Source organism: Streptomyces agglomeratus (assembly GCF_001746415.1).
Taxonomy (GTDB): Bacteria; Actinomycetota; Actinomycetes; order Streptomycetales; family Streptomycetaceae; genus Streptomyces; species Streptomyces agglomeratus.
The window spans coordinates 5,472,167-5,528,257 of record NZ_MEHJ01000001.1 but is presented as its reverse complement, the minus strand read 5'-3'; the positions used below and the strand labels follow the sequence as shown (position 1 = coordinate 5,528,257).

Annotated in this window: 51 protein-coding genes, 1 tRNA gene and 3 pseudogenes (2 of these 55 only partly in view); 26 read left to right on the top strand and 29 right to left on the bottom strand. The window is 71.9% G+C overall.

Annotated elements, in window-relative coordinates; translation table 11 throughout:
- Positions 1-252, top strand: partial view of a TetR family transcriptional regulator gene (locus AS594_RS24060; RefSeq protein ID WP_069928959.1) — the final stretch only. The gene continues 381 nt to the left of window position 1, outside the view; 252 of the gene's 633 nt are visible here — the last part of the coding sequence; its start codon lies off the left edge, out of view; the stop codon is at positions 250-252.
- A 157-nt stretch (positions 253-409) separates the two neighbouring features.
- Positions 410-943: pseudogene (locus AS594_RS41270) on the top strand (LuxR C-terminal-related transcriptional regulator); the annotation flags it as partial.
- Here the strand turns inward: AS594_RS41270 and AS594_RS47595 are convergent.
- The 6 genes from AS594_RS47595 to AS594_RS24030 form a co-directional block, all read right to left on the bottom strand.
- Positions 869-2,755 carry an ATP-binding cassette domain-containing protein gene (locus tag AS594_RS47595; protein WP_338120180.1) on the bottom strand — a complete coding sequence of 629 codons (1,887 nt, stop codon included), beginning with the start codon at positions 2,753-2,755 and terminating at the stop codon, positions 869-871. The pseudogene AS594_RS41270 and the gene AS594_RS47595 sit on opposite strands and share 75 nt — an antisense overlap.
- Positions 2,752-4,485 carry an ABC transporter ATP-binding protein gene (locus tag AS594_RS24045; protein WP_069932239.1) on the bottom strand — a complete coding sequence of 578 codons (1,734 nt, stop codon included), beginning with the start codon at positions 4,483-4,485 and terminating at the stop codon, positions 2,752-2,754. Before AS594_RS24045 ends, AS594_RS47595 begins: the two co-directional genes overlap by 4 nt.
- Positions 4,486-4,592: 107 nt before the next feature.
- The gene (locus AS594_RS43070; RefSeq protein ID WP_107357889.1) at positions 4,593-4,712 is read right to left on the bottom strand and encodes a SapB/AmfS family lanthipeptide; all 120 of its coding nucleotides are present in this window, start codon (positions 4,710-4,712) and stop codon (positions 4,593-4,595) included.
- A gap of 80 nt (positions 4,713-4,792) precedes the next feature.
- Positions 4,793-7,399, bottom strand: a complete 2,607-nt coding sequence (gene lanKC, locus AS594_RS24040; protein ID WP_069935351.1) for a class III lanthionine synthetase LanKC — start codon at positions 7,397-7,399, stop codon at positions 4,793-4,795.
- 151 nt (positions 7,400-7,550) lie between these two features.
- The gene (locus AS594_RS24035; RefSeq protein ID WP_069930742.1) at positions 7,551-7,730 is read right to left on the bottom strand and encodes a ferredoxin; all 180 of its coding nucleotides are present in this window, start codon (positions 7,728-7,730) and stop codon (positions 7,551-7,553) included.
- 53 nt (positions 7,731-7,783) lie between these two features.
- Positions 7,784-9,250: an aldehyde dehydrogenase gene (locus tag AS594_RS24030; protein ID WP_069928955.1), complete on the bottom strand. Its 1,467-nt coding sequence runs from the start codon at positions 9,248-9,250 to the stop codon at positions 7,784-7,786.
- A 189-nt stretch (positions 9,251-9,439) separates the two neighbouring features.
- Between AS594_RS24030 and AS594_RS24025 the strand changes: the two genes are divergently transcribed.
- The 8 genes from AS594_RS24025 (at position 9,440) to AS594_RS23990 (ending at position 17,955) form a co-directional block, all read left to right on the top strand.
- On the top strand, positions 9,440-10,477 hold the full coding sequence (locus AS594_RS24025) for an MBL fold metallo-hydrolase (RefSeq protein WP_069932241.1): 1,038 nt from the start codon (positions 9,440-9,442) through the stop codon (positions 10,475-10,477).
- A 130-nt stretch (positions 10,478-10,607) separates the two neighbouring features.
- A complete protein-coding gene (locus AS594_RS24020; protein ID WP_069930741.1) occupies positions 10,608-11,201 on the top strand; it encodes an MBL fold metallo-hydrolase in 594 nt (197 codons plus the stop codon).
- A 279-nt stretch (positions 11,202-11,480) separates the two neighbouring features.
- Positions 11,481-12,725, top strand: coding sequence for a prenyltransferase/squalene oxidase repeat-containing protein (locus AS594_RS24015; protein ID WP_069932242.1), 1,245 nt, complete (start codon positions 11,481-11,483; stop codon positions 12,723-12,725).
- The gene (locus AS594_RS24010) at positions 12,722-13,426 is read left to right on the top strand and encodes an SCO2322 family protein (RefSeq protein WP_420877830.1); all 705 of its coding nucleotides are present in this window, start codon (positions 12,722-12,724) and stop codon (positions 13,424-13,426) included. Before AS594_RS24015 ends, AS594_RS24010 begins: the two co-directional genes overlap by 4 nt.
- The gene (locus AS594_RS24005; protein WP_420877829.1) at positions 13,423-14,679 is read left to right on the top strand and encodes an energy-coupling factor transporter transmembrane protein EcfT; all 1,257 of its coding nucleotides are present in this window, start codon (positions 13,423-13,425) and stop codon (positions 14,677-14,679) included. The genes AS594_RS24010 and AS594_RS24005 overlap by 4 nt, the downstream gene beginning before the upstream one ends.
- Positions 14,676-16,439, top strand: a complete 1,764-nt coding sequence (locus AS594_RS24000; protein ID WP_069932243.1) for an ABC transporter ATP-binding protein — start codon at positions 14,676-14,678, stop codon at positions 16,437-16,439. Before AS594_RS24005 ends, AS594_RS24000 begins: the two co-directional genes overlap by 4 nt.
- Complete coding sequence (locus tag AS594_RS23995; RefSeq protein WP_069932244.1) at positions 16,436-17,272, top strand: ECF transporter S component; 837 nt, start codon at positions 16,436-16,438, stop codon at positions 17,270-17,272. The genes AS594_RS24000 and AS594_RS23995 overlap by 4 nt, the downstream gene beginning before the upstream one ends.
- A gap of 275 nt (positions 17,273-17,547) precedes the next feature.
- Positions 17,548-17,955, top strand: coding sequence for an aggregation-promoting factor C-terminal-like domain-containing protein (locus AS594_RS23990; RefSeq protein WP_069932245.1), 408 nt, complete (start codon positions 17,548-17,550; stop codon positions 17,953-17,955).
- Between the two features lie 117 nt (positions 17,956-18,072).
- On the opposite strand, the gene AS594_RS23985 is transcribed toward AS594_RS23990, so the two are convergent.
- Positions 18,073-19,242 (bottom strand): steroid 3-ketoacyl-CoA thiolase, encoded by a 1,170-nt coding sequence (locus tag AS594_RS23985; RefSeq protein ID WP_069928949.1) that lies wholly within the window; start codon positions 19,240-19,242, stop codon positions 18,073-18,075.
- Positions 19,243-19,479: 237 nt separating this feature from the next.
- Between AS594_RS23985 and AS594_RS23980 the strand changes: the two genes are divergently transcribed.
- Both AS594_RS23980 and AS594_RS23975 read left to right on the top strand, forming a co-directional pair.
- Entirely contained in the window at positions 19,480-20,724 is a 1,245-nt protein-coding gene (locus AS594_RS23980; RefSeq protein WP_069932246.1) for a cytochrome P450, read from the top strand.
- Between the two features lie 154 nt (positions 20,725-20,878).
- The gene (locus tag AS594_RS23975) at positions 20,879-22,102 is read left to right on the top strand and encodes a cytochrome P450 (RefSeq protein WP_069932247.1); all 1,224 of its coding nucleotides are present in this window, start codon (positions 20,879-20,881) and stop codon (positions 22,100-22,102) included.
- 85 nt (positions 22,103-22,187) lie between these two features.
- Here AS594_RS23975 and AS594_RS23970 read toward each other — a convergent pair whose 3' ends face one another.
- Positions 22,188-22,871, bottom strand: a complete 684-nt coding sequence (locus AS594_RS23970; RefSeq protein WP_069928946.1) for an esterase/lipase family protein — start codon at positions 22,869-22,871, stop codon at positions 22,188-22,190.
- Between the two features lie 396 nt (positions 22,872-23,267).
- Between AS594_RS23970 and AS594_RS23965 the strand changes: the two genes are divergently transcribed.
- Positions 23,268-23,738 carry a hypothetical protein gene (locus AS594_RS23965; RefSeq protein WP_069932248.1) on the top strand — a complete coding sequence of 157 codons (471 nt, stop codon included), beginning with the start codon at positions 23,268-23,270 and terminating at the stop codon, positions 23,736-23,738.
- Positions 23,739-23,756: 18 nt separating this feature from the next.
- Here the strand turns inward: AS594_RS23965 and AS594_RS23960 are convergent, their stop codons facing one another.
- The 6 genes from AS594_RS23960 to AS594_RS23935 form a co-directional block, all read right to left on the bottom strand.
- Positions 23,757-25,028: a cytochrome P450 gene (locus tag AS594_RS23960; RefSeq protein WP_069932249.1), complete on the bottom strand. Its 1,272-nt coding sequence runs from the start codon at positions 25,026-25,028 to the stop codon at positions 23,757-23,759.
- Entirely contained in the window at positions 25,025-25,651 is a 627-nt protein-coding gene (locus AS594_RS23955; RefSeq protein WP_069928943.1) for a GTP-binding protein, read from the bottom strand. Before AS594_RS23955 ends, AS594_RS23960 begins: the two co-directional genes overlap by 4 nt.
- Positions 25,632-25,994 carry a DUF742 domain-containing protein gene (locus AS594_RS23950; RefSeq protein WP_069932250.1) on the bottom strand — a complete coding sequence of 121 codons (363 nt, stop codon included), beginning with the start codon at positions 25,992-25,994 and terminating at the stop codon, positions 25,632-25,634. Before AS594_RS23950 ends, AS594_RS23955 begins: the two co-directional genes overlap by 20 nt.
- Positions 25,991-26,419 (bottom strand): roadblock/LC7 domain-containing protein, encoded by a 429-nt coding sequence (locus AS594_RS23945; RefSeq protein ID WP_079144431.1) that lies wholly within the window; start codon positions 26,417-26,419, stop codon positions 25,991-25,993. Before AS594_RS23945 ends, AS594_RS23950 begins: the two co-directional genes overlap by 4 nt.
- Before the next feature lie 112 nt (positions 26,420-26,531).
- Positions 26,532-28,208, bottom strand: a complete 1,677-nt coding sequence (locus AS594_RS23940; protein ID WP_079148743.1) for an ATP-binding protein — start codon at positions 28,206-28,208, stop codon at positions 26,532-26,534.
- Positions 28,209-28,508: 300 nt separating this feature from the next.
- Positions 28,509-30,548 (bottom strand): bifunctional glycosyltransferase 87/phosphatase PAP2 family protein, encoded by a 2,040-nt coding sequence (locus AS594_RS23935; protein ID WP_079148117.1) that lies wholly within the window; start codon positions 30,546-30,548, stop codon positions 28,509-28,511.
- 330 nt (positions 30,549-30,878) lie between these two features.
- Between AS594_RS23935 and AS594_RS23930 the strand changes: the two genes are divergently transcribed.
- Positions 30,879-31,211 (top strand): antibiotic biosynthesis monooxygenase family protein, encoded by a 333-nt coding sequence (locus AS594_RS23930; protein ID WP_069928940.1) that lies wholly within the window; start codon positions 30,879-30,881, stop codon positions 31,209-31,211.
- Between the two features lie 37 nt (positions 31,212-31,248).
- Here AS594_RS23930 and AS594_RS23925 read toward each other — a convergent pair whose 3' ends face one another.
- The gene (locus AS594_RS23925) at positions 31,249-31,773 is read right to left on the bottom strand and encodes a hypothetical protein (protein ID WP_069932252.1); all 525 of its coding nucleotides are present in this window, start codon (positions 31,771-31,773) and stop codon (positions 31,249-31,251) included.
- Positions 31,773-32,417, bottom strand: coding sequence for a hypothetical protein (locus AS594_RS23920; protein WP_069932253.1), 645 nt, complete (start codon positions 32,415-32,417; stop codon positions 31,773-31,775). Before AS594_RS23920 ends, AS594_RS23925 begins: the two co-directional genes overlap by 1 nt.
- 100 nt (positions 32,418-32,517) lie before the next feature.
- Between AS594_RS23920 and AS594_RS23915 the strand changes: the two are divergent.
- Positions 32,518-32,993: pseudogene (locus AS594_RS23915) on the top strand (GNAT family N-acetyltransferase).
- An 82-nt stretch (positions 32,994-33,075) separates the two neighbouring features.
- Here AS594_RS23915 and AS594_RS23910 read toward each other — a convergent pair.
- Positions 33,076-35,139 (bottom strand): MDR family MFS transporter, encoded by a 2,064-nt coding sequence (locus AS594_RS23910; RefSeq protein WP_069932254.1) that lies wholly within the window; start codon positions 35,137-35,139, stop codon positions 33,076-33,078.
- A 168-nt stretch (positions 35,140-35,307) separates the two neighbouring features.
- On the opposite strand from AS594_RS23910, the gene AS594_RS23905 reads away from it, so the two are divergent.
- Positions 35,308-36,423 carry a peptidoglycan-binding domain-containing protein gene (locus AS594_RS23905; protein ID WP_069932255.1) on the top strand — a complete coding sequence of 372 codons (1,116 nt, stop codon included), beginning with the start codon at positions 35,308-35,310 and terminating at the stop codon, positions 36,421-36,423.
- Positions 36,424-36,582: 159 nt separating this feature from the next.
- A complete protein-coding gene (locus AS594_RS23900) occupies positions 36,583-37,248 on the top strand; it encodes an HAD-IA family hydrolase (protein WP_069928935.1) in 666 nt (221 codons plus the stop codon).
- Positions 37,249-37,391: 143 nt separating this feature from the next.
- On the opposite strand, the gene AS594_RS23895 is transcribed toward AS594_RS23900, so the two are convergent.
- The gene (locus AS594_RS23895; protein WP_069928934.1) at positions 37,392-37,973 is read right to left on the bottom strand and encodes a TMEM165/GDT1 family protein; all 582 of its coding nucleotides are present in this window, start codon (positions 37,971-37,973) and stop codon (positions 37,392-37,394) included.
- A 255-nt stretch (positions 37,974-38,228) separates the two neighbouring features.
- Entirely contained in the window at positions 38,229-39,068 is an 840-nt protein-coding gene (locus AS594_RS23890; protein ID WP_069928933.1) for an ABC transporter permease, read from the bottom strand.
- Positions 39,069-39,262: 194 nt separating this feature from the next.
- Here AS594_RS23890 and AS594_RS23885 point away from each other — a divergent pair, with 194 nt between their 5' ends.
- The 4 genes from AS594_RS23885 to AS594_RS23870 all read left to right on the top strand — a co-directional run bounded on the left by AS594_RS23885 (position 39,263) and on the right by AS594_RS23870 (position 44,814).
- Complete coding sequence (locus AS594_RS23885) at positions 39,263-39,952, top strand: HNH endonuclease family protein (RefSeq protein WP_079148881.1); 690 nt, start codon at positions 39,263-39,265, stop codon at positions 39,950-39,952.
- A gap of 92 nt (positions 39,953-40,044) precedes the next feature.
- Positions 40,045-41,760, top strand: a complete 1,716-nt coding sequence (locus AS594_RS23880) for an alkaline phosphatase D family protein (RefSeq protein ID WP_069928931.1) — start codon at positions 40,045-40,047, stop codon at positions 41,758-41,760.
- A 186-nt stretch (positions 41,761-41,946) separates the two neighbouring features.
- Positions 41,947-43,920: an FAD/NAD(P)-binding protein gene (locus AS594_RS23875; RefSeq protein WP_240509281.1), complete on the top strand. Its 1,974-nt coding sequence runs from the start codon at positions 41,947-41,949 to the stop codon at positions 43,918-43,920.
- Positions 43,921-44,169: 249 nt separating this feature from the next.
- Entirely contained in the window at positions 44,170-44,814 is a 645-nt protein-coding gene (locus tag AS594_RS23870) for a DedA family protein (RefSeq protein ID WP_176741023.1), read from the top strand.
- Positions 44,815-44,833: 19 nt separating this feature from the next.
- Here the strand turns inward: AS594_RS23870 and AS594_RS23865 are convergent, their stop codons facing one another.
- From AS594_RS23865 to AS594_RS23855, 3 genes are all read right to left on the bottom strand, one after another.
- On the bottom strand, positions 44,834-45,061 hold the full coding sequence (locus AS594_RS23865; RefSeq protein WP_069928929.1) for a DUF2277 domain-containing protein: 228 nt from the start codon (positions 45,059-45,061) through the stop codon (positions 44,834-44,836).
- A gap of 71 nt (positions 45,062-45,132) precedes the next feature.
- On the bottom strand, positions 45,133-45,525 hold the full coding sequence (locus AS594_RS23860; protein WP_069928928.1) for a hypothetical protein: 393 nt from the start codon (positions 45,523-45,525) through the stop codon (positions 45,133-45,135).
- A 347-nt stretch (positions 45,526-45,872) separates the two neighbouring features.
- Entirely contained in the window at positions 45,873-46,796 is a 924-nt protein-coding gene (locus AS594_RS23855; RefSeq protein ID WP_069928927.1) for a MurR/RpiR family transcriptional regulator, read from the bottom strand.
- 183 nt (positions 46,797-46,979) lie between these two features.
- On the opposite strand from AS594_RS23855, the gene AS594_RS47290 reads away from it, so the two are divergent.
- Entirely contained in the window at positions 46,980-47,111 is a 132-nt protein-coding gene (locus tag AS594_RS47290; RefSeq protein WP_256096869.1) for a hypothetical protein, read from the top strand.
- Positions 47,112-47,232: 121 nt separating this feature from the next.
- Here AS594_RS47290 and AS594_RS23850 read toward each other — a convergent pair whose 3' ends face one another.
- Together AS594_RS23850 and AS594_RS23845 are read right to left on the bottom strand one after the other, a co-directional pair.
- On the bottom strand, positions 47,233-47,478 hold the full coding sequence (locus AS594_RS23850) for a hypothetical protein (RefSeq protein ID WP_069928926.1): 246 nt from the start codon (positions 47,476-47,478) through the stop codon (positions 47,233-47,235).
- A gap of 49 nt (positions 47,479-47,527) precedes the next feature.
- Positions 47,528-47,929, bottom strand: coding sequence for a DUF4234 domain-containing protein (locus AS594_RS23845; RefSeq protein WP_069928925.1), 402 nt, complete (start codon positions 47,927-47,929; stop codon positions 47,528-47,530).
- A gap of 522 nt (positions 47,930-48,451) precedes the next feature.
- On the opposite strand from AS594_RS23845, the pseudogene AS594_RS23840 reads away from it, so the two are divergent.
- Together AS594_RS23840 and AS594_RS43980 are read left to right on the top strand one after the other, a co-directional pair.
- Positions 48,452-49,716 (top strand): annotated as a pseudogene (locus tag AS594_RS23840) (IS701 family transposase).
- Between the two features lie 129 nt (positions 49,717-49,845).
- Positions 49,846-50,226: a hypothetical protein gene (locus tag AS594_RS43980; RefSeq protein WP_141743749.1), complete on the top strand. Its 381-nt coding sequence runs from the start codon at positions 49,846-49,848 to the stop codon at positions 50,224-50,226.
- A gap of 85 nt (positions 50,227-50,311) precedes the next feature.
- On the opposite strand, the gene AS594_RS23835 is transcribed toward AS594_RS43980, so the two are convergent.
- The 5 genes from AS594_RS23835 to AS594_RS23815 all read right to left on the bottom strand — a co-directional run bounded on the left by AS594_RS23835 (position 50,312) and on the right by AS594_RS23815 (position 54,474).
- Positions 50,312-51,592: a sugar ABC transporter permease gene (locus AS594_RS23835; RefSeq protein WP_069928924.1), complete on the bottom strand. Its 1,281-nt coding sequence runs from the start codon at positions 51,590-51,592 to the stop codon at positions 50,312-50,314.
- On the bottom strand, positions 51,589-52,368 hold the full coding sequence (locus AS594_RS23830; RefSeq protein WP_069930736.1) for an ATP-binding cassette domain-containing protein: 780 nt from the start codon (positions 52,366-52,368) through the stop codon (positions 51,589-51,591). Before AS594_RS23830 ends, AS594_RS23835 begins: the two co-directional genes overlap by 4 nt.
- Before the next feature lie 54 nt (positions 52,369-52,422).
- Complete coding sequence (locus AS594_RS23825; protein ID WP_069928923.1) at positions 52,423-53,499, bottom strand: sugar ABC transporter substrate-binding protein; 1,077 nt, start codon at positions 53,497-53,499, stop codon at positions 52,423-52,425.
- Positions 53,500-53,886: 387 nt separating this feature from the next.
- Positions 53,887-54,114 carry a hypothetical protein gene (locus tag AS594_RS23820; protein ID WP_069930735.1) on the bottom strand — a complete coding sequence of 76 codons (228 nt, stop codon included), beginning with the start codon at positions 54,112-54,114 and terminating at the stop codon, positions 53,887-53,889.
- Positions 54,115-54,402: 288 nt separating this feature from the next.
- Positions 54,403-54,474: transfer RNA gene (locus AS594_RS23815), tRNA-Val, on the bottom strand.
- Positions 54,475-54,660: 186 nt separating this feature from the next.
- Here AS594_RS23815 and AS594_RS23810 point away from each other — a divergent pair.
- The gene (locus tag AS594_RS23810; protein WP_420877827.1) at positions 54,661-55,416 is read left to right on the top strand and encodes a DUF4097 family beta strand repeat-containing protein; all 756 of its coding nucleotides are present in this window, start codon (positions 54,661-54,663) and stop codon (positions 55,414-55,416) included.
- Positions 55,417-55,488: 72 nt separating this feature from the next.
- On the top strand, positions 55,489-56,091 hold the 5' portion of the coding sequence (locus AS594_RS23805; RefSeq protein ID WP_069928922.1) for a coiled-coil domain-containing protein. Its footprint extends 774 nt past the window's final position; 603 of the gene's 1,377 nt are visible here — the first part of the coding sequence; its start codon is at positions 55,489-55,491; its stop codon lies beyond the right edge, outside the window.

Genomic DNA, 56,091 nt, shown 5'->3' with positions numbered 1-56,091 from the left:
AGCCCGGAGGTGGACACGGTGTCGCGCCAGACGACGGCGATCATCCTGGACGCGATGGACCTGGCGGGAGCGCCGACCCCGGAGCAGCTTTCGGCGGTCAGGGTCATCGAGCACACCTGGCACTCGGCGCTGATCACGTGGCTTTCCGGGCGGGCGTCCATCGCGCAGGTGAAGATCGACATCGAGACGGTGTGCAGGCTGATCGACCTGACCGGCCCGGCGGATGCCACCGAGGGACCTTCCCGCCGGTAACAGGGGGCGCATACGCAACGGAAGTGCGCCCTGCGCGCCCCTCCCGCACCCGCCAATGGCCTGAATCCGCACCCGTGAGATCGGCCGTCCCGGGTACTAATGAGCGACGTGCCATGTCCATGCAGGGCTACGCAGGGTTTCTCCGGGGGAGCAGTCAGTGATCAACACGATCCGCGTTCTTCTCGTGCACGACATCTGTCTGGTGCGGTCGGGACTGGCCGCGTTACTGGAAAAGGAGCCCGACATCGAGATATCGACGAGCACCCCGGCGGGAGCGGTGCACAGCGCGCGGTCGTTACCGCCGCAGGTCTGCGTGGTCGACGCGGAGGGGCCCGGATCACCGGGTCTGGTGGCCGCCGCGGAAGTGTCGGGCGCCTGCGGCGCGTACCCGGGCTGCGCGCTGCTCGTCCTGGTCCCCGCGGGCAAACCCGGGCTCCTGCGGCGCGCGTACGAGACCGACGCCCAGGGCTACGTCAACAAGGACGCCACGACCGAGCGGCTCCTCCAAGGGGTACGGCGGGTCGCGGCGGGGGAACGCTTCGTCGACGACTCGCTCGCGCACGCGTTCCTGGACGCGGCCCGCAGCCCGCTGACCCAGCGTGAGTTGAGCGTGCTGTCACTCGCCGCCGAGGGGGCGGACGTCACCGAGATCGCCCACAGCCTGCACCTGACCAACGGAACGGTGCGCAACTACATGGCCGCGATCACCCGCAAGACGGGCGCCCGCAATCGTGTGGACGCCATTCGCATCTCGCAGGGCGCCGGCTGGCTCTGACCAGCCGCCGGCCAGGTCCCGGTAGAGCGCGGAGCACCGGATCAGTTCGTCATGACTGCCGCTCACGGCGTGCGTACCGTCCATCACCAGGACACGGTCCGCGCGCCGGGCCGAGCTGATCCGGTGGGCAACGACGATCAGCGTGGTGTCCGGGCGCCGGGCGAAGGCGCGCTCGGCGCGGGCCTCGGCCGCCGGATCGAGGTGGCAGGTCGCCTCGTCGAGCATGACGACGGGCACGGGCGCGAGGTGCGCGCGGGCCAGTGCCATCAACTGCCGCTCCCCTGCCGAGAGTTCGCGCGGCGCCACCGTGGCGTCCGGGCCGCCCAGCCGCAGCAGCAGTTCGTACGCCCCGACCGCGCGGGCGGAGGCGAGCACGGCGGAGTCGGGCGGCGGGTCCGGGCACAGATAGGTGAGGTTGTCGCGCAGCGTCCCGGAGAAGACGTACGCCTCCTGCGGCACCAGCACCCGCCGGTGCACCGCGCCGCGCACCGGCCCGCCGCAGAGCAGCACCTCCCCCCGGCCGGGCACCAGCAGGCCCGCGACCAGGGCGGTCAGGGTGGACTTGCCGATACCGCTGGGCCCGACGACCGTGAGGTGACCGCCGGCCGGAACGGTGAGGTCGAGCTCCCGGAACACCGGCTCGGCGTGCGGACCGTAGGCGAAGGTCACCCCCCGAAGCTCCACGGCGGCCGGGCGGGGCGGGTTCTCCTCCCGTCCCGTACCGGTGCCGGAAGGCGCCGGGCCACGCGCGCCCGGCTCGCCCTCGGGCGGCCTGGCGGCGGGTGTCCCCCCAGACGGCCGTCCCGTCAGGCGGCGCAGTACCACCGTCAGGCGGGAGCCCGCCGTGCCCAGGGCCTGCATCAGGCTCTGGAGCGCGGGCAGCAGGGCGTACATCAGGTACGTGAGAGCCCCCACCAGGTCGCCGGGCGTCACCCCTCGGCGCAGCAGCCAGGGCGCCGCCACCAGCAGCAGCACCACCGGCAGCCGGCCGGCCACCGCCACCGCGAGCACCCGCAGCACCCCCCAGCGCGCGAGCGTGCGCGCGGCGCGGAACTCGGCGTCGAACCGGGTGTCCGCCTCGGTGGCGGTCCGGGCCTCCGCGCCGGCTGCCGCGATGTCCCGCAGCCCGGCGGCGGTCGCGTCCAGTACCTCCGCGACCTCCTCGTCGGCGGCCAGGAACGTCTCCTGACGGCGGGCCATCGGGCGCAGGGTCACGAGGAACAGCCCGAGGCCGAGGACCAGCGGCGGCACCACGACCAGCAGCAGCGCGGGCGCCAGTGAGGCGAGCCCGGCCAGCGCACCGGCGGCCGTGAAGACGAACGACCGGGAGACCATGACCAGACCGGCGAAGGTGTCCCTGGCGATCTCCACCTGGTGGGTGAGCCGGGACACCGCCCCATGGTCGGCGCTCTCCAGAGCGTGGTCGACGACGCGGCGCACGAGGCCGTCGCGCAGCGGCTCCACCAGCTCGGACACCGCCCGGAACACCCGCCCGGTGCCGTACGCCCCGGCCGCGACGGCCACGGCCGCCGCCGCCAGCCAGCCCAGCCCCACGGACGTGCGGCCGGCCAGGAATCCGTGGTCGAGGGCGCGGGCGACGGCGTACCCGAAGAGGAAGGTCTGCGCGGCTTCGAGCAGCGACCAGCCTCCCAGCCGGGCCAGCACGGGCCGCCGCCGGCTCAGGAAGCGCAGGCCCTCGGTGCGCAGGCGGGGCGTTTCTGGCGTCATGACCTGCCTCGGTCCTCTGGTGTGTCGTCGGTGCCTGTGAACACCGCGCGGTAGTCCTCCCATTGCTCCCACAGCCGCGCGTGCGGCCCCACCGCGCGGATGCGGCCTTCGTGCAGCCACGCGACCCGGTCGGCGCGGGCGGCCGTCGAGGCCCGGTGCGCGATGATCAGGCGGGTACGGACACCGGCCTGCCGGGTGAGGGCCTCCGCGACCCGCAGCTCGGTGACCGTATCGAGGCTGGAGGTCGCGTCGTCCAGGATCAGCAGCCGGCCGGGGTGGGCGAAGGCCCGGGCCAGGCCGAGCCGCTGGGCCTCGCCGCCGGACAGCGGGGCCTCGGCGCAGGGGGTGTCGTAGCCGTGCGGAAGGCGGCGTACGAAGTCGTCGGCGCGGGCGGTACGGGCCGCCTCCCGCACGGTCGCGGCGTCCGGTTCACCGGGGCCGAAGGCGATCGTGCCGCCGATCGTGGCGCCCAGCAGCGCCGGCCGCTCGAACGCCTGGCCCACCGCGCGGCGCAGCACGTCGCGCGGCAGCTCGCGCAGCGGTACCCCGTCGAGCGTGACCGTACCCGCGTCGGGGTCGGCGAGGCGGCCCGCGACCGCGGCGACGGTGGACTTGCCGGAGCCCGAGCGGCCCACCAGGGCGAGCGAGGTGCCGCCCGGGACGGTGAGGTCGAGCCGGTCCAGGATCGTGCGCCCGCCGTGGGCGACCGTGACGCCGCGCAGCTCCAGCGTCCCGTCGCCGGGCGCGAGTTCCGCGTCGCCGTGCGCGGTGGCCGGTACGGCGAGCAGTCCGGCGAGGCGGCGGGCCGCGCCCCGGCTGCGCACCAGCCCGTTGAGCCGGCCGACCAGCATCCCGATGCCGGTGGCGAGCGCGGCGTACCGGGCGGCGGCGAGCAGTCCGCCCACCGAGAGCTCGCCCGCCGCAAGGCGTGTTCCGGCCACTGTCAGTACGGCGATCTGGAGCAGCGGCACGAGCACGGCGGCCTGGGCGGTGGAACGGCCCTGGACCCGCCACATCCGGTAGCCCTGGGCGCTGAGGGCCGCGAGTGGTTCCAGGACGCGGGCCCGTTCGCGGCGGGCCGTACCGGCTGCCGCGATCGTGCGGGCGCCGCCCACCGCCTCGACGAGACGTGCGGCGATCTCGCCCTGGCTTTCCTGGTAGCGCGCGACGCTGTCGCCCGACGCGCGGACGAAGGCTTTCAGCAGCAGGGCGAGCAGGGGCATGCCGACGAGGAACGCTCCGGCCGTCCACAGATCGACGAGCGCGAGCGCGACGAACCCGCCGACAGGTGTCACCACGGCGGCCAGCGTGCCCGCGAGCGTGGCGGGGGCGCCTCCGGCGTGGGCGGCGTTGCCGACCAGGCGGGCCACGACGTCCCCGGGCGGGACCCGGTCGGTGCAGCGCGGCCCGGCGGCCAGGACGTGCCCGAGCAGGCGGCGCCGGAACCAGACGGTGGAGCGGGCGTTGGTGGTGCCGGTCAGCACTCCGTCGAGGGCGTCGACCACGACGAGCAGGCAGGTCAGGGCCGCGCAGGCGGTGAGCCAGGCGGTCGCGGGACGCCCGGAGAGCAGCAGGTCCAGCGTGCGGCCGAGCACGGCGGGCAGCGCCAGGCCGGTCAGGGCGCCCGTGGTGCTGAGGAGCAGGATCGCCGTACCGGGGAGCGCGCAGTGCCGGACGGAGCCGAGCAGCAGCCGGTCGGCGGCGCGGAGTTGGTCCAGCTCCGGTGCCATGCGCCTTCGCCCTTTCCTCGGTGCGGGCAGATCGGCGGCCCCGGGAGGCGAGCAGTGCCTCCCGGGGCCGCGTCTCTGTCAGAGTTCCGCAGAGATCTCTCTCGACGTCACAGACACAGCAGGAAGCTGTTGGAGCTGTGCTTGTCGCACGCCAGCAGGCTCAGGCTGCTCTGGTCTCCGCCGTCGGTCTCGGGGGTGTCCAGGCTCTGAAGGTCGAGAAGTGCCATGGTGGTTCCCTTCGGTTGTCCGTTCCCGTGGGGACGGGTTCTTTTGGGCGGAACGGCTCCGGGTCGGAGCCGTACCGGTTCTAGGGCCGCCGGAGCGGCGGGAGGAAGGGCAGGTGCGCGCCGGTGCCGCGCGCCGCTGCCAGCGCGAGGAGCACGCCGGCGCCGCCGGTGCCCAGGTCCATGGAGAGGCGCATCATCTGGTCGCCGGGGAAGGCCAGGTGCCCTTCGTACGGCAGGGCGTACCAGCCGAGTCCGTCGAGCTGCGCCGCGAGGTGGGCGGGGCGCGCCTGCGGCGCGGTCGTCCTCGCCAGGTAGAGGGCCATGCCGGCGCGTCCGTTGAACAGCCCCGGCTGGGCGTAGTACCGCGACCTGGCCGCCCGTACGATGCCGTCCCGCGCCGCTTCGAACTCCTCGTCCTCGCGGTGCGCCAGGAAGTCGTCGAGGACCATGCCGATGCCGACGGACCCGGCCCCGAGGTACGGCATGGTGCGCGTCCCCTCGTCGACGAGCAGGGTGCCGGTGCTGTTGCGCACACAGCGCGCGAGGTCGGCGCGCAGGGCGTCGGCGGCCAGGTCGAGGAGCTGCGGCGCGCCGGTGTCCTCGTACAGCCGCAGGAAGAGGAGCGCGGGGCCGGTGGCGCCGTGCAGCAGGCCGGCTCGCTTGCCGGTGCCGGCGGAGCCGCTGCCGGGCCGCCGCTGGTCGGCGAGGATCTGCGCGGCTTCCAGGGCCCGCTGCCGCAGGGACGTTTCCCCGGAGGTACGGGACAGCTCCGCCAGGACGAGGCCGACGCCGGCGAGGCCGCCGTACAGGCCGGGAACGAGACGCTGCCACTTCTCGTCGAGCACCCGCTGCACCAGCTCCAGCGCGCGTTCGCGGTGGCCGAGCCCGTCGAGCACGTGGGCCACGCCCGTCAGTCCGTCGTAGAGGCCGAGCGGGGTACCGAGCGGCGGTGGCGCGGTGTGCCGCAGCAGCCACTCCTCCCCCTCCTCGTACCGGCCGGCGCCGGCCTGGCCGAGCGCGTGGAGGACCCCGGCGGCGCCGTGCGCGATCCCGAGACCGCCGCCGTCGGCGAACTGGGCGATGTCGCCGGGGAAGATCCTGTCGTCGCGGGCCGGCGTGGCGGAGGCCAGGATGCCGGCGGCGACCGAGTCGCGGCCGCCGGGCCAGTCGGAGGGCTCCACGGGCACGTACGGCCGGTCGCTCGCGGCGTCCGTCCCGCAGATCACCGCCACCGCTTCGTCGAAGAACTCACGTGGTACGTCCGGGAACTGGGCCGCGGCGACGTCCGCCAGATGGCGCGCCTTGTCCCGGTCGACGACCAGCAGGGTGGTCATCGGCAGGAACAGGGCCAGCCGCAGACAGGCCAGGGCGTACAGGTCGACGTCGAAGCCGGTGCGTTCGCGGGGCGCGATGAAGCCGGGGTGGGCGATGGCCTGGCGGTGGTTCTCCTCGACGCGCGCGGCGGCCTCGAAGTCCAGCAGGCGGACGGACTCCTCGTCCGGCCCGACAATGATGTTGAACATGTGCAGGTCGTTGAAGACGACGCCCCGGCCGTGCACGGCGGCGACCGCTTCCTCGACGGCGCGGTGGATCCGCAGCGCCCAGCGCGCGTAGTCCGCGACGGCGGCCGGGTCCGGCTCGGGTTCCAGCAGCGGGTGGCGCTGCGCGAAGAAGGAGTTGAGAGTGCGGCCGGGCAGGTGGTCCATCACCAGGAAGCGGTGGTCACCGAGCATGAACCAGTCACGGACCTCGGGGGCCACCCCCAGCCCGGAGAGCCGTTCCAGTGCGGCGCGTTCCCGCTCCAGGCGGGTGACGGCGTCGGCCCGGTCGGCGGCGAGTCCGGCATGCGGCCGCGCCTCCTTGAGGACCACCTTCTCGCCGCTGCGCAGGTCTTCGCCGAGGTACACCCCGCCGCCGTTGGAGAAGTGCAGGGCGCTTTCGATGCGGTACGGAAGGTCGTTGGTGGTCGTGGCGTTGCGGGCCGCGAGGTGCGGCTCCAGGAACGCGGGGAGCTCCACCCAGTCCGGCACGTGGAAGGCCGGCTCGCGCAGGTCGGGGACGAGGGTCCCTTCCGGGTTCTCGATCGCCGGGACGAGGGTGCCCGTGCCGTCGACGCAGTAGCGGTGCGCGAAGCCGCCGTAGCGGACGTACAGCGGGCCGTCGCCCCAGCGGAGGTCGGTGAGGATGTACGGCCCGGGCTCGCCGTCGAGCAGCTCGCCCAGCTCCCGGAGGATGACGTGCAGCTCGTTCTCGTCGGCCGGGTAGACGGTCACGAACTTGCCGCTGGAGCCGCGTCCGGCGTACTTGGAGTTGCGCAGGTGGAGCGGTTGCGGGCCCGGTACGAACTTGAACGGGACGGCTCGCGGCACGCAGTAGTCCCACACCTTCGCGGCGGTCTTCTCCGCGTTGTCCAGGCAGGCCGAGACGTGGATCTTCCAGCCCTGGGTGGGCCGGCCGGGGAGCGGCGCGCCCTTGTCGTCGACCGGGTTGATGTGCATCCAGTCGCCGGAGACGAACCTCCGCCAGCCGGGCGGCAGTTCGCGCTGGGCGGCCTCGAAGAGCGGCACGGACGAGGACGTCCCGGACCCGGACTCGGAACCTGAACCGGCTCCGGACCCGGAGAGACGGTCCGGGGTCTCGTAGAACTGTCTGTCGGCGAGGCAGAAGACCTCGTACCGGTTGTCCATGGGTCCCCCCTCGGCTGCGGTGACACCGAGATTTCCACGCCGCCGCGGGGGAGGAATAGTCACACCTGTCACGTCATGGCCGTGCGGTACTCATAGGTAAAGATCCGTTCGCCCCCGTTCGAGCGCGCAGGCCGCCGGGCGGCTCCGCCCGTCACTCCTCGGGCGGGAACACCACCTCCCCGCTGCCCGCCAGCGTGATCGCGATCGCCTCGACCGGGCAGCCCTCGGCGGCGGCGAGCACTCTCTCGTTCGCGTCGAGGTCGGGCTCCGCCGGGCGTGACTGGCGGGCGGTGTCCAGGGCGAAGGAGTCCGGCGCGTGGTTCACGCACATGCCGGAGCCGATGCACACGCCCCGGTCGACCTCGACGTGCCAGCGGTCCACCGTCACGCCTCCCCCAGGCCGTGGCCGGCCGGCAGATGGATCATCTTGTGCTCCAGGTACTCGCCGTACCCCTCGGGCCCGAACTCCCTGCCGAGTCCTGAGTTCTTGTAGCCGCCGAAGGGCCCGAGCATGTCGATGCTGAAGGTGTTCACGGAGTACGTACCGGTCCTGACCTGCCGCGCGATGTCGATCCCGTGCTCGGTGTCGGCGGTCCACACACTGCCGCTGAGCCCGTACTCCGAGTCGTTGGCGATCCGCACCGCGTCGCGTTCGTCGTCGTACGGCAGCAGGCAGATGACCGGCCCGAAGATTTCCTCACGGGCGATCCTCATCGTGTTGTCGACCCCGCCGAAGAGCGTCGGCTCGACGTACCAGCCCCGATCCGTACCGGCCGGGCGGCCGCCGCCCGCGAGGATCTTCGCACCCTCCTCCTGGCCGATCCTGATGTAGTCGAGGGAGCGCTGCTGCTGGCGTTTCGCGACGAGCGGGCCGACCTCGGTGGCCGGGTCGAGCGGGTCGCCGACCTTGAGCGCGCCGGCCGCGGCGGCGAACGCCTCGGCGAACTCGTCGTAGCGCGAGCGCGGGGCGAGGATGCGGGTCTGGGCCACGCACGCCTGGCCGTTGAGCATCCAGGCGAAGGGCGCGATGCCTTCGACGGCCGTCGTCAGGTCGGCGTCCGGCAGGATCAGGGCCGCCGACTTGCCGCCGAGTTCCAGCGTCACCCGGGTGAGGTTGCGCGCGGCGACCTCCATCACGCGCTTCCCGGCCGCGACCGAGCCGGTGAACGACACCTTGTCGACGCCGGGATGGCCGACCAGGTACTCACTGACCTCGCGGTCGGCCGGGATGATCGACAGGACGCCCTCGGGCAGCCCGGCGTCGGTGGCTATCTCCGCCAGGATGTACGCGTCGAGCGGAGTCTCCGGCGACACCTTGAGCACGGCCGTGCACCCGGAGAGCAGCGCGGGCGCCAGTTTGGCCGCCGCCGTGAACTGCGGGACGTTCCACGGCACGACGGCCGCGACCACCCCGGCCGGTTCGCGGCGTACGAGAAGCGATCCGAGCACACCGGTCCGCCGCTCCTCGTACGGGAAGTCGCGCGCGACGGCGATGGTGGCGTCCCACACCATCATCGCGGCCAGCGCCTGCATCATCACGCTCGCGGTGTACGGCGTCCCGTTCTCGGAGGTGATGCTGCGGGCGATCTCTTCGTGCCGTACGGCGATCGCGTCCTTGATCCGGGTGACCACGGCGATCCGCTCGTCGAGCGTCGTCCGGGGCCAGGGCCCTTCGTCGAACGCCTTGCGCGCCGCCGCCACCGCCCGGTCGACGTCGGCGCGGGACGCGTGCGGCACCCGGCCGATGACCTCTTCGGTGTGCGGCGAGACGACCTCGATGACCTCGCTCCCGAGCGGATCGGTCAACTGGCCGCCGATGTAAAGCTTCCGGTGCTCCACAAGCTCGGTCATGACTGTCTGCCTCCCAGGGCCGCGACTCTTGTCCGAGTTTCTGACGGTGCATCAGAACTGATACCAGTTCCGGTCCGGGGAGTCCATGACCCGGCACGGCGCGAACCCCCTTTGCAAAGAAGTCGACTTGGGCGACTATTGGAACGAGTTCTAGTCCGGGGCGGGGAACAGCTGAGGAATCGGGGACCCATGACGCAGGTGACCGGGCACGGCGGCGGCGTCTGGTCCCTCAGGGTCCCCATCCCGGACAACCCGCTCGGCCACACCCTGGTCCACCTGCTCGACACCGACGACGGGCCGGTCCTGATCGACACCGGCTGGGACGACCCGGCGTCCTGGGACACCCTGGTCACCGGCCTGGCCGCGCTCGGTACGTCCGTCACCGACATCCACGGCGTGGTGATCACCCACCACCACCCCGACCACCACGGCCTGTCCGGCCGGGTGCGCGAAGCGTCCGGCGCGTGGATCGCCATGCACGCCGCCGACGCGGAGGTCGTACGCCGCACCCGCGACGCGGAGCCCGGCGTATGGCTCGGCTACATCACCGCGAAGCTCACCGCCGCCGGCGCCCCCGACGGCCACCTCGCCCCGCTCCGCGCCGCCCTCGACTCCGGCCGCATGCGCACCCTGCCCGGCCTGCGGGCCGCCCTGCCCGACCGCGAGATCGTCCCCGGCGACCTGCTGCCCCTCACCGGCCGCCGTCTGCGCGCGGTCTGGACGCCGGGCCACACACCCGGCCACGTCTGCCTGCATCTGGCGGAGGCCCACCCGGCGGGCCTCCCCGGCAACGGCCGCCTCTTCTCCGGCGACCACCTGCTCCCCGGCATCACCCCGCACATCGGCCTGTACGAGGACCCGGACGACGCCACGGTCACCGACCCCCTGGGCGACTACCTGGACTCCCTGGAGCGCGTCGCCCGGCTCGCCCCGGCCGAGGTCCTCCCCGCCCACCAGCACGCGTTCACCGACGCTCCCGGCCGGGTACGGGAACTCCTCGGCCACCACGAGGACCGCCTCACCGGACTACGCGCGCTGCTCGCCACGCCCCTCACCCCCTGGCAGCTCGCCGAGCGCATGGAGTGGAACCGGCCCTGGGACGAGATCCCGTACGGGTCGAGGAACATCGCCGTCTCGGAGGCGGAGGCCCACCTGCGCCGCCTGGTGAAGCTGGGCCACGCGGAGGCGGTCCCGGGCGACGACCCGGTCACGTACGTCGCGGTGTGAAGGCGCGCAGGCAACGGCGGGGCGGGCCGCCCCGCCGGCGGCAGGCACGTGCCGGGCCCGGCACGAATCCCGCGATGCGTGGCAGATGTGCCACTCGTGGGCACGGCGCATCGGCGGAAAGCTGGTCCCCATGAGCGACGCACCGCGCGGCCGTACGGCCGGCTACACGATCCTGACCACGGGTTACACCACCTCCACCGGCCCCGGCGTCGCCGCGACCGTCTCGTACGTGAGCGACGGGGACCTGCGGATCGTCATTGATCCGGGCATGGTCGCCGGCCGCGACCGGATCCTGGGCCCGCTCGCCGCGATGGGCGTGGGCGCGGACGACATCACCGATGTCGTCCTCAGCCACCACCACCCGGACAACATCATCAACGCGGGGCTGTTCGGGCGGGCCAGGATGCACGACCACAAGGCGATCTACCACGGCGACCAGTGGACCGACCGCGACGCGGAGGGGTACGAACTGACCCCGTCCGTACGGCTGATCAGGACTCCGGGGCACAGCCGGGAGGACGTGACGGTGCTCGTCGGCACACCGGACGAGGTGGTCGCGTTCGTGGGAGACCTGTGGTGGCGGCCGAACGGACCGGTCGAGGACCCGGTCTCCCCGGACCTCGCACAGCTGAGGGCCAGCAGGGAGCGGGTCCTCGCGATCGCCGACGTCATCGTCCCCGGCCACGGCGGCGCGTTCCCGGCGGACGCGTCCGCGCCGCTGTAGGGGGCGCGGCCGGGGGCCACTGCCAGGCCCGACCGCCCCGGGGGCCGCCGGGTACGGGCCGGTAGAGTGTGCGAGTCGTCATCATGCCGTTCTGGGAGAAGCCGGTGCGAATCCGGCACTGACCCGCAGCCGTTATCCGTCCCCCGCGACGGTGAGTCGGAACGCCCGGTCCGGCATGAGTACTGGCTCGGCACCGTCGAGGTATACGGAGCCGGAGCCTGGTGCGTGGTTTCCGCGCGCCCGGGCCCGGCTCCTCAGCAGGAGAGGCCCCCGCCCGTCATGACCCTTCGCCGCAGCGCAGCCGCCGTGCTCGCAGCTTCCGCCGTACTCTGCGCGAGCGCGGCCACGGCCACCACCGCCGTCGCCGCGCCCTCCCCCACGCCCGTGATTCCCTCCGGGCTCTACGGCGAGAAGGACCCGACGTACGACGGTGTCTGGCGGCAGTCGCTGGCCCTCCTCGCCCAGGACACCGTGGGCGTCGAGCCCGCCGCCAAGGCCGTGAACTGGCTCGTCGGGCAGCAGTGTGACAGCGGCGGCTTCCCGTCGTTCCGCGCGGACGCCGCCGAACCGTGCACGTCGAAGACGATGACGGACAGCAACGCCACCGCCGCCGCCGTGCAGGCGCTCAGCGCGCTCGGCGGGCAGGACGCCGCCGTGAAGAAGGGCGTGAGCTGGCTGAAGTCCTCGCAGAACCAGGACGGCGGCTGGAGCTACAACCCGGGTGGCGCGAGCGACGCCAACTCCACCTCGATCGTGATCGGCGCGCTGGCCGCGACGGGTGAGAAGCCCGGCGAGGTCACGTCCCAGCAGGGCAGGTCGGCGTACGACGCGCTCGTCACCTTCGCCGTCCCGTGCGACGCCAAGACGGGCGGCGGCGCGTTCGCCTACCAGCCGGACAAGGACAAAAAGCTCGCCCCGAACGCCGACGCGACGGCGGCCGGTGTACTGGGCGGGCTGGGCCAGGGGCTCGGCGCCGAGGCCGGGAAGCCCGGGGACAAGCCCGCGAAGTGCGCGAAGGGGAAGCCGACCCCCGAGCGGGCCGCCGCGAACGGCGCCGCGTACCTCGACGGCGTACTGGCCGGGACCGGGCACCTCGACACGCCCCCCATGCCGGGCGCCGAGGACACGAAGCCGCAGCCCGACTTCGGCAACACGGCGGACGCCGTCGTCGCGCTGGCCGCGCAGGGCGGCGCCGAGCGGGCGGCGAAGCCGCTGGAGTGGCTGAAGAAGAACGCGGCGCCCTGGGCGAAGGAGAACGGCCCCGCCGCGTACGCCCAGCTCGTCTTCGCCGCGCACGCGACCGGCACCGACCCGGCGGACTTCGGCGGCACCGACCTGGTGAAGGCGCTCAACGCGACCGGACCCGCGCCGGAGGCCACCGACCGGGCGGCCGACGAGAAGAAGGACGACGAGAAGGAGGACGGCGGCGGCTTCGGCACCTGGTGGATCGTCGCTGTCTTCTTCGTCGCGAGCGTCGGCGCCGGAATCCTGTTCAGCGGCCGCAAGAAGAACCAGCAGCTGTGACGGCCGGGGTGGTGCGGACGCGGCTGACGGCCCTGCTCCTCGTGCTCGGAACCACGCTCGGCGCCGCGCTCGCGGTGCTGGGCGGGTCTGCCGGGCCCGCGCAGGCGGCGGCGTCGGGCGGCTACCGCTACTGGTCGTTCTGGGAGAGCGACAGCGGCGCGTGGACGTACGCCACCCTGGGACCGGCCTCCGCCAGGCCCGCCGACGGCGATGTGATCGGCTTCCGGTTCTCGGTGAGCGAGGACTCGCGGGACTCCGCGAAGCCGCGTCACCCGGCGGACTCCTTCGGCGCCGTCTGCGGCGGGACGCCCGCCGGGGCCGGCGCCAAGCGGATCGCCGTCGTCATCGACCCCGGTACGGCGGCCGACGCCCCCGAGGGCGAGCGGCCGCCCGCGCGGCGCACGGCGTGTGCCCGTACCGGCGCGGACGCGACGGCGGCGGACGCGCTCGCCAACGTGGCGAAGCCGCTGCGTTACGACAGCACGGCGCTGCTCTGCGCGATCTCGGGCTACCCGGACAAGGGGTGCGGGGAGCAGGTGTCCGGGCGCGAGGAAACGCCCCGCTCCCCCGCCTCCGCCACAGGCGCCGGGTCCGGCGAGGACGACGGCGGCGGCCCCTCCGCGGGCCTGCTCGTCGGTCTCGCCGCCGTGTTCGCGATGGGCGCCGCGGGCGTGTGGCAGGCGCGCCGCCGCCGCGGATGACCCCGGACCGGCCGACCCGGAGGACATCCGTGCCCCCGACGCGTCCCGGGCCCGCCACGGCCTCGGCACCCTCCTCCCGTCCCTCCGCCCTGGCCGCCCTCCGGGCGCCTGTGGCGAGCCGCAGCAACGCCCTGCACGCCGGGGCGTGGTGGCTGTGGGCGCTCGGACTGGCCGCCGCCGCGTCCAGGACCACCAATCCGCTGCTGCTCGGGATGCTGGTGGGGGTGGCCGGGTACGTCGTGGCGGCGCGGAAAACCGATGCGCCGTGGGCGCGTTCGTACGGGGTCTTCGTGAAGCTCGGGCTGCTGGTCATCGGCATCCGCCTCGTCTTCTCGACGTTCTTCGGCTCACCGATCCCCGGCACCCACGCCCTGTTCACCCTGCCCGAGGTGCCGATGCCGGACTGGGCACAGGGCGTTCGCATCGGTGGGCGCGTGACGGCCGAGCAGCTCGTCTTCGCGGCGTACGACGGGGCGAAGCTGGCCACGCTCCTCATCTGCGTGGGCGCCGCGAACGCGCTCGCCAACCCGGCCCGGCTGCTCAAGTCGCTGCCGGGCGCGCTGTACGAGGCGGGGGTCGCCGTCGTCGTGGCGATGACTTTCGCGCCGAACATGGTGGCCGACGTGGTCCGGCTGCGCACCGCCCGCCGCCTGCGCGGCCGGCCTACCGGGGGCGTGGGCGCGGTGCTCCAGATCGGGCTGCCGGTGCTGGAGGGCGCGCTGGAGCGGTCGGTGGCGGTGGCCGCGTCGATGGACGCGCGCGGCTACGGCCGCACCGCCCCCGTCCCGCCCGCCGTACGGCACACGACCACCGCCCTGACGCTCGGCGGGCTGCTCGGGGTGTGCGCCGGGGCGTACGGGCTGCTGACCCCCGACGGCGCGGCGTACGGTCTGACCGTCCTGGCCGGCGGGCTCGTCGCCGTGCTGGCCGCGCTGCGCCTCGGCGGCCGGCGCAGCGTCCGTACGCGCTACCGGCCCGACCGGTGGGGCGTGCGGGCCTGGCTGGTCGCGGGGTCCGGGGTGGCCGTCGCGGCGCTGATGATCCGGGCCGCCACGTACGATCCGGCGGCCCTGCACCCCGGGGTGGTCCCGCTGGTCGCTCCCGGGTTCCCGCTGTGGCCGGCGGCGTCCGTACTGATCGGCCTGCTCCCGGCCTTCGTGGCTCCGGTACCCGCCGCGCCTGCCGCGCCCGTCCTGCCTCACCCGGCTCCCGCGGCTGCCGTACCTCCCGTAGTGAAAGCGACTTCGAAGTGATCCGGTTCGAGAATGTGTCGGTCAGCTACGACGGCGCCGTGTCGCCGGCGATCCGGGGCGTGGACCTGACCGTGCCGGAAGGCGAGCTGGTGCTCCTGGTCGGGCCCTCCGGGGTGGGCAAGTCGACTCTGCTGGGCGCGGTCTCCGGTCTGGTCCCCCACTTCACGGGCGGCACCCTGCGCGGACGAGTGACGGTCGACGGACGCGACACCCGGACGCACAAGCCGCGCGAACTGGCAGATCTCGTCGGCACGGTGGGCCAGGACCCGCTCGCCCACTTCGTCACCGACACCGTCGAGGACGAGCTGGCGTACGGCATGGAATCCGTCGGCCTCGCGCGGGACGTGATGCGGCGCCGGGTCGAGGAGACGCTGGACCTGCTCGGCCTCGCGGAGCTCCGCGAGCGCCCCATCGCCACGCTCTCCGGCGGCCAGCAGCAGCGGGTAGCGATCGGCTCGGTGCTCACCCCGCACCCGAAGGTGCTGGTGCTGGACGAGCCGACGTCGGCGCTGGACCCGGCGGCGGCGGAGGAGGTCCTCGCGGTGCTCCAGCGCCTGGTCCACGACCTGGGGACGACCGTGCTGCTGGCCGAGCACCGTCTGGAGCGGGTGGTGCAGTACGCGGACCAGGTCATCCTGCTGCCGGGCCCGGGGGAGGCGCCGCGCATGGGCGCGCCCGCGGACATCATGGCCGCCTCGCCCGTGCACCCCCCGGTGGTGGCCCTGGGCCGCCTCGCGGGGTGGACCCCGCTGCCCCTGTCGGTACGCGACGCCCGCCGCCGGGCGACGGCTCTGCGGGAGCACCTGACCGGCAGGACCCCGGCCCAGGTGACCGCCCCGCACCCGGCCCCGGAAACGCCGTCGGGGGCCGCGCCCGGCGCGGACGCGGCCGGGGAGGGTGCGGCCGGGGAGGGGCGGCCGGCGGGGAAGCTCCGGCGCCTGCTGGGCCGCCGCGCTTCCGCCGCGCCGGCGGCGGCGCCCCGCCGCGACACCGGGGCGGTGGCCACCGTCACCGGTCTCGGCGTCCGCCGCGACCGTGTCGAGGCCCTGCGCCGCGTGGACCTCGACGTCTCCCCCGGCGAGACCATCGCCCTGATGGGGCGCAACGGCGCCGGCAAGTCCACCCTGCTCTCCGCCCTCGTCGGCATGATCGAGCCCACCTCGGGCACCGTCGTCGTCGGCGGCCGCACCCCCCACCGGACCCGCCCCCGCGACATGGTCCGCGAGGTCGGTCTGGTCCCGCAGGAGCCGCGCGATCTGCTGTACGCCGACACCGTCGCCGCCGAGTGCGCGGCGGCCGACGGCGACGCGGGAGCCGCGCCGGGTACCTGCCGGGCCCTGGTCGCCGAACTGCTGCCGGGCATCCAGGGCGACACCCACCCGCGCGACCTGTCCGAGGGCCAGCGCCTCGCCCTCGCGCTGGCCGTCGTGCTCACCGGCCGCCCCCCGCTCCTGCTCCTCGACGAGCCGACCAGGGGTCTCGACTACGCAGCCAAGGCGCGCCTGGTCGGTCTGCTGCGCGACCTGGCCGCCCGGGGGCACGCGATCGTACTGGCCACGCACGACGTGGAGCTGGCGGCGGAACTGGCGCACCGCGTCGTGATCCTCGCCGACGGCGAGGTGGTCGCGGACGGCCCGACGGCCGAGGTCGTCGTCTCCTCCCCCGCCTTCGCCCCGCAGGTGGCGAAGATCCTCGCCCCCGAGAAGTGGCTGACCGTCTCGCAGGTACGCGACGCGCTGGACGACGGGACGACTCCGTGAACACAACGCGGCCGAAGCCGTCCCGTCCCGTCCGACTGGGCGCCCGCTCCGTCGCCGCGCTCCTCCTCGTCAGCACGATCGGCGTGATCGCCTTCGGCTGGCCGCTGCTCGCGGACCCCGCCTCGGGGCTCAGCCGGGACCACTCCCAGGACGCCCCCTGGCTGCTCTCCGCCCTCCTGCCCCTCCTCGTGGCGGTGGTCGTCGCGACGATCGCCGACGCCGGACTCGACGCGAAGGCCGTGGCGATGCTCGGCGTACTGGCCGCCGTCGGGGCGGCGCTGCGCCCGCTCGGGGCGGGGACGGCCGGGCTGGAACCGATGTTCTTCCTGATGCTGCTGAGCGGCCGTGTCCTCGGGCCCGGCTTCGGTTTCGTACTCGGCTCGGTGACGATGTTCGCGTCCGCGCTGCTCACGGGTGGGGTCGGGCCGTGGATGCCGTTCCAGATGCTGTCCCTGGGCTGGTTCACGATGGGCGCGGGCCTGCTGCCGGGCGCCTGGCGCCTGCGCGGCCGGGCGGAGCTGGCGCTGCTGGCGGCGTACGGCTGCCTCGCCGCCTTCCTCTACGGCCTCGTCATGAACCTCCAGGGCTGGCCGTACATCGGCGGGGACGCGGCCACCGGCACCTCCTTCGTCCCGGGCGACCCGCTGCACGAGAACCTGGTCCGCTTCCTCGTGTACTACGTCACCACGTCCCTCGGCTGGGACCTGGGCCGCGCCACCCTCACCGTCGTACTGACCCTCACCGTCGGCGGCACCCTCCTCAGGGCCCTGCGCCGGGCCACCCGCCGTGCCGCCTTCGAGGCCCAGGTCAGATTCGCGGGCCCGCAGCGCTGAGGCGGCGGTGAGAGGGCCCACAGGACCTTGGTCCTCGACTAGCCCGGATAGTACGTCGCCGACACCGCCTGCGACCCCCTTACCACCGCCCTGACCTGCACAGACGCACTCCAGCGCACCTCGGGGCGATGGGCCCGGTTCACCGGCTCTTCTAGTAAGAGGGGTGATTGCGACGGGACTGCGGGGCTGCTTCATTGGAGCGGTCGCCGGGAGCGGTTCGCCGGTCTCCACCGGCCCGCCCGCGACATCCCCCGTACCCGACGTCAGGACTTCACGTGTCGTTCCCGATCATCAACCGCCTCGTCTCCCGCCCCAGGTCCTTCGCCGCCGGCGCCGCCGTGCTGCTCGGATCGGCGGGTGTGGTCATGGGTGGCGGCGTCTCCGAGGCCGCTGCCGCGAGCCCGCAGACCGTCGCCAAGCAGATGATCCCGGATGCCGCCCAGTACTCCTGCTTCGACAAGATCGTCTCGCACGAGAGCGGCTGGAACCCGCAGGCCAGCAACGCCTCGTCCGGCGCGTACGGCCTGGTCCAGGCCCTGCCCGCCTCCAAGATGTCGTCCGCGGGCGCGGACTGGAAGACGAACCCGGCCACCCAGATCGAGTGGGGCCTGGACTACATGAACGAGCGCTACGGCAGCCCGTGCGATGCCTGGGACTTCTGGCAGTCCAACGGCTGGTACTGACCGGCCCGTCGGTGGCCCGCCCGGGAGCCGCCGTACCTCCGTCGCCGGACAGTCCCGCAGGGACCGTCCGGCGACGGCGTGCGTGCGGGCCGGTTTCCGCGACGCCCGCCGCCGCCCCTACAGCCGCTGAATGATCGTCCCGGTGGCGAGCGCGCCGCCCGCGCACATCGTGACGAGCGCGAACTCCTTGTCCCGGCGCTCCAGTTCGTGCAGGGCGGTGGCGATCAGACGGGCGCCCGTCGCACCCACCGGATGACCGAGCGCGATGGCCCCGCCGTTGACGTTCACCTTCGCCAGGTCCTGCTCGAAGACCTGCGCCCAGCTCAGCACCACCGAGGCGAACGCCTCGTTGATCTCGACGATGTCGATGTCCTTGAGCGACATACCGGCCTTGCCGAGCACCGCCCGCGTCGCGTCGACCGGCCCGTCGAGGTGGAAGTGCGGGTCGGCTCCGACCAGCGCCTGGGCCACGATCCGGGCGCGCGGCCTGAGCTTCAGCGCGCGGGCCATCCGTTTGGACGCCCACATGATCGCGCTCGCCCCGTCGGATATCTGCGACGAGTTCCCGGCCGTGTGGACGGCTGTCGGCATGACGGGTTTCAGCCGGGCCAGCGCCTCCATCGACGTGTCCCGCAGCCCCTCGTCGCGGTCGACGAGCCGCCACATGCCCTGTCCGGCCGCCTGCTCCTCCTCGGTCGTCGGCACCTGTACGGCGAAGGTCTCCCGTTTGAACCGCTCCTCGGCCCACGCGACCGCCGCCCGCTCCTGCGACAACAGCCCGAGCGAGTCGACCCGTTCACGGGTCAGGCCACGCTTGCGGGCGATCCGCTCGGCGGCCTCGAACTGATTGGGCAGGTCCACGTTCCACTCGTCCGGCCACGGTTTCCCCGGCCCGTGCTTGGACCCGGACCCGAGCGGCACCCGCGACATGGCCTCGACCCCGCAGCTGATGCCGACGTCGATGACTCCGGCCGCGATCATGTTGGCGACCATGTGACTGGCCTGCTGGGAGGAGCCGCACTGGCAGTCGACGGTCGTCGCGGCCGTCTCGTACGGCAGACCGACCGCCAGCCAGGCGTTGCGGGCGGGGTTCATGGACTGCTCGCCGGCGTGTGTGACCGTACCGCCGACGATCTGTTCGACGCAGTCGGCGTGGATGGCCGTACGGCCGAGGAGTTCGCGGTACGTCTCGCCCAGCAGGTAGGCGGGGTGCAGGTTGGCGAGCGCGCCTCCGCGCTTGCCGATGGGGGTGCGTACAGCTTCGACGATGACGGGTTCCGCGGCCATGAGCTCGTCCTCTCCATACCCGCGGGACGTCCCGGCGGCCCGCGGCAGGCTTCGAACTAGTACGCGTTCTAGTTCTCTGAGCAGTCTTATGAGTGCCGCCCCGGCAGCGCAAGGGTCTTGCAAGCCTTATGCACGCACTCCACACGCAACAGATGGCGCCGCGCCCCTTGCCACTTGTAGAACTCGTTACTACATTCCCGGCAACTTCTGATGGGTCGTCAGACATTGGAGCTGCCGATGCACTGCCCCGCGCTGCCCGACGGGTTCGACTTCACCGACCCCGACTTGCTCCAAGCCCGCGTGCCGCATCCGGAGTTCGCACAGATGCGGCAGACCGCTCCCGTGTGGTGGTGCGCGCAGCCTCCCGGCATCTCCGGTTTCGACGACGCGGGCTACTGGGCCGTCACCCGGCACGCCGACGTCAAGTACGTCTCCACGCATCCGGAGTTGTTCTCCTCGAACACCAACACCGCCGTCATCCGCTTCAACGAGTCGATCAGCCGCGACCAGATCGAGGTCCAGAAGCTGATCATGCTCAACATGGACCCGCCCGAGCACACCCGCGTCCGCCAGATCGTCCAGCGCGGCTTCACCCCCCGCGCGATCCGCTCCCTGGAGGACGCCCTGCGCCACCGCGCCCGTTCGATCGTCGAGACGGCCCTCGCCGGCGCGGGTGAGGACCGCACCTTCGATTTCGTCACCAACATCGCCGTCGAACTCCCCCTCCAGGCCATCGCGGAGCTCATCGGCGTTCCGCAGGAGGACCGGACCAAGATCTTCGACTGGTCGAACAAGATGGCGGCGTACGACGATCCCGAGTACGCCATCACCGAGGAGGTCGGCACCGAGGCGGCCATGGAGATCGTCTCGTACGCGATGAACCTCGCCGCCGCGCGCAAGGAGTGCCCGGCCAAGGACATCGTGTCCCAGCTCGTCGCGGCGGAGGGCGAAGGGAACCTGGGTTCGGACGAGTTCGGCTTCTTCGTCATCCTGCTGGCCGTGGCCGGGAACGAGACGACGCGCAACGCGATCAGCCACGGCATGCACGCCTTCCTGACCCACCCGGAGCAGTGGGAGCTCTACAAGCGCGAACGCCCGGACACCACCGCCGAGGAGATCGTCCGCTGGGCGACACCCGTGGTCTCGTTCCAGCGGACGGCAACGCAGGACCTCGAGCTGGGCGGGCAGCGGATCAGGAAGGGCGACCGCGTCGGCCTCTTCTACTCGTCGGCCAACAACGACCCCGAGGTCTTCGAGGCCCCGGAAGCCTTCGACGTCACCCGTGACCCGAACCCGCACCTCGGATTCGGCGGCGGCGGGCCGCACTTCTGCCTCGGGAAGTCGCTGGCCGTGCTGGAGATCAACCTCATCTTCAACGCCGTCGCCGACGCCCTGCCGGACCTGGAACTCGCCGGCGATCCGCGCCGGCTGCGCTCCGCGTGGCTGAACGGGATCAAGGAGCTCCAGGTCACCCACCGCTGACTCCGGGACGTGCCCGGACAGGGAGGTGGGGGCGATCCCCTGCGCCCCGCCCCCACCTCTCACCGGGCCGGACCAGGTACGGGCTATCGGGACTGACGTTTGATCAATAACGTTCGGCTGTCACCCTGTTTACCGTTCAAGGGAGCACCCGACCATGCCCACGGCCCAGCACGTCCCCGACATACTCTCGCCCGAGTTCGCCCGTGACCCGTACGCCGCCTACAAGGTGATGCGCGAGTCCGCGCCGCTCTTCTGGCACGAGGCGATGCAGAGTTACGTCATATCGAGGTACGAGGACGTCGAGCGGGCATTCAAGGACAAGGAGTCGGTGTTCACCACCGACAACTACGACTGGCAGATCGAACCCGTGCACGGGAGGACGATCCTTCAGCTGAGCGGACGAGAACACGCCGTGCGGCGCGCACTGGTGGCTCCCGCCTTCCGCGGCAAGGACCTCCAGGAGATGTTCCTCCCGGTCATCGAGCGCAACGCCCGGGAGCTGATCGACACCTTCCGGGACCGGGGTGCGGTCGATCTCGTCGACGCGTTCGCGACCCGCTTCCCGGTGAACGTCATCGCCGACATGCTCGGTCTCGACAAGGGTGACCACGCGAAGTTCCACCACTGGTACACCACCGTGATCGCGTTCCTCGGCAACCTTGCCGGAGACCCGCAGGTGGCGGCGGCGGGTGAGCGCACCCGCGTCGAGTTCGCCGAGTACATGATCCCGATCATCCAGGAACGCCGGAAGGCGCCGGGTGACGACCTGCTGTCCACGCTGTGCGAGGCCGAGGTCGACGGCGTCCGGATGAGCGACGAGGACATCAAGGCCTTCTGCAGCCTGCTGCTCGCCGCCGGGGGCGAGACCACCGACAAGGCGATCGCGGCGCTCTTCGCGAACCTGCTGGCCCACCCCGAGCAGCTCGCCGCCGTACAGCGGGACCGTACGCTCATCGACCGGGCCTTCGCGGAGACCCTGCGCTTCACACCGCCCGTACACATGATCATGCGTCAGACGGCGGCGGAGGTGACGCTCAGCGGTGGCACCGTCCCGGCCGGCGCGACCGTCACGTGCCTGATCGGGTCCGCCAACCGGGACGAGAGCCGGTACGCCGACGCGGACTCGTTCAACATCTTCCGCGAGGACCTCAACGCGACGAACGCCTTCTCCGCCGCCGCCGACCACCTCGCCTTCGCCCTGGGGCGGCACTTCTGCGTGGGCGCCCTGCTGGCGAGGGCCGAGGTGCAGACCGGCGTGAACCAGCTGCTCGGCGCGATGCCGGACCTCCGGCTCGCGGACGGTGCCGGGATCACGGAGCGGGGGGTGTTCACCCGGGGGCCGCAGGCGGTGCCGGTGGTGTTCACGCCCGTGGGCTGAGGGCCACGGGCCCCACGCCCCACCGCGCCGGTGGATCCGATGGTGACCGAGCGGGTCTCCGGAGCGGTGGGGGGGGTGCCGCCTGTCAGCTGTTGATCAGGTCGCGGGCCTGGGCGTAGACAGTGGCGTCGCTGAGCAGTCCGTTGTGGCTCACGCAGGCCGTGCGCGTGTTGGTGGCGCCGGAGAGGGCGACGCTGCTGTCGGGATTGATCACCGTGTCGCAGGGCGACCACCAGGTCGCGTAGCGCGGGCTTCCCGGTGTCTCGTCGCCGGAATTGAGCGCGGTCAGGAAGCTCGATCCCGCGCGCATCTCGGCGCACGAGGCGTCGAAGCAGCCGTTGGCCGTGTCGGTGCCGTGGTTGGGTCCGCCGAGCGAGACCCACGCTTCGATCTTCGCGTCGCCGCCGAGGTTCTTCGCGTAGTGACGCGAGGAGAGCCCGCCCATGGAGTGGGCGATCACGTCGACCTTCGAGGCTCCCGTGGCTGCCAGCAGCCGGTCCACCTCGGTGGCGAGCTGCTGGGCGGTGGTGACGTTGGACTGACGGGAGTCGTAGCCCCACTGGTCGAGGTGGGAGGCGGGCCAGCCGTCGTTCTTGAACCGGCCCACCATGGTGTTCCAGTTCGACGCGCTGCCGCTGTAGCCGTGGACGAACAGGACGGGATTGCTGGCGGGACCGTACGTCGAGGCCACACCGGCGGCACCGGCCGGCGTCGTGACGTGCAGGGCGAGCAGGAGGGCGGCAGCGGCAGCGATCGCGGGCTTTCTCACGGGTACCTCACGGGTTTCCGGGCGAGGGGGGCAGCGCGTGGGGGAGCGCCGGGAGACGGGGGGAGCGGTGAAGAGGTGAAGAGCAGTCGTCCCGGACCACGGAACAACCGGAGGCACCAGCAGTGCAGTGCTGCAAAGGTGGCGCAAGGTTACTGCCGGGTATCCGGAACGTGGCAAGACCTGTGCACGAACTACTTGGAGATCGCCCGCCGCCGTCTCGGAACGGGGTGTCGCCGAGACAGGGCCGACGTGCGCCGGGCTCAGGCGTGAACGCTCCCCCGCTCGTCCTGACGGCACCCGGATCCGGGGGCATCCGCCGACCACGCGTTGACCCGTTCTCGGCCGCCGCCGTAGGGTTGAGCGGACCAACAGCGCCAATCGCTCATCGGGCTCAATATGGTTGCGTTCCGCGTCCGCCGCCGGGCGGCAGTCCTCGCCGGCTCGGCCCTTCTTGTCACGGGTCTCCCGTTCACGCTCACCGCGTGCGGGTCCGACGCGCCCGAGCCGGGGCAGCGGGCCGCCGAACCGGCTCTCGTGTCCGCGCGGTTCGGCTCCTCACTCACCGCCGCGCTCAAGGCGCAGGTCACGTCGCAGGACGCGGCGGCCAGGCAGGCCGCCGCACGCGAGGCCGCCGGCTCCGCCCCGGAGAGCCGGAAGGTGTGCACGACGGACCCGGCCGACCGGTCGGCCTGCCGCAACCCCGGCGGGAAGATCGACCCCAACGGCGGCGATGTGGACGGCGACGGCGTCTTCGAACCGCACGAGCCCGTCGGCCCCGGTTACCGGGACCCGCGCGCGTACGACGGGGGCAAGACGTCCGGTGAGACACAGTGCGAGTGGCTGCGGTCCCGGGGCATCGCCTGCTGAGCCCGGCCCTTCACTCCCTCAGTGGGACGACGGCGTGAAGGAGACCGGCAGTGTGGTCAGGCCGCGCATCCAGATCGACGGCCGCCAGGACAGCTCCTGCGGATCGACCGCGAGCATGACGTCGGGAAGGCGTTCCAGCAGGGCCTCGATGGCGGTGCGGGCCATGACGTCGGCGAGCTGCGGCGCGGGGTAGGGGCAGCGGTGCTCGCCGTTGCTGAAGGAGAGGTGCGAGGAGTTGCCCTCCGCACCGACGTGGCCCTCCGGCCAGATCTGCGGATCGGTGTTGGCGGCCGCGAAGCCGAGCACCAGGCAGTCGCCAGCCTTGATGTGACGGCCGCCGAGCTGGACGTCACGGTCCGCCCAGCGGCCGATGAAGTTCTGGGTGGGGGTCTCCAGCCAGAGCACCTCGTTGAGCGCCTGGCCGACGCTGAGCCGCCCGCCGGACACGTTCAGGGCGAACCGGTCGTCGGTGAGCAGCCGCCGCAGCGTGTTCCCGATCCAGTTGGCGGTCGGCTGCTGCGCGGCGGCGATGATGGAGATCAGGTCCTGGACGATCTCCTCCTCGGCCAGGCCCGCCGGATGGGCGAGCATGCGCGAGATGATGTCCGGTCCGGGCGCGTCCCGCTTCTCCTTGACGAGCTGCTGAAGGCGCTGGCCCACGCGTCCGTACGCCGCGACCGGATCGTCGCCCTCGGCCGCGTCCAGGGACATCCGCAGGTCCTCGACGAGGTCGTCGGTGTCGGTGCCGTGCGCCGGCATGCCGCACATCCGGACCGCGGCGCGCATGGGCAGGGCGTGGGCGTACGCCGCCATCAGCTCGGCCTGGCCGCTGCCCGCGAAGCCGTCGATGAGCTCGTCGGCCATGCTGCGGCAGTTGTAGCCGAGTTCGAACTGGTCGACCGCTTCCAGCGCCTCGCTGATCACTCCGGCGCGCCGCTGGTGTTCGAGGCCCTCGGTGAACAGTACGGAGGGCTGGTAGCCGACGTACGGCATCAGCGGCCAGTCGGCGGGGATGTTGTCCCACTGGTTCCAGCGCCGTGAGTCGCGGGCGAACAGCTCGTCGTGGGTGGTGACGTACGAGACCTCGGCGTAGCCGAGGACCAGCCAGGCCGGGATGTCGCCGTCGAGCAGCACCGGTGCCACGGCGCCGTGTTCGCGCCGCATCTCCCGGTACAGCTCGGCGGGCGTCTGCTGGTACTGGAGGCCGCTGAGCCGGATCGCGCCCGTGGCGTGCGCGGGGCAGCCCGGCGGAGGAGTCGCCCCGGAAGGCAGGGCGGTGGGGTCGCTCATGAGGTCGTCTCCTGGGCCAGGGCCAGCTTGTAGAGATGGTCGACGAGGGTGATCAGGACCCGCTTGCCGTCGCTGCGCACCCGGGCGTCGCAGTCGAGCAGCGGGATGTGCTCGGGCAGGGCCAGGGCCTGGCGGATCTCGGTCAGCGAGAAGTACGCGGCGTCGTCGTCGAAGCGGTTGACGGCGACGACGAAGGGCGTGCGGTGGTGTTCGAGGCGGTCGATGGCGTACCAGGAGTCGCTCATGCGCCGGGTGTCGACCAGGACGACCGCGCCGAGGGTGCCGGAGAACAGCCGGTCCCACAGGAACCAGAACCTCTCCTGCCCGGGAGCGCCGAACAGGTAGAGCACCTTGGTCGCGTTGAGGCTGATCCGGCCGAAGTCGAAGGCGACCGTCGTGGTGGTCTTGTCGGCGAGCCCCGTGGTCTCGTCGACACCGACCCCGGCCTGCGTCATGTACTCCTCGGTGTTGAGCGGGCGGATCTCGCTCACCGACCTGACGAGCGTGGTCTTGCCCACGCCGAACCCACCGACGATGACGATCTTCAGGCCGGTGTCGGCGGCATCGGCGAGCGGCGTGCGCTCCGGCGCCCGCGCCGGTGGGTCAGAGATTGCGGAGTCCATGCAGCACCTCCTTCAGCAGGGCGGATTCGGGCAGGTCGGCGGCGGCCGCGGCGGCCCTCGGCCGCCGGGCGGTGATCCGCCCGGCGGCCAGCAGGTCCTCCAGGAGGATCCGTACGACGGTGATGGGCAGCCGCAGTTCGGCCGCGATCTCCACTACCGCGGCGGGATGGCGGCACAGCGTGAGGATGCGGACGTGCTCCGACTGCATGCCCGGCGTCGGCTCGCACTCGCTGACCACCAGGGTGACCAGATCGAACACCGTGGTGTCCGCGGTGTGGCTGCGGCCGCCGGTCACCGTGTAGAGGCGGTCCGGAGACCCGGTGTCGACGGGACGGCGGGTCATGACGTCGGACTGTCCTGCGGACGGTTGCGGGGTTCGGCGCGCAGGTGCTCGCCGATCTGCTCGACCAGTTCGCTCATGTTGTGGCCCACCACACCGGGGTCGGCGGTGTCGGCGGCCACGACGGCGAGGTGGGCGCCCTCGCCGGCCTCGACGATGAGGAGCAGCCCGCCGTGGAATTCGGCCATCAGGTGGTTGACGCCCCCGGTGCCGTCACCGAACTCGACCGAGGCGCCGTGGGCGAGGGACTGCATACCGGAGGAGATGGCCGCGAGCTGGTCGGCCTGGTCGAGGGTGAGGTGGCTGCTGCGGCACAGCTTGAGGCCGTCGCGGGAGAGCACCAGGGCGTGCCGGGTGCCGGGGGTGCGCTCCACGAGGTTGTCCAGGAGCCAGGTCAGGCTGGTGTCGGTGGTCTGCACGGTGGTCATGGGCCTGCCGGGGGCGGTGCTCCGGTCGGCCCGTGCCTCCAATCTCGGTGGTCAGGTCGGGGGGTCTGCCGCCCGTGGGGGCGGCAGCGCGCGGAGTGGGGCACGGTGGTGCTCAGGCGGGCGGACGTGGGTCCTTGCGGCGCTGGGACTGGTGGAAGGCGCCGAAGCCGGCGCCGGGGTTGCGCGCGGGCGGGGCGGGCGGGGCGGAAGGCTCGTCGCCCGGTCCCGGGCGTCCCCGGTCCGCCTCGGCCATCGTGCGTCCCGGCGGCCGTACGGGCAGACCGCCCGCGGTGGCGGCCCGCGCGGTCCCGCCGGCGGCCTCGGGGGCACTCGCGGCGCGGGCCGGCAGGGGCGGGAGCGCGGTGGCGGTGGTGGCCGGTGCCTCGACGGCCGTCCGTGCCTGGGCGGGCACCGCGGTCGTACGTACCTGCGCCGGCACCGGGCCGCGCTGCTGCGCGAGCAACTGCGGCGGGAGCAGGACCACTACGCCGGTGCCGCCGCGGGAGGAGGGCCGGAAGTTGACGGAGATGCCGTACTTGGCCGCCAGGATTCCCACCACCGCCAGGCCGAGCCGGGTGCCCTGGAGGGTCGCCAGGTCGGTGGACCTGCCGGAGACGGACTCCACGGCGCGGCGCATCGCCGCGTCTGCCATCCGCAGGCCGCTGTCCTCGATGGTGACCACGATGCCCGCGCTGCGCTCCTCCACGTACACGTGGACCTCGTCGATGGGCGGCGAGAAGTTGGCCGCGTTGTCCATGAGTTCGGCCAGCAGGTGCATGACGCCCTCGGCCGCGAACCCCGCGATCGCGACGGTGCTGGCGGAGTGCAGCCGTACCCGCCGGAAGTCGGCGATACGGCCGACCGCGCCGCGCAGGATGCTCTCCATGACGATCGGCTTGTTCCAGGCACGGCTCGCCCGGCCGCCCATGAGCAGGGCCAGCCGGTCGGTGAGCAGTCCGAGCTGCGAGGTGCTGTGGTCCAGCCTGAGCAGGTCGCTGAACACGTCGGCGCCGTGCCGGTCCTGCATCTCGCGCAGGTCGGCCAGCATGCTGACGGCCCTGGCCTGCACCCGGCCCAGTGCCTTGGCGCTGGCTGCCTGCGCGGCGGCCGCACGCCGTTCGCTGACGCCCAGTTCCCGCACCATCTGCTCCAGCAGTACGCGCAGCCACCCCTCACCGGGCATGTCGAGCCCGGCGAGGACGGTGTCGGCGGAGGCGCCCCGGCGCAGCGCCGCCACGGCGGCGGGCAGCGCGGTGGACGTCAGGCGCTCCAGGTCTTCGACGCCCCGGGCGAGTTGGCGTACGGCGTCCTCCCGGGCCGCTTCCGCGGCTTCCCGCCGACGGGCCGCCTCCCCCAGTTCGGTGGTGAAGACGCGCAGCAGGCTCTCCAGCTGCGGGTCGGCGGGACGCTGGGCGGACGCCAGGGCGTCGTCCGCGTCCGAGCCGTCGCGCAGGCGCTGGACCATCTGCGGCAGCGTGATGTTCACCAGGTGCGCGGTGTCGCCGGTGCTCCGGGCCATGCGCTCACGCAGGGCGGCCTGCTCGTCGCGGGCGGACTGCCGTGCCGCGCCGAGGCGGTGGGCCAGTGCGGCGGCGGTGACGACGAGCGCTGCGACGCACAGGCCGGCGACGACGACCGTCCAGAGCACCCAGGAGCGGGCGGTGTCCGGGGCCAGCGCCGCCACGGTGCCGCCGGCCGCCGCGACGACGGCCAGGCCGGCCGCCGGCAGGATCCAGGGCGGGCGCCGCCCCGGTGCACGGCGCGGGCGGGCTGCGGCGGGCATTGTCATAGCACGGTCCCTCAGACGGTGTGGGGGGAATGACGGCAGCGGAGCCGCCACCGAGTGGCGGACGGTGCGGAGTTGACGTTGAGGTTCCGCTGAGCATTGGCCATGGTAACCACCGAACGTCACGCGCCAGGGTGGGGTCGTCCCTTGCCTCCGGCAGGCGCGCAGAACCTCCCGATTTACCGTGTCGATCCACAGTGCCGACTGCGATGGCCGGGTCCGGCAGATCAACCGGCCGGAATCAGCGGGAAGATGACATCGAGGGAACGGCAACAGCGGTCGGACGTCGTACCGAACGGGCGCCTACTTCGGCGTACCGGACCCGGACGGCGTACCGGACCCGGAACCGGCGCTGCCCGCCGGGAGGTCCGCACCGCCGCGCCCGGCGGCACTGGACGCCGACGGTTCGCGCTCCGCCGACGGGGGCTGAAGGAGCCTGCGCGGCCCCGCCAGGACGTACGTCAGGCCGAAGCCCGCCACGACCACCACCGCGCCGCCGGCCGCGTCGAGGACCCAGTGGTTGGCGGTGGCGACGATCGCGCACACCGTGAAGAACGGGTGCAGCAGCCCGAGCAGCTTCATCCACAGCTTCGGAGCGAGCAGGACGACCACCAGGCCGCACCAGAGCGACCAGCCGAAGTGGAGTGAGGGCATGGCCGCGTACTGGTTGGTCAGGGCGGTCAGCGCGCCGTACTCGGGGCTCCCGAGGTCCTGCGGTCCGTGGATCGTGTCGATGTAGCCGAGGCCGGGCATCAGGCGCGGCGGCGCCAGCGGGTACAGCCAGAAGCCGGCCAGGGCGAGGACGGTCGCGAAGCCGAGCGAGCTGCGGGCCCAGCGGTAGTCGGCGGGGCGCCGGGCGTACAGCACGCCGAGGATCGCCAGCGGGACGACGAAGTGGAAGGAGGAGTAGTAGAAGTCGAAGAAGGCTTCCAGGCCGTCCGACCGGACGACCGCGTGGTTGATCCAGTGCTCGACGTCGATGTGCAGGAACCGCTCCACCGAGACCACCTGCCGGGCGTTCTCCTCGGCGGCGGCGCGTCCGCCCGTCGCGGCGGTGCGCACCTGCGAGTACGCGGAGTAACCGGCACGGATCAGCAGCAGTTCGAGGAGCAGGTTCGGACGGGTGAGGACCCGGCGCCAGAACGGCAGCAGCGGCACCCGTCTCCAGCGGCCCGCGACGGGTCTCGCGTAGTCGGTGGGAACGGGCTGGAGCCAGTACGGCGAGGTGCGGGACAGGAAGGGCACCGCGCAGGCCGCCGCGAGGGCCGCCAGCAGCAGGACGTTGTCGCGCACGAGCACGAGCGGCCCCACGTTCGGCAGCAGCATCGTGCCCGGCAGCGTCATCACCAGGACCACGGCCGCGGGCCACACGAGGCGGTCCGAGGCCCGCTTGCCGACCCGGCCGACCACCGCGAGCAGCACCCACAGAAGCTGGTGCTGCCAGGCCGTCGGCGACACGGCGACGGCGACGCAGCCGGTCACGGCGACGGCCAGCAGCAGCTGACCGTCGCGGGCGTAACGGACGGCCCGCCGCAGTCCGAGGACGACTACAGCCGCGCCCAGCAGCAGGAAGAGCGCGATCTCCAGCGGCCCTTCGAGGCCGAACCGGAGCAACGCGCCGTGCAGCGACTGGTTCGCGAGGCTGTCGGGGCGCGCCCCGAGCCCGGCACCGGCCACGTGGTGCACCCAGTACGTCCACGAGTCCTGCGGCAGCGCGGCCCACGCCAGCGCCGAGCAGGCGGCGAACGTGGCGCCGGTGGTGAGCGCGGCGCGTCTGCGGCCCGTCAGCCACAACAGGGGCGCGAACAGCAGCACGGTGGGCTGGAGGGCGGCGGCGATCCCGATGAGGACGCCCGAACTGCGTTCCCCCCGCGCCCGGAAGCAGCCGAGGAGGACAAAGAGGACGGGGATGACGCTGGTCTGGCCGAGGTGGAGGGTGTTGCGGACGGGCAGCGACAGCATCAGCAGGCTGATGGCGACGGGCACGGCGAGCAGGGCGGTGCGCCGGGAGACGGGACCCGGCAGCGCGCGGGCGGCGACCATGCCCAGTACGGCGACGAGCAGCAGCGTCCCGAAGGTCCAGGCGACGCCGAGACTCTGCTCGGCCGAGCGAGCCAGCGGCTTCAGGACGAGCCCGGCGAACGGTGTACCGATGAAGCGGTCGGAGTCGTAGAGCGAGCCAGCCACGTGCAGTACGCCCTCGGGGCCGATCCACGTCTCCAGGTCGGTGAAACGCTCGCCGGGCGGCGTACGCAGCACCATCGCGATCTGGCGCGCGCCCAGCGCGGCCACGACCGCCCAGAGGGCTATCCGCGCCGCTCCGACCCTGTTTCCGGCGCCCATCGCCCCGGCGGCGCCACCCCGTACGCCCCGCTCCGCATTCGCCACGTCGCGCTGACCCTCCCCACCTGTCCCCGCACCCCGCGTGCACGGTGCGTAGAGCCTCGCACTGACCCGTACAGAAGACGCAGGCAACCCCCGGTTCGCCTGGCTGTCACCCGGTTCTGTCCGGAGGGCCTCACTTTCCACGATCCCCGTTCCGCCGGGCGGGCGCGAGATGGATCATGGGCGGGGCATCTGGGCGGGCAGGGCAGGAAGCGGGCAGGGTAGGAAAGCGGGCGCGGGCGGGGAGGGTGCCCGGGAACCCCGGGCCGGGTACGGCAGGATGGGCACATGAGCATCGTGAAGATCAATGTGCTGACCGTGCCGGCCGAACAGCGTGAGGTGCTGGAGAAGCGTTTCTCGGCGCGGGCCGGCGCCGTGGAGAACTCCGACGGCTTCGAGTGGTTCGAGCTGCTGCGGCCCGTCGAGGGCACCGAGCAGTACCTCGTGTACACGCGGTGGGCCGACGAGGCGTCGTTCCAGGCGTGGATGGAGGGGCCGATGAAGGCCGCGCACCAGGGTCCGGGCGCGGGTGAAGGCGGCGAGCGTCCCAAGCCCGCCGCCTCCGGCTCCACGGTGTGGTCGTTCGAGGTGGTCCAGCAGGCCGGTCCGAAGAACGGCTGACCCGCTCCGGACCGCGCCTCACATCCGCCGGTCGCGCCTACATCCGCAGCAGGCGCTCCGTCGCCTCGCGGTACGTGCGCAGCGCGATCCGCAGTTCCTCCGTCTCGGCCTCGCGGTCCTCGGCCGCCCAGGCGGAGCGGAGGGAGCCGCGCCGTTCGGCCACGGCGTCGGTCAGGCGGCGAGCCGCCTCCTCGAAGACGCCGTCGGCCTCCTCGACCGCCCGCCGGGGGCCGTCCACAAAGGTGTTGACGGCCTGCTGGAGGCGCAGGGCCAGCTTGTCGCGCTCACCCTGCGGGATCAGCGGGGCGTGGGATTCGGACGTGCCAGCGGGCGGTGATCCGGGGGCCGGGTGCGGCTCGGATGCGGCCGGCTGCCTTATGCCCACTTCAGGCACCGTGAGGGGCGGCTGCTGCTCGTGGTGCTGCTGTTGTCCAGGCTGCTGTTGTCCGGGCTGCGGTTGTGGGGGCTGCGGTTGCCCGAGCGGCTGTTGTGCGAGCGGCCGCTGTTCGCGCGGCTGCTGCCGGGCCCTGGCCTTGGCGTCCGGATCGGCGTCGTACGTCATCACGCACCACTCCCCTTCGGGTGATGGCCCTTGCCCAGCGACCACGGGGCCTGCGCACGGCCGTGGCGCTCCTCGGCGTGCTGCGGGCGGTGTTTGCCGCTGTCCGCCGGCTTGGCGGTGACCAGCGTCTCGAACAGCTCACGCGCGTCCAGCATGGCCTCGCGCATCTGCTCCGTACTGCTGTTCTCGGTGTGCGCCGCGCGGTGCACCCTGCGGTAGCCCTGCACCTTGTCCGCGTGGTGCACGGAGAGCGCGGAGACCTGCTCGTCGTACTGGTTGTCGGCCGGGAAGCCACGGTCGGCCGCGAGCCGCGCCAGCAGGCGGTCGGCCTCGGCGACGGCGCGCTGCGGGGAGTCGACGAACTGCTCCTGGACGCCGGCCCAGCGGGCGACGTACTGCTCACGGATCTCCGGGGTCAGCGGCCGCGGTTCGAGCGACCCGTGATCCTTCACGCGTGCTTCGAGCTCGCGCTCAGCCGCTTTCGTGTCGCCGTCGTGGTGGGCGACGACCCTGTCGTACTCGGGACCGAACCGCCTCTTCAGTCCGCGCCCGCCACCGCCCTTGCCCGGTCCGGCGACGAGGAACACGGCGACGAGGAGGACGACGACCACCGCTATCAGGGCGATGATCCAGACTGTGGACATGGCTGCCTTCCCGGTTCTCGGTCTGTCAACGGCTTGTCACGCAGCGGGTTGCCCGTAATTCGCTGGCCAAACGAACGGGCGGACCGGTACAGAAATGACCATGACCTGGACTGTGACCCCGAGCGCTACGACACCCCCGAGTCGACGGCCCTGCGCCGCGACTACTACGGCGAGGTGGCCGGCCGTTACTGGGGCCGGCCCGCCACGGCCCGGGAGATCGACGAGGGGCTGGCCGACGACGGCGTCGAGCTTCTCGCGCGCCCCACGGGCGAGTTCGTCGTCGGCCGGTACGGCGGGACGGCCGCGGCCTGCGCCGGGCTGCGCGTGGTGGACCCGGGCGTCGCCGAGCTGACTCGGGTGTACGTACGGCCCGCCTTCCGGGGCACCGGCGGCGGCGGGCTGCTGCTGGCCACGGCGGAGGCGGCGGCCCGCGATCTGGGCGTCGGGCGCGTCCGCCTGGACACCCGCAACGACCTGGTGGAGGCACGCGCGCTGTACGCGCGGCACGGGTACGACGAGGTGCCGGCGTTCAACCAGGGCCCGTACGCCGAGCACTGGTTCGCCAAGTCACTCTGAGCCCGCGCGGCCCGGCTCCCGCCCGCCCGGCGGGCCGGAGCCCGCCGGCTCGTGGCAGGCAGGGCTCGGCTGCCGGCGGGTTTCACAGGTGGTGGTCGGGCGTCGGGCCCCGGGTGTCCGGGCGGTCCTCGTCGGAGCCGCTCACCTCGGCGGTCAACTCCTCGACCAGCTTGATCAGGTCGGTGGGACGGTCGGGCCCCCACCAGTCGCCCAGCAGCTCGGCCAGGGACTCCTCGCGCGCCGTGGTGAGCTTCGCGGCGGCCTCCGTGCCCTTGTCCGTCAGGACCATCCGCAGCCCTTCGCGCCGGGCGAACCCGCGCTCCTCCAGCTGCCGGGACGCCTCGGTGACGACCCGCAGCGGTACGGGCGTGACATCGGCGAGCAGGGCGGGTTCGACGGCTCCCGCGCGTTTGATGCGCAGCAGAAGCCAACTGGCCGCGGGCAGCAGGTCGTAGCCCGCCCTGGCGGTGATCGTCTCGTAGATCCTGCGGCGCCCCTCGCGCGTGGCGAGCACCGACAGGGCTCGCACGCATTCGTCGTACGAGGAACGCTCGACCGGGTTGGACGCCAGCGTCTGGCCGGTGTCGGGCGCCGTCACCGACCTGCGCAGCCTGTCCTCCCGGAGGAACCAGGCCACCACGAAGGCGATCAGCACGACGGGCGAGGCGTAGAGGAAGACGTCGGTGATGGACGTGGAGTACGCGTGCAGCACCGCGGGGCGCAGTCCGGGCGGCAGCAGCGCGATGTCCCGGGGGTCGGCCGCGACCTGCTCGGGGCCGATGCCGGGCGGCAGTTGCTGCCCGGCGAGCGCGGTGTCGAGTTTGTCGATCAGCCGGTTGGCGAAGATCGTGCCGAAGACGGCGACGCCGAAGGACGCGCCGATGGAGCGGAAGAAGGTCGCACCGGAGGTGGCGACGCCCAGGTCCTCGTAACGGACGGCGTTCTGCGCGACGAGCACCAGCACCTGCATGACCAGGCCGAGTCCGGCGCCGAAGACGAAGAAGAAGGCGCTCATCTCCCAGGCTCCGGTGGTCTCCGTCAACTGGTGCAGGAGGAGCAGGCCGAGGGCGGTGATGCCCGTACCGGCGATCGGGAACACCTTCCAGCGGCCCGTACGGCTGACGATCTGGCCGGACGCGGTGGAGGTGAGCAGCATGCCGAGCACCATCGGCAGCATGTGCACACCGGACATGGTGGGGGTGACGCCCTGGACGACCTGGAGGAACGTCGGCAGGTAGACCATCGCGCCGAACATCGCGAAGCCGACGACGAAGCTGATGACGGCGACGAGCGTGAACGTACGGAGCTTGAAGAGCTTCAGCGGCAGGACCGGCTCGGCGGCCTCGCGTTCGACGCGCACGAACCACACGAGCAGTACGGCGCCGAGGACGGCCAGCCCGATGATCTGCGCCGAGCCCCAGTCCCAGGTGGTGCCGCCGAGTGAGGCGACGAGGACGAGGCAGACGGCGACGGAGGCGATGAGGGCGGTGCCGAGGTAGTCGATGGTGTGGCGGGAGGAGCGGACCGGGATGTGCAGTACGGCGGCGATCACGAGGAGGGCGACGACGCCGATGGGGAGGTTGATGTAGAAGACCCAGCGCCAGCTCAGGTGTTGGGTGAAGAGCCCGCCGAGCAGCGGCCCCAGGACGCTGGTCGCGCCGAAGACCGCGCCGAACAGGCCCTGGTACTTGCCGCGTTCGCGTGGCGGCACGAGGTCGCCGACGATCGCCATGGACAGCACCATCAGGCCGCCGCCGCCCAGGCCCTGGACCGCGCGGAAGCCGATGAGCTGCGACATGTCCTGCGCGACGCCGCACAGCGCCGAGCCGATCAGGAAGATGACGATCGCGGCCTGGAAGAGCTTCTTGCGGCCGTACTGGTCGCCGAGTTTGCCCCACAGGGGTGTGACCGCGGTGGCGGCGAGCATGTAGGCCGTGACGACCCAGGACAGGTGCTCCATGCCGCCGAGTTCGCTGACGATCGTCGGCAGCGCGGTGGAGACGATGGTCTGGTCGAGCGCGGCGAGCAACATGCCGAGCAGCAGCGCTCCGATGGCTGCCACAACGGTCCGTCGGCTGTCGCCCGTGCCCGTGCCGGGGCCGGCCACCGGGGTGGCGGCGGGGGCGCCGCTCGGTTGCTGGGCCATGGGCTGCTCCTCGGGTCCCCAGGGAGTCGTGCACCTTCCATCCTGATCGTTGTGGGCGGATATGGCCTGCCGAGTCGGCCGGCCCCGCGCGGGGCCCCGCCGGACCCCGCTGGGCATCCCGTCGGCCGGTCTGCATAATCGCTGGCAGTTCGAGGGAGGGGACCCACGGTGAACGGACACATATGTCCCGAGTGCGGTACGGACCGGGGTGCCGCGTCCGAAGACGGCAGACCCGGCTGCGGGTGCGCGGAGTGGGCGGCGGAGGCCGCACGGGCCGAGCGCTCGGCCGAAGCAGCGGCGGCGGACTTCCATCCGCTGCGGATACGGCCCTACGTGACGTTCGAGGGACCGGACTCGCCGCATGCTCCTGCCGCGCCGGGTATGCCGGGTGCGCACGACGGCTATGCGTCGTTGCCGCCGTCACCGTCGGCGCAGCCGTACGCCGAGGGTGAGCCCGACGGCGGTGCGGCGACGATGACGCTGGGCGTGGTGAGGGGCCCGGAGAGCGGCGCCGGGGAGGGCCGGGAGTACCGTTCCGGTTCCGTTTCCGGTTCCGACTTCGATTCCGGTTCCGGTTCTGACTCCGGCTTCGGCAACGGCTACGAACTCGACTTCGAGCGGGGGTCCGCCGCACCGCTGCCGGAACAGCGCAGGGGACCGGCCGTGTGGCTCGCGGTGGGGGCGGCCGCCGTCGCCGTCGTGGGCATCGCGGCGTTCGCCGGCGGACTGTTCTCCGAGGCCGACGAGCGGGACCGCGCGCTGCCGGACATGGTGACCGGCGCCCCGAGCGTCAGCGACGCCCCCGAGGCGTCCGCGTCGCGGACCGGTGCGGGATCGCCGTCCGCGCTCCCGTCCGCTTCCGCCTCGGCGTCCGCTTCCGCCTCGGGCTCCGCTTCGGCGTCCGCTTCCGTATCGGCGTCGGCCTCGCCGGCTGTGGCCGGTGCCTCCGCCGTCGGCGCGCTGCCCGGCTCGTCGAAGTCCGCCGCGCCGACCGCTGCGGTGTCGGCGTCGACCGTACGGGCCACCGACGCGGTGGAGCAGTCGCCCGAGCCCGCCGCCGGAACCGTGCTGAGCAGGGGCGCCCGTGGTCCCGAGGTCACGGAACTCCAGGACCGGCTGGCACAGGTGTGGCTCTACAACGGCCCGCGCAACGGCCGCTTCAACGAGCGGGTGGAGGAAGCCGTGCGCACGTACCAGTCGTACAAGTCCATCGAGGGCGACCCCGAGGGCACCTACGGCCCCCACACGCGGCGCGCGCTGGAGGCGGAGACGCAGGAGCCCTGAGGCAGCCTCACGAGGGTCACGGCGGCCTGGACGGGGGGGGTGGGGTGGCGCTACCCCCTTTCGTTTTGTATCGTGATGGAACAAAGTGGCCTCCGCCCGTTTTCCCTGACCGGCGGGCGGGGCCGCTTGTTCTCTTTCGTCCGCCTCTGGAGTACGCCGATGCCGGCCACCACCACCGTTCTGAACGCCCGCGCGCTCCTGCTGGACATGGACGGGACGCTGGTGAACTCCGACGCCGTGGTGGAGCGCGTCTGGCGCCGCTGGGCCGAGGCACACGGCCTGGACCCGGAAGCGGCCCTCAAGGTCGTCCACGGCCGCCAGGGGTACGCGACCATGGCCGTACTCCTCCCGGACCGCCCCGTCGAGCGGAATCACGCCGAGAACCGCGAGCTCCTTGCACAGGAGACCGCCGACGTCGACGGCGTCGTGCCGGTCCCCGGCGCCCCCGCCTTCATGGCCGCGCTGGCGGGCCTCCCGCACGCCCTGGTCACCTCGGCCGACGAGGCGCTGGCCCAGGCCCGCATGGGCGCGGCAGGGCTGGCGATGCCGGTCACGCGCGTCACCGCCGAGCTGGTGGGCGCGAGCAAGCCGGACCCCGAGGGCTTCCTGAAGGGCGCCGTCGAGCTCGGGCACTCCCCGGCCGACTGCGTCGTCTTCGAGGACTCGGAAGCGGGCATCGCGGCGGGCGTGGCGGCCGGGATGCGCGTGGTGGGTGTGGGGCCGCGCGCGGCCGTCCACCGCCCCACGGCGCATGTGGACGACCTCACGCAGGTACGGATCGAGGCGCTGCCCGACGGCACGATGCGGCTGCACATCACCGCCTGAGCCGCCGTACGGGCCGTTACCGCCTGGGCCGGCCGTACGGGCCCTTACCGCCCAGCCCGGCCGTACGGGCCGTCACCCGCCCGAGCCGGCCGTACAGGCCCCGTACCGCCCGAGCCGCCCGTACGGGCCCGTACGGCCCGACGTCACCCGGCGATCGCCTCGTAGAGGCTGAACGCCGCTAGTGCCAGCATCAGCGCCGCCGCCACCTTCGTGATGAGGCTCAGGGGTACGTACTTCATGAGCGTGCGGCCGCCCACGATGCCGATGCCCGCGACCGCCCACAGGGCCAGTACCGCGCCCACGCCCACGGACACCGGGTTGTCGTAGCGGGCCGCCAGGGTGGCCGTCATGATCTGGGTGAGGTCGCCGAACTCGGCCACGAGGATGAGCATGAAGCCCGCGCCCGAGACCTTCCAGAAGGACTGGTCGGCGGGCGCCTTGATCTCCTCCTCGCCCTCGTCCTTCTTGAAGAGCAGCACCAGCGCGCCCGCGAGGAAGAGGACACCCACGACCGCCTGCACGAGCCGGTGCGGCAGCAGCGTCAGTACGCTGCCCGCCGCGATGGCGAGGGCCACGTGCACGGCGAAGGCGGCCGCGACGCCCGCGAAGACGTAGGAGGCGCGGTAGCGGGTGCCGAGCATGAGGCCGGCCAGGGCGGTCTTGTCGGGAAGTTCGGCCAGGAAGACGGTGCCGAAGGCGATCGCCATGATGGTGAAACTGATCATGGGGTGGGGTTCCTCAATCGGTCGGGCTGCCCGTACCGAGAGAAACCTGCGTGAATCAGGGGTCGCTTCGGCACGGCGGCGTCGTAAAAGACAACAACACTGCGGCCGAAGGTCTCGCTGGCGGGCCGGAATCCTGCTGGACCCCTGTCCGCCTCCGGGCGCCGGCTGAGGCGTGCTCAGCAGTATGTCGACGGTCCGGCGAAGAGCTACTCCCCTTCTGCTCCGAACAGGGTACGCGACCGTCCCCGGGCCCGGTCAGGGCCCTGGGTCCCGCGCCCCCTCCCCCTCCCCCGCCTCCGCGCCCCGCCGGTGCAGCCGCCCCCGCGCCACCAGTTCCAGCACCGCCGCGACCGCGATCGCCTGCACCGCGAGCAGGGCGACCAGGACGAACAGCTGGACCACCCCGGCGAGCAGCGGAGACGCGCCGCCCAGCAGCATGCCGACGAAGGCGCCGGGCAGGGTGACCAGGCCCACGGTCCGGGTCTGGTCGAGGCCGGGCAGCAGCGCGTCGGAGGCGGCGGGCCGGGCGATCTCCAGCCTGGCGTCGCGGTCCAGGAAGCCGAGCGCCATCGCGGCCTCCACTTCCCCGTGCCGCGTCCGGAGCTCGTCGAGGGCGCGCCGCCCGCCCAGGACCGTCGCGGTGAGCGCGCCGCCGATGAGGATGCCCGTGACGGGGACGAGCGCGATACCGTCGGGCGGCACGAGCCCGGTGAGTACGAGCGCGGCCACGACGGGGAAGACACCGGCGGCGATCGGCAGGGCGGCCCACCACCAGGTGGCGTTGGGCGTGACGCGGCGTCCGGCGGTGCGTACGGCGACGGCGTACATCAGGGCGAGGAACGCGAGCAGCAGCCATCCGGAGCGTACGACCCAGCCGATCAGCAGCGACACGGCGGCGAGCTGGACGGCGGCCCGCAGCCCTGCGGTGGCGACCGACCGGGCCCGGCGGCGGGAGCCGTCGTCCGACAGGCGGGCGCAGGCGACCACCGTCACGGCGACCGCGAGCAGCACCGCGAGAACCGCTCCGAGGGTGAGGTTCACGGGCAGCAGGACCTGGGCGTCGGCGGCGAGGGGGGTCGCTGGCGGAGCGGGCACCGCTCAACTCTATGGCGGTGAAGGAACGGTGTCGGGATGTCAGTACCTCTTGATGTGACGTGCTCATGTCGTCACGCTGTTACCCGCTGCCCATCCCCCGGCAACCTGGCGCCGCCACGATGACCGAGCCCGGCGACGGGCAGTCCCAGCCCCGGCGCGGCTTCGGCCGCCCCCCCCACATCAAGGGAGTTCGCATGTCAGGTGTCTACGCGCGTCGAGCGGCCGGCCGAGCGGTGCGCCGAGCCATGGGCCGAACCCGCCGAATAGCCGTGCTCACCGCCACCGCCGCGCTCACCGGCACGAGCCTCCTGCTCACCGCCCCCACCGCCCAGGCCGCCCCGCCCACTCCCGTGAGCGCCGCCATCGCCCGCACGTACCTCGCCGCGCTGACCGAGCGCGCCGAGGGTTCGTCGACCGGCTACAGCCGCGACAAGTTCCCGCACTGGATCACGCAGTCCGGCGCCTGCAACACCCGTGAAGTCGTCCTCAAGCGCGACGGTACGAACGTCCAGCAGGACTCCAGCTGCGCCGCCGTGAGCGGCAGTTGGTACTCCGAGTACGACGGCGCCACCTGGACCGCCGCCTCCGACCTCGACATCGACCACGTGGTGGCGCTCGCCGAGGCATGGCGCTCCGGCGCCAGCGGCTGGACGACCGCCCAGCGGCAGTCCTTCGCCAACGACCTGACGCGCCCGCAGCTCATCGCCGTCACCGACAACGTCAACCAGGCCAAGAGCGACCTGGACCCGGCGGAATGGCTGCCGTCGCGCACCGCGTACCGCTGCACGTACGCCCGGATGTGGGTGCACGTGAAGCACCACTGGAACCTGACCGTGGACTCGGCCGAGAAGAGCGCGCTCCAGGGCGTGTTGAACGCCTGCTGAACCTCTGACCAGCACCGGACCGGAAAACGCAGGAACCTCGCCATCCCCCTCCGTCGTTCCGTACCGTACGGGGCGACTGAGGAGGACGACTTATGGCCGGGCTTCGGCTGGGACCACTGCTGCGGTACGTCGACCGCGAGGCCGGTGACACCGCGACCGTCTGGATCGAGGCGGACCGGCCGTGCACGGCGCAGGTGCGGTGCGACGACGGCGCGGACGGCGCGGGCCCTGCCGGGGGCGCGGGCGGTTCGTCCCGTACGTTCCAGATCGCCGGGCACCATTACGCGCTGATCACCGTGACCGGGCTGCGCCCCGGCTCCGAGACGGCGTACGAGGTGCTGCTCGACGGGCGGCGGGTGTGGCCCCCGGAGGACTCCCGCTTCCCGCCGAGCACCATCCGGACACCCGCCGGGCCCGCCGAGGAGGTACGCGTCTCCTTCGGTTCCTGCCGGTGGGCCGCACCGGCCGAGGGCGAGCACGACCCGGTGGGACCCGACGCCCTGGACACGCTCGCCGCGAGCCTCGCGACGGACCCCTCGGCGCTCCGCCCCGACGTGCTGGTACTGCTCGGCGACCAGGTGTACGCCGACGAGACGTCGCAGGCCACGCGGAACTGGCTGGCGGCCCGGCGCGATCTGCGGGAGCCGCCCGGCGCGGAGGTCGCGGACTTCGAGGAGTACACCCGGCTGTACTACGAGTCCTGGCTGGACCCGGAGGTGCGCTGGCTGCTCTCCACCGTTCCCAGCTGCATGATCTTCGACGACCACGACGTGATAGACGACTGGAACACCAGCGCGTCCTGGCTGTCGCAGATGCGCACCACCCCGTGGTGGCACGAGCGGGTCCTCAGCGGCCTGATGTCCTACTGGGTCTACCAGCACCTGGGGAACCTCACACCGGCCGAGCTGGCGGCCGACGGGCTGTTCGCGGCCGTACGGGCGGCCCCCGACGGGACGGACCGGCTGCGCGCGTTCGCGGCCCTGGCCGACGCCGAACCGTCCCGCGTGCGCTGGAGCTACCGGCGCGACTTCGGACGGGTGCGGCTGCTCATGGTCGACACCCGGGCGGCCCGCGTCCTGGAGGAGCACCGGCGCGCGATGCTCGACGAGACCGAGGCGCGGTGGCTGCGGGACCAGGCGCTGGAGGACCGGGGATCGTACGACCACCTGCTGATCGGGACCTCCCTGCCGTGGCTGCTGCCGCCGCTCATCCATGACGCCGAGGGCTGGAACGCGGCCCTGTGCCGGGGCGAACGCGGCGGTCCGGGCGGGCGCTGGGCGCGCATCGGTGAGGACCTGCGCCGCAGATCGGACCTGGAGCACTGGGCGGCGTTCCCGTCGTCCTTCGACGAGCTGACGGATCTGATCGCGGAGGCGGGTTCGGGCCCCGCCGCGCCGGCGACCGTCTGCGTGCTGTCCGGCGACGTTCATCACGCGTACGTCGCCGAGCCGGACTGGCACGGCGGGGGCGGTCCGGCGGCGCGGGTGCTCCAACTGACCTGCTCGCCCGTGCACAACAGCATTCCGGCTTCGATACGGCTCGGGTTCCGCTTCGGCTGGAGCGGGGTGGGCCGCCGTCTCGGCCGCTTCCTGGCACGGCACGGGCGGGCCGGCGAGCCGCGGATCGACTGGCGGAAGACGTCGGGCCCCTGGTTCGGCAACCAGCTGATGACCCTGACGCTGCGCGGCCGGTCAGCGGTGCTGCGGCTGGACCAGGCACGCGCGAGGAAGGGGGCGCGGCCGGTACTGGCGACCGTACTGGAGAGGGAACTGGCGGACCCCGGCGCGGATCACGCGGTGCGGACGTGACGGGGCCCCGGACCGCCCCCGCGAACGGGGTCCCGGGACCGCACGAACCGGGTCCCTCGGCCGCCGCCCTGAACCGGGTCCCGGGGCCGCCCCCGGCGGTCCCTCCCGCGGCCGTCTCGTGATCCTTCCCACAGCGGCGGTGATCCTGTCCGGCAGGGCTACGACATCCCGCACTCCACCGGCATGATGATGCGGACCCTCCGCTTCCAGCGCCTCCACACCACGCTCGCCCCGGGAGTCACCGCTTTGTCCGCAGTGCACCAAGCCCTCGCCGTCGTGGGCGCCGGCCCGCGCGGCACCAGCGTGCTCGAAAGGCTCTGCGCCTCCGTACCCGCGCTGGCCCCGGACACCCGGCTGACGGTGCACGTCGTCGACCCGGCGCCGCCGGGGGCGGGCCAGGTGTGGCGCACCGGACAGCCCGCCGAGCTGCTGATGAACACGGTCGCCTCGCAGGTCACCCTCTTCACCGACGCGAGCGTCGCCTGCGAGGGTCCGGTACGTCCCGGCCCGAGCCTGTACGAATGGGCCGCCTCCAGGGGCAGCGAGGCGCCCGGCGGTCACGCGCCCGGCCCGGACGACTATCCGACCCGGGCGTGCTACGGCCGCTACCTGGAGTGGGTGTTCGGCCAAGTGGTGCGCGGCGCCCCCGACTCGGTGACCGTGGTTGTCCATCAGGCCCGCGCCGTGAGGCTGATGGACGCCCCCGACTCCACGCAGAGCCTGGTACTCGATACCGGCGAGACGCTCACCGGTCTGGGCGCGGTCGTCCTCGCCCAGGGCCATCTGCCGGTGCGCCCGGACGAGTCGGACGCGTACCTCGCCTCGCACGCGGCCCGCCACGGCCTGCGCCACCTGCCTCCCGCGAACCCCGCCGACCTGGACCTCTCCGCCCTCGCACCCGGCGAACCCGTCCTGCTGCGCGGCCTCGGCCTCAACTTCTTCGACCACATGGCGCTGTTGACGGCGGGACGCGGCGGAACGTTCACCCGCGCCCCCGGCGGCGGCCTCGTCTACCACCCTTCGGGCCGCGAGCCCCGCCTGTACGCGGGATCGCGGCGCGGCGTACCGCACCAGGCGCGCGGCGACAACGCGAAGGGCCCGTACGGCAGGCACGAGCCGCTGCTCCTCACCCCGCGCGTGATCGCGGCATTCCGTGCCCGCGCGGACGCGGGAAATCCGCCCGACTTCCTGACCGCGATATGGCCGCTGGTCGCGAAGGAGGTGGAGACGGTCTATTACGAGGTGCTGCTCGGTGCCGCCGCGCGGGGCACCGGCTTTCGCGGGCGTTTCCTCGCCACCGCGCACGGCAGTGCCCAGGAGGCGGACGTCCTCGGCGAGTTCGGCATACCGCACGGCGAGCGCTGGTGCTGGGACCTGACGGCCCGCCCGTACGCCGGAGTGACCTTCCGCGACCCGGCGGACCACCGCGCCTGGCTGCTGCGCCATCTGCGGCGGGACGCGGCGCACGCAGCGCTCGGCAATGTCGCCGGTCCGCGCAAGGCGGCCCTCGACGTACTGCGCGACCTGCGCAACGAGCTGCGGCAGATCGTGGACCACGCCGGTCTGTCCGGCGCCTCCCGCCGCGACCACCTCGACCGGTGGTACACCCCGCTGAACGCGTTCCTCTCGATCGGGCCGCCGCGCCGCAGGATCGAGGAGATGACGGCGCTGATCGAGGCGGGCGTGCTGGACGTGATCGGCCCGCGCATGACGGTGGAGACGACCGGCGACGCCTTCGTCGCCCGCTCCCCCGACATAGCGGGGTCCGAGGTCCGCGCCACCACCCTCGTCGAGGCGCGGCTGCCGGAACCCGATCTGCGGCGTACCTCCGACGAGCTCCTCGCCCGGCTCCTGCGGACCGGCGAGTGCCGGCCCCACACCGTCGACGGGTACGAGACGGGCGGCCTCGACGTCACGCGCCGCCCGTACCATCTGATTGACCGTCACGGACGGGCGCACCCAGGGCGGTTCGCGTTCGGGGTGCCCACGGAGGGCGTGCACTGGGTGACGGCGGCGGGCGCCAGGCCGGGGGTGGACTCGGTGACACTGACGGACGCGGACGCGGTGGCGCGGGCGGCACTGCGGGCGGCGGCGACGCGACGACGCGCGGCGGCGGTCCTGGCCGCTTCCCCGCAGACGGCGGACCGCACACCGACCTGACCGGCCCGAGCGGCCCGAGCGACCCGAGCGACCTGAGCGACCCGAGCGACCTGTCCGGGCGCTGTTACCCGACCTTGGCGGCCCCTGTGCCCCGCCGTATTCCCGTCCCCCCATTGAACGTGACATGTCCAACATCGCCGGGCCCCTGACGATCTCCGCCGATATGGCAGGCGTACGCTGTATGGCTGTACAGCCGCCCCTGCCGCTCCCCTGCGACGTCGCGGCGTTGTTACGAACCGGGGAGTCACGTTGTTCGAAAGTGTGGGGGCGCTGACCGGCAGCCCATGGATTTACGCCGTGATCGCGTTCTGCGTGGTCATGGATGTTTTTCTGCCCGTCCTGCCCAGCGGAGTGCTGGTGATCACGGCGGCCACCGCCGCCGCGGCCGGCTCCACCACCGTCGTGGCCGCCGGCCAGGTCGCGCACCAGGTGCCGGACATCCTCGCGCTGCTGGCGTGCGCGGCGACCGCGTCCGTACTGGGCGACCTCGCGGCGTACCGGCTGGCCTGGCGCGGCGGCGCACGGCTCGACCGGGCCATCGCCCGCTCCCGCCGCCTGACCACCGCGCAGGAACGTCTCGGCGCAGCGCTCAGCCGCGGCGGCGGCATCCTCGTCGTCATCGCCCGCTTCGCCCCTGCGGGCCGCTCCGTGGTCTCCCTCGGCGCGGGCGCGGCGCACCGCAAGGTGAAGGAGTTCCTGCCGTGGTCCGTCCTGGCGGGCGTGGCGTGGGCCGGTTACAGCGTGGGCCTCGGCTACTTCGGCGGCCAGCTGCTGGGCGCCTCCTGGCTGGGCGCGGCGGTTTCGCTGCTGGCACTGTTCGTGGCGGGCTCGCTGGCAGCCATGTTCGTACGCCGGCCGGCCCCGGCACCGGCGCCGGCTCCCGCCACGACCTGAGAGCGGCCAGGCCCCGTTACTACGACTTCTGCTTGACCGCTCCGCGCACTTCGAGGCCGTCGAGGAGCTTGCGGGTCGCCTCGGTCACTTCGGCGACGGCCCGGTCGAAGACCTCGCGGTTGTGAGCGGCGGGCACCCGGAATCCGGAGACCTTGCGCACGTACTGCAAGGCAGCGGCGTGCATGTCCTCGTCGGTGGCCTCTTCGGGGAGGACGGGCGGGCGAAGCGTCTTGATGCTGCGGCACATAACACGACGGTATCCCCGCACCCCCGCCGCCGGCACGGCCGTGGGGACTTTCAGCGGCCTTTCAGAGCTTTTCAGCGACCGGGCCAGCCGCGCCCGGCACCGGTGCCGGCGAGGAGCGCTTCGGTGATGAGCCGGACGGCGCGGGCGAGGCGGTTGAGCTGCTCCAGCTCGACGGCGTACATCTTGATGGTTCCCTCGATGACCGCCTCGGCGACGCCGACGGTGGGCAGTTCCGCCCGGCAGGTCCGCAGCGCGACGCGCACGGCCCGGATCTCGTGCTCGACCTGGAGCTGAGCGTGGCGGGCGAGGAGTACGGGATGGCGGGTGAGCGTCGAGTACCCGGCGTACCGGGCCGGCAGCAGGTCGCGCAGCCATCGGGTCGCCGTGCGCTCCCAGTCGCGACTGCCCGGAACCTTGACCTGACAGGGCCAGTCCGGGCTGATCGGGGAGAGGGTCTGGGACATCGTCGTCGCTCCGGCGAAAAATGGGGGACGGGCTCTGATCGCGGGGTGCCGCGGAATATGTGGCGGTCCCGGCCCAGGGGTAGACCGGGACCGCCAAGGGGGGCGTCCGCCGAGGAAAGCGGAGCACCCTGATGGACCATCCCCGGGCGGCGTGAGGAGGAACGCGTCGCCCGGGGTGCCCAATTCTGTGAAGTATGTGAAGCGCGAAGGCGCCGACCGGCCTCACGCAGTAAACATATATACCGCCGAGTACGCAAGGGTATGAAAAAATTCATACCCTCCGTGTCATGAAAGGCCCGTTGCGTGACGACCGGGACCGCGCCGGTCAGCCCTCGGACCGGGGCCGGTCAGTCCTCGAGGAAGAAATCGTGCTGCTCGGCGACCTGCTCGTACCCTTCGAGACGCGACTGCGTACGCACGGGGTCGGCGTCCGCCATGGCCTGGAGGACGGCCGCCGACAGGACTCCCGGCGCCGAGTAGGAGTCGAAGACGAGGCGGGAGCCGGTGCCGGCCGTGAGGGCCACATCGGCCTCCTCCACGAGCGACCCGAGGGTCAGGTCGGTGATCAGCGCGACGCGCAGCCCCGTGCTGCGGGCGGCCTGCATCGCGGCCAGCGTCTCGTTGGCGTGCCGGGGCATCGCGAACGCCACCACCCAGGTCCCGCCCGCCTCGCGCGACTGGAGCAGCGCGTCGTAGGCGACGCTGCCACCGCGGGTCACCAGCCGTACGTCGGGATGAATCCGGCGCGCCGCGTATGCGAAGTACTCCGCCAGCGACACCGAGATCCGAAGCCCCAGCACCGTCAGAGGCATGGAACGGGCCAGCTCCCGGCCGATGTCGAGCACCCGGCCGGGGTCGGCGAGGGTGCGCCGCAGACTCTCCAGATTCTCGATCTCCGCATCGACGGCCGCCTGGAGCTCGTTGCGGCGGATCTCCTCGCGCGTGTCCGGTGCGCCGGCGACGGAGCTGAGCGCGATGGGCTGAAGAGCCTCCCGGAGAGCGGGAAACCCGCTGAACCCCAGGGAGGACGCGAATCGCGTCACCGACGGCTGGCTCACCCCCACGCGCTCCGCCAGATCCGTGATCGACAAGAACGCGGCTTCGGTGAGGTGGTCGACGATGTACTGGGCGATACGCCGCTGTGCGGGGGAAAGCCGGTGTCCGCCGAAGAGCGCCCGGACTCTGTCCGTGGGAGTGGCCTCCGTACCCGGAGACCGCTTACCAGGCGTGATCGCAGACGCCTGTGCACGTGCCTGCTGCCGTGATGGCACCGGTGTGCCTCCCTCTCGTCCCACTGGTGCTCAACATAGCCCACCCCTCGCGACGCACCTCCGATCGATCAAGCCGTACGGGCAGAATTCCGGGCGGGGTGACCGCACTCCGCACCGGACGTCGAGGCGGCCGTTCGACGGCTCCCGACACCGCGCGGACGAGAGGTCGTATGCTGCTCGGCCATGGGAGACACTCCGCACGAGGCCGGCGAATGGCCCCAGGGACGCAACCCGCAGCGCCGGAAAACCGGAGTGCTCGGCTGGGCGCTGCTGGTCCTGCTGATGGTCGCGCTGCTCACCCTGTGGCCGGGCTGAGTGCCCCACCGATGCTGAGTGCCCCACCGATACGGACGTAAGGGATATGGGGGACTCCGCCCAGCGTGCACGGCGAAGGCCCCCGTCCTGTCGGCTGGGGGCCGTCGTCGTGGTGGGCGCGTCAGGCGGTCTCGGTGAAGCTGACGGCCCAGGCGTAACCACTCAGATTGTCGTGCGGAACCCGGCGGACCTCTCTGACCTCACAACCGTCGTGGGCGTATTTGCGGGCGAACCGGTCGAGGCGCTGCGCGTCGGTGAGGTCCTCCATGGACAGCGGTGCTCCGACGACGAGGTCCTGATGGAGAACGGTGTCCTGCGCGGCGCCGTCCGAGCAGGTCGAGCACTGATGCGTTTCAGGTAGGGCCATACGCCCAGTGTGCTCCCTGACCTGCCGCCCGGTCGCCACGATGAACGGCTCACGCCGCAAGGGGGACCCGCTCGCCCTCCGCCACGTTCTGATAGCGGTCCCAGATCTGGTTCAGCTCGTGTTGGTAGTAGAGCGAGTGGAGACCAGCGACGATCATGAGGATGAGCCCGATCCAGGGGTTGCAGGTGCGCCGCAACCCGGCCGACTGCTGCATTCGCGCGATGCGCTGACCGGTGTTGAACACCGACACGAACGGCGGAACGATCACCAGGAACCCCACGGTGACAGCCAGAACGGCGTACACCGGATTGACCTCGATCCGCCGGTCGAAGTCCCGGGCCTCGCGATTCACCTTGTAGTACCAGACGAGGTGGTAGATGCCCAGCGTGATCAACGGCCAGACCAGCCAGACGAGAAAGATGTTCCGGGGCTTGCCTACAAGACCTGACACGACACACCTCCTCTACTGATCCCAGTGCAGCACGCCCGCCCACAGCCCGCACCACATGCACGCGGCCGACAGGGAAACGGGCAAGCAGCTCACCACAACAGCCCGCCACATCGCGGCCACCGGGGGCAGGCTCGTACCTCGCCATGGGAATTCGGTACGGGGTCGAGCTGATTTACAAATGAACCAAAATTGGCCGACCGACCTGAAGCTCAAGCTTTACTCAAATCGCTCGCACCTGCCATCACTCAATGATTCACTCAATATCGAAAAAGGATGCACGCAGCGACAAGAAATAAAAGCGGAGACGCAAGAGGTTCGGGCGAACAACACTGGTTTGCGGTACCACGAAAGCGACGCTTGCGATATCGAGTGTCGCGATCTTCGCCTGCCGACCCCGGGGGACGCAGACCACCGGGGTCAGCCAGTGCGGGCAGCACTCGAATAAAGCGGCTACTAGTAGGGCTTGGTCAGGTTGGTTGTGGTTGAGCGTTTCCTTCTGGCCCGGTGTTGCGTTGAGGGGGTGTGACTCCGGATGAGATTGTTGCTGTGCGTGGTGAGTTGGAGGATTTCGCGGCGGAGGTTTTCGAGCCGTTCGCGAGGAACGACCAGCGTCGGTGGGGCAGGTCTATCTCCGGGGCCTGCTCACGGACGGGCAGCGCAAGTCGGTCGAGCCGATGGCCGCCCGGCTCGGGGAGGACGGGAACCGGCAGGCCCTGGCCCACTTCATCACCACCAGCCCGTGGGACCCCGCGCATGTGCGGGCCCGGCTGGCGTGGAGGATGGAGAAGGCCATCCGGCCCACCGTGCTGGTCTTCGACGACACCGGGTTCCTCAAAGACGGCAATGCCTCGGCGTGTGTGTCGCGGCAGTACACCGGCACCGCCGGCAAGGTCACCAACTGCCAGGTCGGTGTATCCCTGCACCTGGCGTCCGACCACGCGTCGGCGGCGGTCAACTGGAGGCTGTTCCTGCCCGAGACCTGGGCGCCCGGGTCCGCGAAGGCCGATCCTGCCAAGGTCACCCGCCGCACCGCCTGCGGCATTCCCGACGACATCGGGCATGTGGAGAAGTGGCAGCTCGCACTCGACATGCTCGATGAGACCCGCTCGTGGGGCATCGAGGTGCCGCTGGCCGTCGCGGACGCCGGATACGGCGACGCGGCGGCCTTCCGGCACGGCCTCCAAGCCCGCGGCCTGAACTACGTCGTGGGGATCTCCACGACCTTGTCGGCTCAGCCCGGCGAAGCCGTGCCCGTGACCGAGCCGTACTCCGGAACCGGACGCCCACCGGTGGCGAAGTACCCCGACAAGCCGCAGTCGGTGAAACAGCTGGTCATCGCGGCAGGCCGGAAGGCGGCGAAGCCGGTCCAGTGGCGTGAGGGCTCCCGGCCCGGCACCGGCCGCAGCGGCTTCAAACGGATGTACTCGCGGTTCATGACGTTACGGATCCGGCCCGCCGGACGCGAGGTCCGCCAAGCCGTTGACCGCCCGGAACTGCCCGAGTGCTGGCTCATCGCCGAGTGGCCCGCCGACCAGGCCGAACCCGTCCAGTTCTGGCTCTCCGACCTGCCCGCCGACACCCCGCTGACCACCCTGGTCCGCCTGGCCAAGCTCCGCTGGCGCATCGAACACGACTACCGCGAGATGAAACAGGCCCTGGGCCTGGCCCACTTCGAGGGCCGCACCTGGAACGGGTGGCACCACCACGTCACCCTCGTCTCCGTGGCACACGCCTTCTGCACCCTGCAACGACTGGCCAGAGCCCCAAAAGACACGGCGCCGGCCTGAGCCTCTACCACGTCGTCCGCGAGCTACAGACCCTCCTCGCCACCTGGGCCGGCGCCTGCCCAACATGTCACCGCGGCATACCCACACCGACCCCAACCTGACCAAGCCCTACTAGGGAATGGAAGAACAATGAAGAAGCGACTCACTCTCACCGCCGCGATGTCGGCAGGCTTGTTCCTGCTTTTGAGCGGAAACGCGTGGGCCGGCAGCAACGCGCTTGCCCGTACCACCGACTGGGGAGTTGAGCAGGGCGGGGTGGCACGCTTCATACACGATGGAGATAAGGTTAGCGTTTGTGACGGCGAAGCGGATGGGTACGGCGCCACGGCGACTCTTCGCCGACATGACGGTCCCATTTACGCAACCCTGAATGCCAGCGGAAATGGTAATTGCACTTCGCGGACCGTGGATATCCGCGAAGGGGAGCTTCTGAAGCTCACGGTCTGCCTGAACGACTCGGCGCAGCCCGGCCGGCTGTTCTACTGCGGTTCGGATCCTGCTCAAGCCTGACGACGTTGAGCCTGGCGGCGGTCACGGCCACGGTCACGGCCGGGGGGCGCGCCGCCGCCGGGACCGCCACGGGGCCGGGCGACGGTCACGCGCGGCCGGCGGCCTTCTGGCTCCTGCGGGACAGCGAGTCGACGACCACGGCCGCGAGCAGTACCGCTCCCGTGATCATGAACTGAATGGCGTTGCTGAGGCCCATGATGTTCATCCCGGACTGGATGGACCCGATCACCAGGGCCCCGAGCAGAGCGGACCACACCGAGCCGCGTCCGCCGAACAGGCTCGTGCCGCCGATGACGGCCGCGGCGATGACGTTCATCAGCAGGTTGCCGCCGCCGGAGGTCTGGCTCGCGGACTGAATCTGTCCGGCCAGGAAGACACCGCCGACCGCGGCCATGGTGCCGGCGATCGAGAAGACGCTCATCCGGACGAACGGCACACTGATACCGGCCCGGCGCGCGCCCTCGATGTTGCCGCCGACGGCGAAGACCTGGCGGCCGTACGTGGTGCGGCGCAGCACGAAGTCCAGAATCACCAGCAGGATCAGGAAGATCAGCAGCGCCAGCGGCAGGCCCTGGTACAGATTCAGGATGTAGGCGGCGGTGAAGGCGATCGCGGCGATGACGACCGTACGCAGCACGATCTCGCCGAGCGGCCTGAACGGCACGCCGGCCGCCTTGCGGCGCCCGGCGTCCAGCAGCGAGGCCGCCAGGAGCAGCCCGACCCCCACGGCCGCCGCGAGATAGGCGGCGACGGGGCTGTGGAAGATGGTCGAGTAGAGCTTGGAGACGACGCTTTCGCTGGGGATGTTGACCGTGCCGCTGCTGCCGAGGATTTGCAGCATGAGGCCGTTCCAGGCGAGGTTGCCCGCCAGGGTGACGACGAACGCCGGCACGCCGACCTTGGCGAAGAAGAAGCCCTGGACAAGCCCGACGGCCGCACCACCGGCTATGGCGATCAGGAGCGCCAGCCACTCGTTCACGCCGTTCAGCACGTTGAGCACAGCGAAGAGGGCGGCGCACAGGCCGCTGACGGAGCCCACGGAGAGGTCGATCTCGCCGAGCAGCAGGACGAAGACGATACCGACGGCGATCATGCCGGTGCCGACGATCTGCTGACTGAGGTCGGAGAGGTTCTGGGCGGAGAGGAACGTGCTGTTCAGGCTTCCGAACACCGTCCAGATGACGATCACCGCGACGACGACGGGCAGGGACCCCAGCTCACCGCTGCGCAGCTTGCGCCCGAACTCGCGGAGGTATCCCCGGACGCCTTCCTCGCGCACGAGCAGGCGGGTGTCGACGGCCGGCAGGGCGTCGCGTGCCGGTTCCTGGGTGGAGGCGTCGTCCGGGCCCCGTCGGTCACGGCTCATCGCTCCTCCTCCCGTTTGCGGGCCTCACGGCGTGTGACGGCGCTGTCGGTGGCCCCGGTGATGGCGGAGATGATCTCCTCGGTGGTCGTGGAGCGCCGGTCGAAGAATCCGTTGTTCCGGCCGAGGCGCATGACCGCGATCCGGTCCGCGACCGCCATCACGTCGACCATGTTGTGGCTGATCAGGATGGTCGCGAGGCCGCGGTCGCGGAGCCGTTCGACCAGGTCGAGGACTTGGGCGGTCTGCTCCACGCCGAGGGCCGCGGTCGGCTCGTCCAGGATCACGACCCTCGGTTCACCGATCAGCGAGCGGGCGATGGCCACCGTCTGGCGCTGTCCGCCGGAGAGGGAAGCGACGGGGATACGGACGCTGGGAATGCGGATGGACAGGGTGTCGAGCAGCTCGCGCGCACGCCTGTCCATGCGCACTTCGTCGAGCACACCGAACCGGCGCAGTTCGCGGCCGAGAAAGAGGTTGCCGACGACGTCCAGGTTGTCGCACAGCGCCAAGTCCTGGTAGACGGTGGCGATGCCGAGGTTCTGGGCGTCGTGGGGCCGGCTGATGGTGACCCGGCGGCCCTCCCATTCGATGACGCCCTCGTCCGGCGGGTTCACCCCGGCGATCGCCTTGACCGCCGTGGACTTGCCGGCGCCGTTGTCACCGACAAGCGCCACCACCTCGCCGGCGTGGACTTCCAGGTCGAAGCCGGACAACGCCTGGACAGCGCCGAACCGCTTGGAGATCCCTCGCAGTGTGAGCACAGGTCCGTCCAGCAACGGAACCGCCTCCTCCGCTCGTATGGGCAGCGCCCCGTCGGGGTGGAACACGGGCTACTTGAGACCGGCCTCCTCACAGGCTGCGGCGTACGTCGGCGTGCAGATCTCGTTGACCGTGTACAGGCCGTCCTTGACGACCGTGTCCTTGATGTTGTTCTTGTGGACCACGACCGGTGTCAGCAGAGTGGACGGGACCTTGTCGCCGCTGCCGCTGGTGACGGTGGTGGGCGTCAGGTTGGCGGGGAGTTCCTTGCCCTGGGCCAGGTCCACGGCCATCGTGGCGGCGATGTCGGCCTCCGGCTTGTACGGCTTCTCGATCGTGATCGTCTGCGTGCCGAGAAGGATGCGCTGGATCGCGTCGAGCTGTGCGTCCTGACCGGTCAACGGCACGTTGATACCGGCGGCCTTGAGGGCGGTGGCGATGCCTGCGGCCAGTCCGTCGTTGGCCGAGTAGACGCCGACGATGTTGTCCTTGCCGAGTGCGCTGATGGCGCCGGACATCTGCTGGTTGGCGTTGTTCGGGTCCCAGTTCGGCGTGTCGTACTCCTTGCCGATCTTCACCTTGCCGTCCAGCACCGAGTGGGCACCGGCCTTGAACTCGGCCGCGTTCGGGTCGGTCGGGGAACCGTTGTGCATCACGATCTGGCCGTCCTGGGCCTTGTCACCGAGCGCCTCCAGCAGCGCCCTGCCCTGCAACTCGCCGACCTTGCGGTTGTCGTACGAGACGTAGGAGTCGACGGGCCCCTGCGCGAGGCGGTCGTACGCGACGACCTTGACACCCGCGTCCGCGGCCTTCTCCACGGAGGACTGGATCGACTTGGCGTCCACAGCGTCGAGGATGAGCACCTGGTCACCCTTGGCGAGAGCGGTGTTGACCTGCTGTTGCTGCGTGGTAGGGCTCTCGGCCGCGTTGTAGTAGTCGATCTGCGCGTTGGGCGCCAGTTCCTTGATCTTTTCCTCGATGTACGGCCGGTCGAACTTCTCGTACCGGGTGGTCTTGCTCTCCGGCAGCAGCAGACCGATCTTTATGTCGTCTTCTGTCGGCTGGGCCGCGCCGCCGGTCGCCACCGCTCCCAGGGACAGGGCCACGGCTCCGGCGAGGGCTACCGCGCCCCGCAGTATGCGCGTCATGGGAGGCTCCTTCCGTACGCCCCTCCCTTCGCCGGAACTGCTCGGGGAGCAAGGGTGCACATTTGGCCTATATAACGACATTAACGTCAACTTTAGGACCGGCAAGCGGATGAAGGCGACTCACGGCCCGCGCCCGAGCCGCCCCGCCAACGCCCGGCACCCCAGCGCCGACCACGACGAAACGACCCGGCCGGCCTGCGCCGGACGGCGCGTTCGGCCCGCAGCTCGGACTTCTTCAGCAGCGCCACCCCAGAGCGGGGTCACCGCCGGCATCGCTTCTCCCACACAGAAGCCACGTCATCGCGTGACACCCACGGCAAATCAGGTCGACCGTGGTCGCACCCCGCTCCCCGCGAGGGGCAGCCGGCGCCGATCGACCTCCCTGGGTCACCGACGCCAGTCTCTCCGGGCCCGTCGCTGGTCATCGCGAATTCGTTGCCCGCTGTCACGGCGGCGGACGAAGTCACCCGGTTCCAGGTCACCCTCCAGCAACCGCCCGATCACGAGTCCGGCGGCGCCCAGCCCCAGCACCAGCAGGAAGGCTTCGAAGCCACCGAAGTACCCGGCGAAACCGAGCGCCATTCCGGCGATCAGGCCCCACATGGCCCTGCTCATCTCGCGCTCCTTCACTCAACCAGCGGCTCCGCCCGGGCTCCTGGGTCCGCAGCCGTTCTTCCCCTGCGTCCGGCTCGTCGGGCAGCTCAACATCACCACCACCTCGGCGAGAGCCGGGCACGCATGGCGAGTTCTGGTCAAATTGTACTAAATTCAGTACACCCATTCGAGGTGACGGCCATGGGCCGGGTGACCGGACGAGCGTCATGAACGACGCTCGCCCCGGTTGGTGTCAGAAGTGAATGCCGAAGGCCCCCAGCCGTGATCGACTGGGGGCCTTCGTACCGGTGGGCGCGGACGGTTTCGAACCGCCGACATCTGCTTTGTAAGAGCAGCGCTCTACCCCTGAGCTACGCACCCGTGGATGAGGGAACAGCGTACATGGACCGGGGAGAAGGTTTGCAATCGGTTGGCTGGTCGCGGGCGCCTCGGGGGCCGGTGGGGATAACCCCACCCCGGTTCGGTGGTGGGCCGCATCGCCGCGGGGTGGGGGCCGTTCGTACGGTGAAGGCTCATTACGTGGCACTACTTGGGGGATCGATCACCGTGGCACTTCGTACCCGCACGTTTCTCGCCGTCGCCGGGGCTGTCGCCGGCGTGGTCGCCCTGACCGGCTGTGGCACCGAGGCCAAGGACGCGGCGCCCGAGGAGCGGTCGTTCCCGTTCAGTGGGGACACGCTGACCATCGACGCGGACGACTCGGCGCTGGAGCTCGTTCCGGCCGATGTGAAGGACGTGGAGGTCACGCGGCGCGCGGACGGGTGGGTGGTCCTCGGGGAGGGGCCCGAGTCCACCTGGGAGCTGAAGGACGGGAAGCTCGTGCTGCGCCAGCGCTGCGACGCGATGGTCAGCGACTGCGAGGCGTGGCACCGGGTGAAGGTGCCGAGGGGAGTCGCCGTGACCGTCAAGGACGACAACGGGAGTGTGACGGCCTCCGGATTCGACACCGCTCTCAATCTGCGCTCCGACAACGGGTCGGTCACTGTCAAGGACTCCAGCGGCCCCCTGGAGCTGACCAGCGACAACGGTGGCATCGTCGCGGAGGGGATCTCGTCCAAGCGGGTGAACGCGGTCTCCGACAACGGGAGTGTCCGGATGGCCTTCACCGTCGTCCCGGACCTCGTGGAGAGCGTCAGCGACAACGGGGAGATCGGTATCGACCTGCCCCGGGCGACGTACAGCGTGACCGCCAAGAGCGACAACGGCGACGTCAAGGTCGAGGTGCCGCGCGACCCGGCCAGCCCGCACGTGGTGCGGGCGCGGAGCGACAACGGGGAAGTCACGCTGCGAAGCGCGAACTAACAGGCCCGTGTGTTCGTCCTTACTGGTGGGAGAATGAACCGGGCAGGGGCGGACACAGCACGGGAGAGGGATGTGACGGCGACACACGCGCAGCCGTACCCGCAGCGAGTACGCCGCCGTACGAAAGCGGGTGCCGTCAGGGATGTCGTCGCGCTCGTGCTTCTGCCGGTGCCGCTGCTCGCCGCGCTTCCCCTGGCTTTCGCCGGCGGTGGTACGAGACGGTGGTTCGGCGGCCGCGGGGAGAACGTGCGCGCCGACGCCCAGGCCGCCAAGGACGCCGCCGCGGCGGCCTTCTACGAGTTGGACACCGCCCAGCGCGACCTCCGGATCTCGATCGAGACGATCACGGCGGTGGACAGCTCGCCCAGGGGCCGCAAGGCCGTAGAGGACTTCGCGGCGCTGGGGCGGCGTATCGACGAGGTCAGTCATACGTACATCACCGCCGTCGACGCCCATGACCTCGACCGCGACGACTTGGAAGCCGCCACCGCCGCCAAGGCGCGCGCGGAGCTGAGCCGGGCGAAGGACGAGCTGGTACGGGTCAAGGGCGAGCTCGACCGGTACGCACAGGAACTCGGGCCGCTGCTCGACACGGCGGAGACGGAGCTCGCCCGGCTCGCCCCGGCGGTGGAGCGGGCGCGCCAGGCGCTGCTCGCCGCGAGCAACGCACTCGAC

Excerpts from the sequence above, each read along its gene's own strand:
- AS594_RS47595 (WP_338120180.1), bottom strand. The coding sequence starts at position 2,755 with ATGACGCCAGAAACGCCCCGCCTGCGCACCGAGGGCCTGCGCTTCCTG.
- AS594_RS24045 (WP_069932239.1), bottom strand. The coding sequence starts at position 4,485 with ATGGCACCGGAGCTGGACCAACTCCGCGCCGCCGACCGGCTGCTGCTC.
- AS594_RS43070 (WP_107357889.1), bottom strand. The coding sequence starts at position 4,712 with ATGGCACTTCTCGACCTTCAGAGCCTGGACACCCCCGAGACCGACGGC.
- lanKC (WP_069935351.1), bottom strand. The coding sequence starts at position 7,399 with ATGGACAACCGGTACGAGGTCTTCTGCCTCGCCGACAGACAGTTCTAC.
- AS594_RS24035 (WP_069930742.1), bottom strand. The coding sequence starts at position 7,730 with ATGTGCGTGAACCACGCGCCGGACTCCTTCGCCCTGGACACCGCCCGC.
- AS594_RS24030 (WP_069928955.1), bottom strand. The coding sequence starts at position 9,250 with ATGACCGAGCTTGTGGAGCACCGGAAGCTTTACATCGGCGGCCAGTTG.
- AS594_RS24025 (WP_069932241.1), top strand. The coding sequence starts at position 9,440 with ATGACGCAGGTGACCGGGCACGGCGGCGGCGTCTGGTCCCTCAGGGTC.
- AS594_RS24020 (WP_069930741.1), top strand. The coding sequence starts at position 10,608 with ATGAGCGACGCACCGCGCGGCCGTACGGCCGGCTACACGATCCTGACC.
- AS594_RS24015 (WP_069932242.1), top strand. The coding sequence starts at position 11,481 with ATGACCCTTCGCCGCAGCGCAGCCGCCGTGCTCGCAGCTTCCGCCGTA.
- AS594_RS24005 (WP_420877829.1), top strand. The coding sequence starts at position 13,423 with ATGACCCCGGACCGGCCGACCCGGAGGACATCCGTGCCCCCGACGCGT.
- AS594_RS23985 (WP_069928949.1), bottom strand. The coding sequence starts at position 19,242 with ATGGCCGCGGAACCCGTCATCGTCGAAGCTGTACGCACCCCCATCGGC.
- AS594_RS23980 (WP_069932246.1), top strand. The coding sequence starts at position 19,480 with ATGCACTGCCCCGCGCTGCCCGACGGGTTCGACTTCACCGACCCCGAC.
- AS594_RS23975 (WP_069932247.1), top strand. The coding sequence starts at position 20,879 with ATGCCCACGGCCCAGCACGTCCCCGACATACTCTCGCCCGAGTTCGCC.
- AS594_RS23965 (WP_069932248.1), top strand. The coding sequence starts at position 23,268 with ATGGTTGCGTTCCGCGTCCGCCGCCGGGCGGCAGTCCTCGCCGGCTCG.
- AS594_RS23960 (WP_069932249.1), bottom strand. The coding sequence starts at position 25,028 with ATGAGCGACCCCACCGCCCTGCCTTCCGGGGCGACTCCTCCGCCGGGC.
- AS594_RS23955 (WP_069928943.1), bottom strand. The coding sequence starts at position 25,651 with ATGGACTCCGCAATCTCTGACCCACCGGCGCGGGCGCCGGAGCGCACG.
- AS594_RS23950 (WP_069932250.1), bottom strand. The coding sequence starts at position 25,994 with ATGACCCGCCGTCCCGTCGACACCGGGTCTCCGGACCGCCTCTACACG.
- AS594_RS23945 (WP_079144431.1), bottom strand. The coding sequence starts at position 26,419 with ATGACCACCGTGCAGACCACCGACACCAGCCTGACCTGGCTCCTGGAC.
- AS594_RS23940 (WP_079148743.1), bottom strand. The coding sequence starts at position 28,208 with ATGACAATGCCCGCCGCAGCCCGCCCGCGCCGTGCACCGGGGCGGCGC.
- AS594_RS23935 (WP_079148117.1), bottom strand. The coding sequence starts at position 30,548 with ATGGGCGCCGGAAACAGGGTCGGAGCGGCGCGGATAGCCCTCTGGGCG.
- AS594_RS23930 (WP_069928940.1), top strand. The coding sequence starts at position 30,879 with ATGAGCATCGTGAAGATCAATGTGCTGACCGTGCCGGCCGAACAGCGT.
- AS594_RS23925 (WP_069932252.1), bottom strand. The coding sequence starts at position 31,773 with ATGACGTACGACGCCGATCCGGACGCCAAGGCCAGGGCCCGGCAGCAG.
- AS594_RS23920 (WP_069932253.1), bottom strand. The coding sequence starts at position 32,417 with ATGTCCACAGTCTGGATCATCGCCCTGATAGCGGTGGTCGTCGTCCTC.
- AS594_RS23910 (WP_069932254.1), bottom strand. The coding sequence starts at position 35,139 with ATGGCCCAGCAACCGAGCGGCGCCCCCGCCGCCACCCCGGTGGCCGGC.
- AS594_RS23900 (WP_069928935.1), top strand. The coding sequence starts at position 36,583 with ATGCCGGCCACCACCACCGTTCTGAACGCCCGCGCGCTCCTGCTGGAC.
- AS594_RS23895 (WP_069928934.1), bottom strand. The coding sequence starts at position 37,973 with ATGATCAGTTTCACCATCATGGCGATCGCCTTCGGCACCGTCTTCCTG.
- AS594_RS23885 (WP_079148881.1), top strand. The coding sequence starts at position 39,263 with ATGTCAGGTGTCTACGCGCGTCGAGCGGCCGGCCGAGCGGTGCGCCGA.
- AS594_RS23880 (WP_069928931.1), top strand. The coding sequence starts at position 40,045 with ATGGCCGGGCTTCGGCTGGGACCACTGCTGCGGTACGTCGACCGCGAG.
- AS594_RS23875 (WP_240509281.1), top strand. The coding sequence starts at position 41,947 with ATGATGCGGACCCTCCGCTTCCAGCGCCTCCACACCACGCTCGCCCCG.
- AS594_RS23865 (WP_069928929.1), bottom strand. The coding sequence starts at position 45,061 with ATGTGCCGCAGCATCAAGACGCTTCGCCCGCCCGTCCTCCCCGAAGAG.
- AS594_RS23860 (WP_069928928.1), bottom strand. The coding sequence starts at position 45,525 with ATGTCCCAGACCCTCTCCCCGATCAGCCCGGACTGGCCCTGTCAGGTC.
- AS594_RS47290 (WP_256096869.1), top strand. The coding sequence starts at position 46,980 with ATGGGAGACACTCCGCACGAGGCCGGCGAATGGCCCCAGGGACGCAAC.
- AS594_RS23850 (WP_069928926.1), bottom strand. The coding sequence starts at position 47,478 with ATGGCCCTACCTGAAACGCATCAGTGCTCGACCTGCTCGGACGGCGCC.
- AS594_RS43980 (WP_141743749.1), top strand. The coding sequence starts at position 49,846 with ATGAAGAAGCGACTCACTCTCACCGCCGCGATGTCGGCAGGCTTGTTC.
- AS594_RS23835 (WP_069928924.1), bottom strand. The coding sequence starts at position 51,592 with ATGAGCCGTGACCGACGGGGCCCGGACGACGCCTCCACCCAGGAACCG.
- AS594_RS23825 (WP_069928923.1), bottom strand. The coding sequence starts at position 53,499 with ATGACGCGCATACTGCGGGGCGCGGTAGCCCTCGCCGGAGCCGTGGCC.
- AS594_RS23820 (WP_069930735.1), bottom strand. The coding sequence starts at position 54,114 with ATGAGCAGGGCCATGTGGGGCCTGATCGCCGGAATGGCGCTCGGTTTC.